Source organism: Streptomyces sp. NPDC031466 (assembly GCF_055581265.1).
The window spans coordinates 229882-284698 of sequence record NZ_JBVIJT010000004.1 but is presented as its reverse complement, the minus strand read 5'-3'; the positions used below and the strand labels follow the sequence as shown (position 1 = coordinate 284698).

55 protein-coding genes and 1 riboswitch (1 of these 56 cut by a window edge) are annotated in these 54817 nt (G+C 72.2%); of the genes, 28 read left to right on the top strand and 27 right to left on the bottom strand.

Going from position 1 to position 54817, the window contains the following annotated elements; genetic code table 11:
- Positions 1-323: 323 nt before the first annotated feature.
- Positions 324-1097, bottom strand: a complete 774-nt coding sequence (locus ACZ5GP_RS10125; protein ID WP_468750389.1) for a polysaccharide deacetylase family protein — start codon at positions 1095-1097, stop codon at positions 324-326.
- A gap of 409 nt (positions 1098-1506) precedes the next feature.
- On the opposite strand from ACZ5GP_RS10125, the gene ACZ5GP_RS10120 reads away from it, so the two are divergent.
- A complete protein-coding gene (locus ACZ5GP_RS10120; protein ID WP_468750388.1) occupies positions 1507-1887 on the top strand; it encodes a hypothetical protein in 381 nt (126 codons plus the stop codon).
- Positions 1888-1946: 59 nt separating this feature from the next.
- On the opposite strand, the gene ACZ5GP_RS10115 is transcribed toward ACZ5GP_RS10120, so the two are convergent.
- Both ACZ5GP_RS10115 and ACZ5GP_RS10110 read right to left on the bottom strand, forming a co-directional pair.
- Complete coding sequence (locus tag ACZ5GP_RS10115) at positions 1947-2699, bottom strand: transglycosylase SLT domain-containing protein (protein WP_468750387.1); 753 nt, start codon at positions 2697-2699, stop codon at positions 1947-1949.
- A 5-nt stretch (positions 2700-2704) separates the two neighbouring features.
- A riboswitch (cyclic di-AMP (ydaO/yuaA leader) is annotated at positions 2705-2861 on the bottom strand.
- A gap of 534 nt (positions 2862-3395) precedes the next feature.
- Positions 3396-3791, bottom strand: a complete 396-nt coding sequence (locus ACZ5GP_RS10110; RefSeq protein WP_468750721.1) for a RidA family protein — start codon at positions 3789-3791, stop codon at positions 3396-3398.
- A gap of 135 nt (positions 3792-3926) precedes the next feature.
- Here ACZ5GP_RS10110 and ACZ5GP_RS10105 point away from each other — a divergent pair, with 135 nt between their 5' ends.
- The 4 genes from ACZ5GP_RS10105 (at position 3927) to ACZ5GP_RS10090 (ending at position 8261) form a co-directional block, all read left to right on the top strand.
- On the top strand, positions 3927-4925 hold the full coding sequence (locus ACZ5GP_RS10105; RefSeq protein WP_468750386.1) for a helix-turn-helix transcriptional regulator: 999 nt from the start codon (positions 3927-3929) through the stop codon (positions 4923-4925).
- 334 nt (positions 4926-5259) lie between these two features.
- On the top strand, positions 5260-5721 hold the full coding sequence (locus ACZ5GP_RS10100; RefSeq protein WP_468750385.1) for a hypothetical protein: 462 nt from the start codon (positions 5260-5262) through the stop codon (positions 5719-5721).
- A gap of 363 nt (positions 5722-6084) precedes the next feature.
- A complete protein-coding gene (locus ACZ5GP_RS10095; protein WP_468750720.1) occupies positions 6085-7146 on the top strand; it encodes a hypothetical protein in 1062 nt (353 codons plus the stop codon).
- 2 nt (positions 7147-7148) lie between these two features.
- Complete coding sequence (locus ACZ5GP_RS10090) at positions 7149-8261, top strand: beta propeller repeat protein (protein WP_468750384.1); 1113 nt, start codon at positions 7149-7151, stop codon at positions 8259-8261.
- A 41-nt stretch (positions 8262-8302) separates the two neighbouring features.
- On the opposite strand, the gene ACZ5GP_RS10085 is transcribed toward ACZ5GP_RS10090, so the two are convergent.
- Positions 8303-8812: a hypothetical protein gene (locus tag ACZ5GP_RS10085; protein WP_468750383.1), complete on the bottom strand. Its 510-nt coding sequence runs from the start codon at positions 8810-8812 to the stop codon at positions 8303-8305.
- A 268-nt stretch (positions 8813-9080) separates the two neighbouring features.
- On the opposite strand from ACZ5GP_RS10085, the gene ACZ5GP_RS10080 reads away from it, so the two are divergent.
- Entirely contained in the window at positions 9081-9308 is a 228-nt protein-coding gene (locus tag ACZ5GP_RS10080) for a DUF6480 family protein (protein ID WP_468750382.1), read from the top strand.
- Between the two features lie 165 nt (positions 9309-9473).
- Here ACZ5GP_RS10080 and ACZ5GP_RS10075 read toward each other — a convergent pair whose 3' ends face one another.
- The 3 genes from ACZ5GP_RS10075 to ACZ5GP_RS10065 form a co-directional block, all read right to left on the bottom strand.
- Positions 9474-10226, bottom strand: a complete 753-nt coding sequence (locus ACZ5GP_RS10075; RefSeq protein WP_468750381.1) for a ZIP family metal transporter — start codon at positions 10224-10226, stop codon at positions 9474-9476.
- A gap of 97 nt (positions 10227-10323) precedes the next feature.
- Positions 10324-10794, bottom strand: a complete 471-nt coding sequence (locus ACZ5GP_RS10070; RefSeq protein WP_468750380.1) for an EF-hand domain-containing protein — start codon at positions 10792-10794, stop codon at positions 10324-10326.
- Positions 10795-10943: 149 nt separating this feature from the next.
- A complete protein-coding gene (locus ACZ5GP_RS10065) occupies positions 10944-12239 on the bottom strand; it encodes a PAS domain-containing protein (RefSeq protein ID WP_468750379.1) in 1296 nt (431 codons plus the stop codon).
- A 264-nt stretch (positions 12240-12503) separates the two neighbouring features.
- Here ACZ5GP_RS10065 and ACZ5GP_RS10060 point away from each other — a divergent pair, with 264 nt between their 5' ends.
- From ACZ5GP_RS10060 to ACZ5GP_RS10050, 3 genes are read left to right on the top strand one after another with little or no spacing between them, the layout of a single operon-like run.
- Positions 12504-13868, top strand: coding sequence for an ATP-grasp domain-containing protein (locus ACZ5GP_RS10060; protein WP_468750378.1), 1365 nt, complete (start codon positions 12504-12506; stop codon positions 13866-13868).
- Positions 13865-15877: a PEP/pyruvate-binding domain-containing protein gene (locus ACZ5GP_RS10055; protein WP_468750377.1), complete on the top strand. Its 2013-nt coding sequence runs from the start codon at positions 13865-13867 to the stop codon at positions 15875-15877. Before ACZ5GP_RS10060 ends, ACZ5GP_RS10055 begins: the two co-directional genes overlap by 4 nt.
- Positions 15874-17223: an MFS transporter gene (locus ACZ5GP_RS10050; RefSeq protein WP_468750376.1), complete on the top strand. Its 1350-nt coding sequence runs from the start codon at positions 15874-15876 to the stop codon at positions 17221-17223. Before ACZ5GP_RS10055 ends, ACZ5GP_RS10050 begins: the two co-directional genes overlap by 4 nt.
- Here ACZ5GP_RS10050 and ACZ5GP_RS10045 read toward each other — a convergent pair.
- Positions 17111-17743, bottom strand: coding sequence for an HAD family hydrolase (locus tag ACZ5GP_RS10045; RefSeq protein WP_468750375.1), 633 nt, complete (start codon positions 17741-17743; stop codon positions 17111-17113). The two genes, ACZ5GP_RS10050 and ACZ5GP_RS10045, sit on opposite strands and share 113 nt — an antisense overlap.
- A gap of 258 nt (positions 17744-18001) precedes the next feature.
- Here ACZ5GP_RS10045 and ACZ5GP_RS10040 point away from each other — a divergent pair, with 258 nt between their 5' ends.
- Together ACZ5GP_RS10040 and ACZ5GP_RS10035 are read left to right on the top strand one after the other, a co-directional pair.
- Positions 18002-19168, top strand: a complete 1167-nt coding sequence (locus ACZ5GP_RS10040; protein WP_468750374.1) for an alkaline phosphatase PhoX — start codon at positions 18002-18004, stop codon at positions 19166-19168.
- Positions 19169-19227: 59 nt separating this feature from the next.
- On the top strand, positions 19228-20118 hold the full coding sequence (locus ACZ5GP_RS10035) for an NAD-dependent protein deacetylase (RefSeq protein ID WP_468750373.1): 891 nt from the start codon (positions 19228-19230) through the stop codon (positions 20116-20118).
- On the opposite strand, the gene gdhA is transcribed toward ACZ5GP_RS10035, so the two are convergent.
- The 3 genes from gdhA to ACZ5GP_RS10020 all read right to left on the bottom strand — a co-directional run bounded on the left by gdhA (position 20111) and on the right by ACZ5GP_RS10020 (position 22881).
- On the bottom strand, positions 20111-21469 hold the full coding sequence (gene gdhA / locus ACZ5GP_RS10030; RefSeq protein ID WP_468750372.1) for an NADP-specific glutamate dehydrogenase: 1359 nt from the start codon (positions 21467-21469) through the stop codon (positions 20111-20113). The two genes, ACZ5GP_RS10035 and gdhA, sit on opposite strands and share 8 nt — an antisense overlap.
- A 236-nt stretch (positions 21470-21705) precedes the next feature.
- Entirely contained in the window at positions 21706-21936 is a 231-nt protein-coding gene (locus ACZ5GP_RS10025) for a hypothetical protein (RefSeq protein WP_468750371.1), read from the bottom strand.
- Positions 21937-21963: 27 nt separating this feature from the next.
- The gene (locus ACZ5GP_RS10020; protein ID WP_468750370.1) at positions 21964-22881 is read right to left on the bottom strand and encodes a 4-hydroxy-tetrahydrodipicolinate synthase family protein; all 918 of its coding nucleotides are present in this window, start codon (positions 22879-22881) and stop codon (positions 21964-21966) included.
- Between the two features lie 72 nt (positions 22882-22953).
- On the opposite strand from ACZ5GP_RS10020, the gene ACZ5GP_RS10015 reads away from it, so the two are divergent.
- Together ACZ5GP_RS10015 and ACZ5GP_RS10010 are read left to right on the top strand one after the other, a co-directional pair.
- Positions 22954-23937 carry a LysR family transcriptional regulator gene (locus ACZ5GP_RS10015; RefSeq protein ID WP_468750369.1) on the top strand — a complete coding sequence of 328 codons (984 nt, stop codon included), beginning with the start codon at positions 22954-22956 and terminating at the stop codon, positions 23935-23937.
- Positions 23938-24020: 83 nt separating this feature from the next.
- Positions 24021-24443, top strand: coding sequence for a DUF6003 family protein (locus ACZ5GP_RS10010; RefSeq protein ID WP_468750368.1), 423 nt, complete (start codon positions 24021-24023; stop codon positions 24441-24443).
- A 270-nt stretch (positions 24444-24713) separates the two neighbouring features.
- Here ACZ5GP_RS10010 and ACZ5GP_RS10005 read toward each other — a convergent pair whose 3' ends face one another.
- On the bottom strand, positions 24714-25766 hold the full coding sequence (locus ACZ5GP_RS10005; protein WP_468750367.1) for a LacI family DNA-binding transcriptional regulator: 1053 nt from the start codon (positions 25764-25766) through the stop codon (positions 24714-24716).
- Positions 25767-26063: 297 nt separating this feature from the next.
- On the opposite strand from ACZ5GP_RS10005, the gene uriH reads away from it, so the two are divergent.
- A complete protein-coding gene (uriH, locus tag ACZ5GP_RS10000; protein ID WP_468750366.1) occupies positions 26064-27011 on the top strand; it encodes a uridine-preferring nucleoside hydrolase UriH in 948 nt (315 codons plus the stop codon).
- A complete protein-coding gene (gene uriT / locus ACZ5GP_RS09995; protein ID WP_468750365.1) occupies positions 27008-28459 on the top strand; it encodes a uridine transporter UriT in 1452 nt (483 codons plus the stop codon). Before uriH ends, uriT begins: the two co-directional genes overlap by 4 nt.
- Positions 28460-28556: 97 nt before the next feature.
- Here the strand turns inward: uriT and ACZ5GP_RS09990 are convergent, their stop codons facing one another.
- The 3 genes from ACZ5GP_RS09990 to ACZ5GP_RS09980 all read right to left on the bottom strand — a co-directional run bounded on the left by ACZ5GP_RS09990 (position 28557) and on the right by ACZ5GP_RS09980 (position 30922).
- Positions 28557-28826, bottom strand: coding sequence for a hypothetical protein (locus ACZ5GP_RS09990; RefSeq protein WP_468750364.1), 270 nt, complete (start codon positions 28824-28826; stop codon positions 28557-28559).
- Positions 28827-28903: 77 nt separating this feature from the next.
- Positions 28904-29803, bottom strand: coding sequence for an MBL fold metallo-hydrolase (locus ACZ5GP_RS09985; protein ID WP_468750363.1), 900 nt, complete (start codon positions 29801-29803; stop codon positions 28904-28906).
- A 210-nt stretch (positions 29804-30013) separates the two neighbouring features.
- Positions 30014-30922 (bottom strand): LysR family transcriptional regulator, encoded by a 909-nt coding sequence (locus ACZ5GP_RS09980; protein WP_468750362.1) that lies wholly within the window; start codon positions 30920-30922, stop codon positions 30014-30016.
- Between the two features lie 111 nt (positions 30923-31033).
- On the opposite strand from ACZ5GP_RS09980, the gene ACZ5GP_RS09975 reads away from it, so the two are divergent.
- From ACZ5GP_RS09975 to ACZ5GP_RS09965, 3 genes are read left to right on the top strand one after another with little or no spacing between them, the layout of a single operon-like run.
- The gene (locus ACZ5GP_RS09975; RefSeq protein WP_468750719.1) at positions 31034-32074 is read left to right on the top strand and encodes a fumarylacetoacetate hydrolase family protein; all 1041 of its coding nucleotides are present in this window, start codon (positions 31034-31036) and stop codon (positions 32072-32074) included.
- 44 nt (positions 32075-32118) lie between these two features.
- Entirely contained in the window at positions 32119-33249 is a 1131-nt protein-coding gene (locus tag ACZ5GP_RS09970; protein ID WP_468750361.1) for an FAD-dependent oxidoreductase, read from the top strand.
- A 35-nt stretch (positions 33250-33284) separates the two neighbouring features.
- On the top strand, positions 33285-34223 hold the full coding sequence (locus ACZ5GP_RS09965; protein WP_468750360.1) for a VOC family protein: 939 nt from the start codon (positions 33285-33287) through the stop codon (positions 34221-34223).
- 26 nt (positions 34224-34249) lie between these two features.
- On the opposite strand, the gene thrS is transcribed toward ACZ5GP_RS09965, so the two are convergent.
- The gene (thrS, locus tag ACZ5GP_RS09960; RefSeq protein ID WP_468750359.1) at positions 34250-35476 is read right to left on the bottom strand and encodes a threonine--tRNA ligase; all 1227 of its coding nucleotides are present in this window, start codon (positions 35474-35476) and stop codon (positions 34250-34252) included.
- A 373-nt stretch (positions 35477-35849) separates the two neighbouring features.
- Between thrS and ACZ5GP_RS09955 the strand changes: the two genes are divergently transcribed.
- A complete protein-coding gene (locus ACZ5GP_RS09955) occupies positions 35850-36023 on the top strand; it encodes a hypothetical protein (RefSeq protein WP_468750358.1) in 174 nt (57 codons plus the stop codon).
- 49 nt (positions 36024-36072) lie between these two features.
- Complete coding sequence (locus ACZ5GP_RS09950) at positions 36073-36339, top strand: hypothetical protein (RefSeq protein ID WP_468750357.1); 267 nt, start codon at positions 36073-36075, stop codon at positions 36337-36339.
- 126 nt (positions 36340-36465) lie between these two features.
- On the opposite strand, the gene ACZ5GP_RS09945 is transcribed toward ACZ5GP_RS09950, so the two are convergent.
- Positions 36466-39264: an AfsR/SARP family transcriptional regulator gene (locus tag ACZ5GP_RS09945; protein ID WP_468750356.1), complete on the bottom strand. Its 2799-nt coding sequence runs from the start codon at positions 39262-39264 to the stop codon at positions 36466-36468.
- Positions 39265-39661: 397 nt separating this feature from the next.
- Between ACZ5GP_RS09945 and ACZ5GP_RS09940 the strand changes: the two genes are divergently transcribed.
- The 6 genes from ACZ5GP_RS09940 to ACZ5GP_RS09915 all read left to right on the top strand — a co-directional run bounded on the left by ACZ5GP_RS09940 (position 39662) and on the right by ACZ5GP_RS09915 (position 44428).
- Positions 39662-40903: a cytochrome P450 gene (locus tag ACZ5GP_RS09940; RefSeq protein ID WP_468750355.1), complete on the top strand. Its 1242-nt coding sequence runs from the start codon at positions 39662-39664 to the stop codon at positions 40901-40903.
- Between the two features lie 53 nt (positions 40904-40956).
- The gene (locus tag ACZ5GP_RS09935; protein ID WP_468750354.1) at positions 40957-41610 is read left to right on the top strand and encodes an HAD family hydrolase; all 654 of its coding nucleotides are present in this window, start codon (positions 40957-40959) and stop codon (positions 41608-41610) included.
- 204 nt (positions 41611-41814) lie between these two features.
- Positions 41815-42657 carry a SigB/SigF/SigG family RNA polymerase sigma factor gene (locus ACZ5GP_RS09930; RefSeq protein ID WP_468750353.1) on the top strand — a complete coding sequence of 281 codons (843 nt, stop codon included), beginning with the start codon at positions 41815-41817 and terminating at the stop codon, positions 42655-42657.
- 72 nt (positions 42658-42729) lie between these two features.
- Positions 42730-42990, top strand: coding sequence for a hypothetical protein (locus ACZ5GP_RS09925; RefSeq protein ID WP_468750352.1), 261 nt, complete (start codon positions 42730-42732; stop codon positions 42988-42990).
- 57 nt (positions 42991-43047) lie between these two features.
- The gene (locus ACZ5GP_RS09920; protein ID WP_468750351.1) at positions 43048-43302 is read left to right on the top strand and encodes a hypothetical protein; all 255 of its coding nucleotides are present in this window, start codon (positions 43048-43050) and stop codon (positions 43300-43302) included.
- A gap of 103 nt (positions 43303-43405) precedes the next feature.
- On the top strand, positions 43406-44428 hold the full coding sequence (locus tag ACZ5GP_RS09915; RefSeq protein WP_468750350.1) for a PHP domain-containing protein: 1023 nt from the start codon (positions 43406-43408) through the stop codon (positions 44426-44428).
- 38 nt (positions 44429-44466) lie between these two features.
- Here the strand turns inward: ACZ5GP_RS09915 and ACZ5GP_RS09910 are convergent, their stop codons facing one another.
- The 4 genes from ACZ5GP_RS09910 to ACZ5GP_RS09895 all read right to left on the bottom strand — a co-directional run bounded on the left by ACZ5GP_RS09910 (position 44467) and on the right by ACZ5GP_RS09895 (position 49192).
- Positions 44467-46563, bottom strand: coding sequence for a xanthine dehydrogenase family protein molybdopterin-binding subunit (locus ACZ5GP_RS09910; protein WP_468750349.1), 2097 nt, complete (start codon positions 46561-46563; stop codon positions 44467-44469).
- A 42-nt stretch (positions 46564-46605) separates the two neighbouring features.
- A complete protein-coding gene (locus ACZ5GP_RS09905) occupies positions 46606-47601 on the bottom strand; it encodes an FAD binding domain-containing protein (RefSeq protein ID WP_468750348.1) in 996 nt (331 codons plus the stop codon).
- Positions 47598-48131 (bottom strand): 2Fe-2S iron-sulfur cluster-binding protein, encoded by a 534-nt coding sequence (locus ACZ5GP_RS09900; protein ID WP_468750347.1) that lies wholly within the window; start codon positions 48129-48131, stop codon positions 47598-47600. The genes ACZ5GP_RS09905 and ACZ5GP_RS09900 overlap by 4 nt, the downstream gene beginning before the upstream one ends.
- A 194-nt stretch (positions 48132-48325) precedes the next feature.
- Positions 48326-49192: a LysR family transcriptional regulator gene (locus tag ACZ5GP_RS09895; RefSeq protein ID WP_468750346.1), complete on the bottom strand. Its 867-nt coding sequence runs from the start codon at positions 49190-49192 to the stop codon at positions 48326-48328.
- A gap of 117 nt (positions 49193-49309) precedes the next feature.
- Here ACZ5GP_RS09895 and ACZ5GP_RS09890 point away from each other — a divergent pair, with 117 nt between their 5' ends.
- Together ACZ5GP_RS09890 and ACZ5GP_RS09885 are read left to right on the top strand one after the other, a co-directional pair.
- On the top strand, positions 49310-49735 hold the full coding sequence (locus tag ACZ5GP_RS09890; RefSeq protein WP_468750345.1) for a pyridoxamine 5'-phosphate oxidase family protein: 426 nt from the start codon (positions 49310-49312) through the stop codon (positions 49733-49735).
- A gap of 109 nt (positions 49736-49844) precedes the next feature.
- The gene (locus ACZ5GP_RS09885) at positions 49845-50396 is read left to right on the top strand and encodes a tellurite resistance TerB family protein (RefSeq protein ID WP_468750344.1); all 552 of its coding nucleotides are present in this window, start codon (positions 49845-49847) and stop codon (positions 50394-50396) included.
- A 90-nt stretch (positions 50397-50486) separates the two neighbouring features.
- Here ACZ5GP_RS09885 and ACZ5GP_RS09880 read toward each other — a convergent pair whose 3' ends face one another.
- The 6 genes from ACZ5GP_RS09880 to ACZ5GP_RS09855 all read right to left on the bottom strand — a co-directional run.
- Positions 50487-51545 (bottom strand): vWA domain-containing protein, encoded by a 1059-nt coding sequence (locus ACZ5GP_RS09880; protein ID WP_468750343.1) that lies wholly within the window; start codon positions 51543-51545, stop codon positions 50487-50489.
- A 236-nt stretch (positions 51546-51781) separates the two neighbouring features.
- On the bottom strand, positions 51782-52045 hold the full coding sequence (locus tag ACZ5GP_RS09875; RefSeq protein ID WP_468750342.1) for a hypothetical protein: 264 nt from the start codon (positions 52043-52045) through the stop codon (positions 51782-51784).
- Between the two features lie 384 nt (positions 52046-52429).
- The gene (locus ACZ5GP_RS09870) at positions 52430-52843 is read right to left on the bottom strand and encodes an ATP-binding protein (protein WP_468750341.1); all 414 of its coding nucleotides are present in this window, start codon (positions 52841-52843) and stop codon (positions 52430-52432) included.
- Positions 52844-52977: 134 nt separating this feature from the next.
- Positions 52978-53673, bottom strand: coding sequence for a ribonuclease H family protein (locus ACZ5GP_RS09865; protein ID WP_468750340.1), 696 nt, complete (start codon positions 53671-53673; stop codon positions 52978-52980).
- A 43-nt stretch (positions 53674-53716) separates the two neighbouring features.
- Positions 53717-54775 carry a serine hydrolase domain-containing protein gene (locus tag ACZ5GP_RS09860; RefSeq protein WP_468750339.1) on the bottom strand — a complete coding sequence of 353 codons (1059 nt, stop codon included), beginning with the start codon at positions 54773-54775 and terminating at the stop codon, positions 53717-53719.
- A gap of 41 nt (positions 54776-54816) precedes the next feature.
- On the bottom strand, position 54817 holds a 1-nt sliver of the coding sequence (locus ACZ5GP_RS09855) for a DUF6895 family protein (protein WP_468750338.1). Its footprint extends 932 nt past the window's final position; only 1 of the gene's 933 nt is visible here; its start codon lies off the right edge, out of view; its stop codon straddles the right edge of the window (only 1 of its three bases is visible, at position 54817).

Here is a 54817-nt window from a genome sequence, read left to right as displayed (position 1 = left end):
GCTCTCCGTGGCCATGGGGACGCACGGGCCGGGGGGAGAGTCGGGGGCAGATGTGACCTGGTTGGGCTAGGGAGAGGTGGGCCCCGGCGGGGCGTGGGCTCGCCGGACCGTTACGTGCGCTGCTTCCGGGATCCGGGTGTGGTGCCCGCCGGGGGCCGGTCGCCGACTCCGCGGGCGACCGGCGAGGCCATGAGGCCGGCGGGCAGCCCCTGCGCACGCCAAGGGTGCCGGTGCTGCCGAACAACCGCAGGGCGTTCGGCAGCGCGGCAGGCGCGAAGAGGCTTCCCGGGGGACGTGCAGGGCGTGTGACGTGCGGGGGGGACTCAGCGCACGGGGAAGCCGAACGCGTAACCCTGTTCCTTGAGGCGGGGGAGGAGCCGGCGCAGCGACTCGACGGTCTGGGTGCGGTCGCCGCCCGCGTCGTGGAAGAGGAGTGTCGGCCCGTTGGGCAGCTCCCGCTCCACGGTGGCGACGATGGCGTCCGTGCCGGGGCGCTCGAAGTCCTTGGTGTCGACGTTCCAGCCCAGCGGGCGCATGCCCCGGGAAGCGGCGAGCTTACGGCTGTACGGGGTGAACGCCCCGCCGGGCGCCCGGTAGTACATCGGCCGCACACCGCCGGACGCCTTTGTGATCATGCGTTCGGCGTCGAGTATCTGCTGCGACTGATAGTGCTGGGAGTTCTTGTCCATGGCAGTGTCGTGCGACACCGAGTGGTCGCACAGCCGGTGCCCCTCCGCGACCACCTTCTTCACGAGGTCGGGGTGGGCGCGCGCCTGCGTCCCCACCATGCAGAAGGTGGCCTTCACCCCGTACTCCCGCAGCAGGTCGAGCACTTGAGGGGTCCACACGGGGTCGGGGCCGTCGTCGATCGTGATGTTGACGCCGCGCTTCCCCTTCTCCGAGGCGTGCGCGATGGTCGCCGAGACCGGCTTGACGTCACCGCCCGGCTTGGCCGGTGCGCCCGCCCGCGGCGGCGCGTCGCTCACGTCACCGGCCTGCGCGGTCCACACCGAGGCGCCGGTGGCGAGCACCGTCACACCGAGCGCCGCCCCGACCAACTTGCCGTACCAGCCCCGTCCCCCGCTGTGCCGTGCCATGCCCGCCCCTCTCACGTCATCCTCGCCGGTCCCCGGTCCGGTCGCCTTACCGCCACATGCCAGGACGGGGCCCGGCGGCCGAGGGATGCGCCTGTTACAGATCACGGACAATTTCGTGAGAGTTCACGGACAACCCGCCGCGAGCGGAGGCGCGGGTGGCGGGCGCCGTCGACTTGCGACGCCCGTGCCGAGGCGGCGTCAACACCGTTCGGGAGATGGCGCATTGACCGTCGTACGCGTCGAACGCGCGGGTCTCCCGAGCGAGACGGGCGCCGGGCGGTCTGACCTTCGACCGCCCCCGAAGGGCGGGGCGCCCCACACCACGATGTCGGCGATGTCCACCCGCCGGGAGCCACCACCTCGTCAGGGGTGAGAATGAACCCCGCATTTCCCCTCGACCAGGAGATCCATGTACAAGCGCCTGCCTGTCCTCGCCCTCTGCCTCGCCGTGACCGTCCTTGGCGCATCGGCGTGCGACGACGACGGCGACGACCGCGCCCGGGCCTCGGCGTCCGCACCCTCGACCACCGCGTCCACGCCTGCGCCCAGCGCCGCCGAGCCGCGCGAGCTGACGGGTGTGATGTCCAAGCTCTACCTCAAGACGATCCGGGACCACTACCCGGACCTGGCGGACATCGACGACGCGACGCTCCTCACCCACGGCAACGCCTTCTGCGCCGCGCGGGGGAAGGCGCTCGGCGACCAGGCGAAGAAGACGATGAGAGAAATCGGCACCACTCCGAAGCAGACCGCCCAGATCATGGGAACCGCGCACGGCCTGTGCCGGTAGCCGAACGAGTCGCCCGGCGGGTGATCCGCCGGGCGGGCGGTCTGTGCGGTGGGTGAGGTCTAGTACGGGCCGTTCACGTTGTCGATCGAGCCGTACCGGTCGGCCGCGTAGTTGCAGGCGGCGGTGATGTTGGCGACGGGGTCGAAGCTGTCCAGCGACGTGCCGGGCACGTGGTACGCGGCGAACGTGGGGCCGATGACCTGGAGGAGTCCCTTGGAGGGCGTGCCGGCGACCGCGTTGACGTCCCAGTTGTTGATGGCCAGCGGGTTGCCGGAGGACTCACGCATGACGTTGCGGTGGATGCCCTCGTAGGAACCGGGGATGCCGTGCTGGGCCATGATGTCCAGCGACTCCCTGATCCAGCCGTCGAGGTTGTTGGCGTAGGTCTTCTTCGCCGGGGCGACGGCGGGCACGGCCTCGCGCGCCGAGCGGTCCGCCCGCTCGGCGGACGCCGGGGAGGCGGCCGGCTTCTTCTCGGGCTCGGCCGCGCCCTTCGCGCCGAGAGTGAGCCTCAGGCCCGGGTGTATCAGCTTAGGGTCGGCGCCGAGTACGCCGCGGTTGTCCTCGTAGAGCTTCTTCCAGCCGCCGCTCAGGGAGTGCTCCTGGGCGATCTTGGAGAGGGAGTCGCCCGCGACGACGACGTAGGTCCTGGAGTCGGCGGCCGGTTTGGCGAGGGCGCCGGCCTCGGCCGCTCCGGCGCTGGTGGCGCCGAGCACGGGGAGGACGAGCACGGCTCCGCCCGTTCCCGCAGCGGCGATGCCCCGGTTGAGCGAGCTGGACTTGGGGCGGCGGTGCTTTCCCTTTGCGGGCATGACGAAACGTTCCTCTCCGTCGCCTGCGAGGTGAGCTGTCGGGTTCGGACGGGAGCTGTCCTGACGCGTGGGGAACGCGCCTTCACCCCGAGCCGATCCGGAATCCGGATCGGCGGCTTACCTGGGTCCCCCGCTCCTGCCGTGGATGAGTGAGTGGAAGGGTTTCCGGACAGCGGCAGGATTCGGCGTTCCATCCGGATTGACGGTGACATTAAGCGAGAGCGCCGGGACGGAACAAGGCCGGAATTCACACCGGCGAATCCAAAGAGACTTCCCTGGGGATTTGATCTCTACGACTCTTTTGATCGCTAAAGCCAACTAGCTTTGCGGGGAACGGAAATAGGCGCGGAGAGCTACACGATCATCCCTTATCGGCGTGACACATTTCACTGAAGCGGCGCGGAAAAATCGGTGTTTATCGCCGCGAAAGGGAAATGAAACTGCACTTACTTGGCAAAAGAGGCGCCAAGTCTACTTATCGTGTAAAGATGGACATATTGAACCGCTTGAGGGTGGCGTCATCTCAGCGCGGTGCAGGGGGCTCCATGGCGCCTGCTGCTGTGAAATGCCTTCCTTCTTGATGGCAAAGCAACCCGGCCTGTCCATCGGCCGCCGATTGCCCTCGGGAATGAAAACTGCTCGTGCCGGTCGGACCGGCACGAGCAGGAGAAGCGGTGAATTGGTGGTGAGGTCACGTCATGCGACGGCAGTTCCTTCGAGTTCGACCATCTGACCCGGAATCGCCAGCCGTGTCACCCCGAGCATCGTGGTGGCCGGTGCCACCCCCGCGGCGCCCAACCGCGAGGCCAGCAGGCCGTAATGAGGGAACAGCAGATCGACGTCGGTGGTGTAGACATTGAGCCGGACAAGGTTCGCGAGGGACATGCCGGCCTCGCCGAGCACGGCCTCCAGATTGTCGAGGCTCAGCACCAACTGTCCGGCCATGTCGCCCTCGTGCTGAGGCTTGCCGTCGCCGTTCATCGCGGTCTGCCCGGAGCAGTAAAGGGTCCGGGTGTGCCCGCTGACGAGTTCCCCCTGGTTGAATCCCATCTCCACCGACCACGTCACGGGATTGACCGCCGTTCGTTCCACTGCCACATCAGCTCCATTCGTCTGCACGGGAAATGCGGACATCCGTCGACGCCGGCGCTGACGCCGACGTCGGTGCCCCGGAGCCTGCCAACGAATCACGACACCCTCGGTCATGTATTCGATAAGGTCTGCCGCATGCGCGCAGATCGACTGGTCTCGCTGGTGCTGATGCTGCGTCAGCGCGGTCGGCTGACCGCGGACACGCTCGCCCGTGAGCTGGAGGTGTCCACCCGTACCGTGCTGCGCGACATCGAGGCGCTGTCCGCGGCCGGCGTCCCGGTCTTCGCGGAACGCGGCAGGCACGGCGGGTTCGCGTTGTTGCCCGGTTTCCGGACCGAGCTCATGGGGCTGAACCACGACGAGGCCGTGGCCCTCCTGGCCGCCGGACCGGGGCGCGCGGAGCGGGTGTTCGGCCTCGGCCCGGCGCGTGCCGCGGCCCTGCGCAAAGTCGTCGACGCGCTGCCCGAAAGCCACCGGGCCCCCGCGAGCGACGCGGCCCGGCGCTTCCTCGTGGAACCGGAGACGGACCTGCTCCCAAGCCGGTCGGACGCCGAGAAGGTGCCGGAGACGACGATGGCCGAGATCCGGCGCGCGGTGCTCACCGGGCACAAGCTGCGCCTCCATTACGCGGCCACGGACCAGCCGCCGCGGTGGCGCACGGTGGACCCGATCGGCCTGGTCACCGTGCGGGACCGGGGCTACCTGCTCGCCACCAGATCCGGCGCGGACCGCACCTACCGGCTGTCCCGGGTCTCGGCCGCCGAGGAACTCCCCGAACCGGCACAGCGGCCGAACCAGGTCGACCTGGAACGGATCTGGCGGGAACGCTGCGCGCGGTTCCTGTCCGGCGACCACATCACCGTGCCGCTCCGGGTGAACCCGCGGCGGCGGGAGGAGTTGCTGAACACCGCCGTGGCGGTGCGCGCCGCAGACCCCGGCGTCCGCCCCGACCCTGAGGGGCCCGAGGGGTGGCTGCGGTTGGAGGCGACGTACCAGGACCTGCGCCATGCCGAGTGGGCGCTGTGGCAGCTCGGCACGGACGCGGAAGCCCTGGCCCCCGCGGCCTTGCGCCTCTCCCTGCGCGACCGCGCCGCCGCGATGGCCGCGCGCTACGCCGAGGTTCCGGAGTCCTAGCCCAGACACCCGCCCCAGCCGCAAACCAGCTGGAAGACCACGCGTCCGCCGCCGGGGCGGCCTGTTGAGCGGATCTTCCCGCCGAACTGCACGGCGGCCCCCGGCTCGGGGCGCCGGGAGACGCGAGTGGAGATCTTCTCCGCGAAGATCCGCGTCCCCCCAACCTCGGCCGGTGAGTCGCGTCGCGCGTCGAAAGATTGCCGGGCGGTCGAGGCGCGGGGGCGAACCCAGCAAGAGGCTGAAGCCGAGTTGGGGCATGCCGCTCTTGTTCGCCACCCGGCTCCAGTCGCCGCCCCGCAGGATTGGTGACATGCCCCCGGGGTAGCCGCTCCTCATGCTTGGCAACCCTCATCGGCTGCCGGGGCCTCTCGCTCGCGTAATCCAGCGGCGCAAGACGCCCCGGCACGCCCGATCCCAGCGCCGACGCGGCAGGATCCACCGCCGCCTGCTCGCCTACCGCGATGTGCAGATCCTCCACTCCCTCGCGCCCGACGCCCGGGCCGACAGCCTTCTTCTCGTACACATCCGCCGGGTCGTGGGCCATCTCACCTACGAGGTCTGCGAACAGTGCGCGAGCGGCGTCATCTCGGAGATCCACGTCGCGGCGCCCCTGCTCGACAGCGGTCTGGAGACCCGCGCCATCTCGCACCTGCGCGCCTGCTACCCCGACGTCACATGGCGCAGCTGCCCGGCGCGGCGCACGACACGTACGTTGGTGCACCGCATGCACCTGCCGGAGAGCAGGACCGAACGCGCGTGTTCCCACACAGAGGCCCTCGATCCGACCGGAAGCTGAGGCCGACGCGCAGTCACCTCCGCAGATCGTGATGCCGGTCGGTTACCGTCCGTATCCTCGGCATCGAGCGACGTGGCCGCAACCAGACGCTCGATGAACGCCTGGAAGTCCCCGGCCAGCGGGAGTTCCGTGTCGTCGTCCACGTCGAACCACGTCACGGACGGCTCTCCGCGCTTCCCGCACCGTAGGAGCTTCAACGAGCCCCCTGGACAAGCCCCATAGACATGCCTCCTGCCCCGCACCGCGCCCGCGCCGGGGAACTTCGGAATGTCCGGGAGACGGTGGTGTGACGTCTGGTCACCGATGGGTGCACGCCATAGGCTGAGCGGCCTTCGCCTCCTGGGAGGTCTCGTGAACGGTTTCGTGAACGGTCTCCGTGTGGCCCTCGTCTGCTGTCTGGTCGCGTGTGTCGCGGCGGTGTCGGCCCCCGTGGCCACGGCCGTGACGCCGGGCTGGACGGTGCTTCCCGTGCCGCCCGCGGCGGCCTCGCCGGTGACCGTGTCCGATTTCGCCGCCCGTGGGCCGGGCGAGGGATGGGTGACCGGTTACGAGCACACCGCCGACGGGCTGCGCCCGATGCTGTACCGGTGGGACGGCAAGGCGTGGAGCCGGGACACGACCTTCCCCGGCGCCGGTGACCCGGGCTGGCTCGGCAAGGCGCGGTTCGTCGGGGACGAGCTGTGGGTCCTCCACAACAACCGTGCGGGAGAAGGAGAGATCCTGCGCCGGTCGGCGGGGGAGTGGAACGTGCTCGCCCTGCCGCAGACCCTGCGGGTCTACCAGGACTTCACCGCCGTACCGGGCGCAGCGTGGGTCGTCGGAGAGGACGACACGGGACTGAAGGTGCTGCACTACGACGGCTCCCGCTGGACCACGCAGACCACCCCGGACGGCGTGCACTACGTGATGGGGATCACCGCGCGTACCGCCGACGACGCCTGGGCCTGGGCGGACACCGACACCGGACCCGCGATCCTGCGCTGGGACGGAACGGCGTGGCGGGACGCGAAGGTGGCGCTGCCGGCGAACGGCAACGTGCACACCGTCCTGCTGGAACCGTCGGGCCGGGCCACGATCGGCGGCAGCCAGTACACCGAGAACGGGGGGCGCACCTATCTGATGGCCTGGAACGGGCACTCGTGGCGCACCGCCTACCCGCCGCTGGGCGACACGTACACCGAGGGCATGGTGCGCGGACCGGACGGCGCGCTGTGGCTGCCGATGCGCAGCGACCGCGCGTTCCAGGCGAAGTACGCGCGGGTGAACGGCGCGCGCACCACCTTCTCCTACGGCCCCGAGCGCACGAACGCCATCGACGTCAAACCCCTCGCGCTGGCGACCGCCGGGACCACGCTGCTGTCCTTCGGGACCGTCGAGATCTACGGCTCGAAACCGAACCTCATGAGCGAGCGGCTGGGAGGCTGACCATGGCACGCAGACTTCTCGTCGCGGTCCTCGCCATCGCCATGACCGCCCTCGCCGCCATGAGCCCGGCCGCGGCGCAGACCGACCCGGCCTGGCGGCACGTTCCCGTCCCGGCGGAGGTGCGCCCGCAGGCAGGGCTCAACGAGGCGGTGGCGTTCGGGCCGGACCGGGCGTGGGCGGTGGGTGCCGACGCCGTCGGACGCGAGGCGCCGGGCTTCCCGCTGGTACTGCGTTGGGACGGGACCGCGTGGCAGCGGCACAGCCTGCCGGGAGTCCGCTGGCAGGGAGAGCTGCTGTCCGTCGCCGGGACCTCCCCGGCCTCGGTCTGGGCGGTCGGCCGTGACGCGGCGGGCGGCGCCCGCCTGCTGCGCTTCGACGGCACGGCCTGGTCCGAGAGCCGGCCGCCACGCGGTGTCGCACTGACCAAGGCCGTCGCGGGCGGCGGGGAGCTGTGGCTGATCGGGTCGCGGGATGGCGCACAGGTCCTGCTGCGCCGGACCGCGGGCGGCTGGACGGACCTGCCCGTGCCGCCCGGAACCGTGTACGGCCTGCACGTCAAGGCCGCCGACGACGTCTGGGCGGCGGGCGACACCAACGCGGGCGCGGTCGTGTCGCACTGGGACGGGCGGGCGTGGGAACAGACCATCGTGAGCGGGTTCCCCCGGTCGGCCGTGGGCAGTGTGCTGGCGGTCTCGCCGACGGAGGTGTGGGCGGGGGGCACGGCCGGGTTCGTCGGCGGCCCGGTGGGCAAGCCCATTCCGCCGCTGCTGGCCCGCTGGGACGGGAAGAAGTGGTCCCAGGTGACGATGCCCACGGACTTCGGCTCCATCAGCTCGCTGACGCCCGGGCCGTCCGGGGAACTGGCCTGGGCCGGGGTCTCCCGTTCGCAGAAGTTCGCCCCGCCGGGCACCTACCCGCCGCTGATCCCGGGGCCGGACTTCCTCGCCTGGAACGGGCAGTCGTTCACCGGGCACAGTGAACCGGAGGTGGCCGGCGAAGGCGGCTCCTCACGGCTGTGGCTGGCGCCGGTGCCGGGCACCGCGACGATGTGGTCGGTGGGCCGAGCCGAAGGGCCCCAGGGCACGTTCGCCCCGCGGATCCTGCGGTTCGACTGAGACCGAGGGAACCGTCCACGCCGGCGGCGGCGCGGACGGGGTCACGGCCGAAGGGCGATCGTGCTGACCTTTCCGCTGCCCCAGACCGTGGTGTTCAGCAGCACGCGGCCGTCGAGTGAGACCACCGTGAACTCGGGGACGAACCGGTCCGTCAGGAGCCCCGCCAGCGCGCTGCGGAGCGTCCGCACCTCGCTCCGTACGAAGTCCCATTCGTCCAGGAGGCGTACGCGGGCCCAGCCCCGGTGCTCTCCGGTGAGGTCCTCCTCCTCCGGGGCGGAGAAGTCGACCGCCAGGAAGAACTCGCGTTCCTCGCCGAACAGTCCGTACTCCACCGCCATCCGGTACCAGCCGGCGTTGACCTTCTCCGCCATGCCGGGCTCGTCCACGTCCGCGACCTCGTCCGGGCGGGAGTCGAACCGCCCGTGCTCGGGTCCGGCGCTCGCGGGACTGTAGCCGGGCGGCAGCGGCGGCAGGCGGACGTCACCCACGATCCGCTCGACGAGAAGGAGCCCGGCGGGTTCGAGCCCAGCGGCTGTCTCAGTGTGGGTCATCGGCACGTGGGCAACGATAAGCGCAGCTCAAAAGCGGGATCGGCTGGCCCGTCCGGGGTGTACCTCCGCCGTCCGTGTGCGCCGTTCGGGTGGTGCTGCCCAGCGGGGCACAGGGCGGGGGAACGTGGATCACATGAACGCTTCGCCACCGCCGGGCCCCGACCCGCATCCGGGTTCCGACCCCCGCCAAGGCCCTGTTCCGCATTCCGGCTCCGACCCCCGCCAGGGCCCCGATCCTCACCAAGGCCCCGACCCCCGCCAGAGCCCAGTGCCGCAGCCGGGCTCCGACCCGCAGCCGCGCGAGACCTCGCGACCCGAGCCCGGTGGCGGTCCGCCGCCGGGGGAGACGCCGCCCTCGGAGGGCGGCATGTCGGGGGCCGGACCCGCCCAGGATCCGACGAAGGGCTGGGGCAAGGGCCCGCTGGCCCTGATCCTCGGCCTCGCGGTGCTCATCGCGGCGTTCTTCCTCGTCTACGCGCTCGTCCTGCTGCTCTGAGGGGAGCGGGCCGCGCCCGCCCGGCAGTGACGTTTCCGTGGAATATTCGTGTCCGGCGTCGGCGTCGGGGTCGGCGCCTCGACCCGGCTCCTGGAACGGAACCTCGCCCGCCACCGCCCCTGACGGCCGCCCGCCCGCCCCCGCGGGCCCCGCTGGAACGGGGCCTCAGGCGTGGGAGAGGGCGAACGACACCAGGAACCCGCACACCGTGATCAGCCCTATGGCCAGATGCGCGTTCTCGAAGGCCTCCGGGATCATCGTGTCGGCGATCATGGCGAGGATCGCGCCGGCCGCCACCGCGGTCACCGCCGCCACGACCGCCGTGGACATGCCGCCCACCACCGCGTAACCGAGCACCGCCGCCACCGTGCTGGCCAGCGCGATCGCGCCCCACACGCCGAACACGTACGCCTTGCCGCGCCCCGCCCGCCGCATCCCGGCGGAACTGGACAGTCCCTCGGGCACATTGCTGATGAACACCGCGGCCACCGTCGCCACACTGACCGCGCCCCCCTTGAGGAGGCTCACCCCGATGACCGCCGACTCCGGCACGCCGTCCAGCAGGGCCCCCAGCGCGAGCGCCAGCCCTGAACCGCTCTGTTCGGACTCCGACGGCTGCCCGCCCGCACCGCTGCGCTTGCGATGGCGGGCGCCGCGTCCGGCCAGCCAGGCGTTGCCCGCCGTATAGGCGAGCGCCCCGCCGACCGTGCCGATCGCCGCCGGGACCAGCCCCGCCTCGTCGTACGCCTCCGCCACCAGCTCGAAGGACACCGCCGACAACAGGACTCCCGCGCCGAACGCCATCACGGATGCCACCAGCCATCGGGGCACCCGGATTCCGTATCCGATCACCGCCCCGAGCAGCAGGGCGGAACCGGCCACCAGGCCCCATACACCGGCCATGAAGATCTCAGGCATGCGATCTTGTCTACCCGTCCCCGCCCAGATGTCACCAACACGCCGCCGTGAGGTTCAGGTCCGCGCCTAAGAAGGTCCGACTGAGCAGGCCGCCCGCTCAGCGGGCCGAGACCAGCGCCTCGTACATGGGGGAGGCGCCGTCGCTGACGAACGCGCGGATCGCGCCCAGATATTCGTCCCGGTCGATGCGCCCGTCCCCGTCGGTGTCCAGGGCGTCGAACGCCTCCCCGGCGTTGTCCGCCCTGTTGCCGAGCACCTCGCGCAGCCGGGCGAACTCCGCCCGGCTGAGCCTGCCGTCGGCGTCGGTGTCGGCGAGGTCGAAGAGGGAGCCCAACGCCTCGCGGCAGACCTCGTCGAAGCTCTCGGCGCCCGCCCATGTCGCGTACTCCTCGAAGGTGACCCGTCCGTCTCCGTCCGCGTCCATCGCGGAGAACACGCGCTCGTGCGTGGACCGGGCCACGGCCACGAGGGGGTCGTTCATGTCACGGCCCAGGTTCAGCGCCGCCCGCTCGGGGCGGGCGAGGTACTCCTCGCGGGAGATCACGCCGTCGCCGTCCACGTCAAGCATGCGGAAGACATCATTCCGTGCGGTCATCACGTCCATGCGGTTCCCTTCGGTGCGTTCCCGCTGTCGCGGGTGCCGCGAGACATACCCAGACGAAACCACGCGATAACCACTCGATGGAATGGACCGCTCCGCCCCCGCCCGGGCGGTGCTCAGACCGCGCTGAGCGGATGGGCCGCCGTGGCGGAACGCGGTGGCCAGGCGTGTGGGGCCAGGATGCCGAGGACGTAGGCGCGGGCCACCAGGGCCGGCCGGGTCGCCGCGCCCAACAGCAGCCGCAGCCGGCTGAGGTGGTAGTCGACCGTCTGCCGGGACAGCTTCAGCGAGGTGGCGATGTCGCCGTTGCTGCTGCCCTCCGCCAGGAGGGAGAGGATGCGCACCTGCGCGGCGGTCAGCGACGGATGGGCCTCATGGGCGAGGCTCTGATGCGTGACGACGGCCCAGACGTGCCGGGCCCGGGTGGCGGTGTGCCCGGTCGTCGTCAGATGCAGCCGCGCGCGGCGCTGCAACCCCTGGGCGTCCACGAGCACAGCGGACGTCTCCAGGCGTCTGGTGCGGCGGGCTATCAGACCGTTCCAGCGGCGGTGCAGCCGGTCGAGGTCGGGCTCCGGGGCCAGCAGGGTGTGCGCCCGGCGGCCGACCAGGTCGTGCGGACTGAGCTGGAAGAGTTCCGCGGCCGCCGCGCTCGCCTCGACCACGCGCCCATTGGCCGAGAGCAGGGCGCAGGGCAGGCCACTGTGGTCGCGCAGGGCCTGGAGGTTCTCCTCTGCCTCCTGCCACTGCACCAGGGTGCGCAGATGGTCCGTGACGTCGACGTAGATCCCCGCGACGCAGGTCTGCCCGTTCTCCCGTACGGGGAAGCGGTGGCCCACCGCCCGGCCCGTGCCGCCGTCCTGGCGCCGGTAGCCGAGGGTGTGGCGCACCGGCGTGCCCCGGCGCAGGATCTCCTGGTCCAGGGCGCGGAACCGGCCGGCGTCGGCGGGCGCGTCGAGGTCCTCGATGTACTTGCCGACGATCTCCTCCGGGACCGTGCCGTACAGGTGCGCGTAGGCGTGGTTGGCCCACAGGTAGCGCCCGTCGCTGTCCCGTATGAAGGCGGCGGCCGGGGCGAGGTCGACCAGGTCCGCGAACGCCGCGTACCGGCGCGGGACCTCGACGGGTGCGTCGACCTCCACCGCGAGACCGCGCGTACAGCCGGGGACCGGGCTGCCGCCCGAGGGCCGGCTCACGTCGAACGTCCGGCCGTCGAACCGGACCTGCCTGCGGTCCTGCGCCGGCAAGTGGCCCGGGGCCGGAAGTTCCTCGCGCAGCCGCTCCAGGAAGCGCCGCGCCGCCCGCTTGTCGGGGAAGGCGCCGCCTCCCTTCTCCAGCACCCGCCACGCCTCGTCGACCTCCCACCAGAACACGGGAAGGCGTTCGAGCAGGGCCTTGAGAGCGGAATCGTCCACAGCGGTCTCCGTCCGTATACGACTGGCTGACGCACAGTCACACCGCGTTGGATATCCCACCCTCGCCCCGCACATGCCCCGTTCTCGGTCGAAGTCCCCGGGCCGCGGATCCGCAGGCGGAACGGGCGACTCAGGCAAATGCCTGAGTCCCCGACCGCCGTGGAGGCGTCACGGACGACCCCGGCCTGTTCCCCTTGAGTCAACACCCCGCATACGGCGATCAGTTGAAACAAAGACGATAGGAGACGAACTTCAGTGAGCAAGGTGCTGTTAGTGCATGCCAAGGGTGGTCCGCCGCTCGGTCACGTCCTGTCCCGGACGGCCGCGAAGGCGGAAGTGCACCTGCTGGCCCTCAGCGCTCTTCCTCCCGCCGTGGCAGGCTCCGCCCGCAGACTGTGTGCCTCGGTGGTCACACCCCCCGACACGCACCGCCGCGACCTGGTGTCCCTCATCGCCTCGCGGGCCGAGGCCGTGGGCGCGGACGCCGTCCTCACCTTCTCCGAGTACGCGGTCGTGGCCGTCGCGAAGGCATGCGAGGCGCTCGGCCTCGCCGGCGCGGGCAGCGCCGCCGCACTCGCCCGTGACAAGCGGCTGATGCGCCGCACCTGGCAGCGGCACGGACTGCCGCAGCCCCAGTTCCGCCCCGTCGCCACGGAGGCGGACCTGCACGCGGCGGCACGCGCCCTGCCGGGCCCGCTGCTCCTCAAGGCGGCCTGGAGCGCCGGATCCACCGCCCACCAGATCATCCGCTCCCCGCACGAGGCGTCGGCGGCCTGGGGCCGCTCCCGTGACGTGATGGCCGAATCGGCCCAACTGGGCTACGCGGAACTGCACGTGGCCGAGGCCGACGCGCACTACGTGGTCGAGCAGATCGTCACCGGCACGGCGGGGGAGTGGTTCGACGAGCCCGGCTGGGGCGACTACGTCAGCGTCGAGGGCGTCGTCACCGACGGCACCTTCCGTCCGGTCTGCATCAGCGGCCGCATGCCCACCGTCGAACCGTTCACCGAGCGCGCCAGCATCACCCCCGCCCTGCTGGCCGACGACGCGCAGGAGCGGATCGTGGACCTGGCCCGGCGCGCGGTCGACGCCCTCGGCCTGCGGGACTGCGGGACCCACACGGAGATCAAGCTCGGCGCCGACGGCCGCATGTGGCTGATCGAGACGGCCGCCCGGTTCGGCGGCGCGATGACCGTGCCGCAGATCGAGGAGGTCTTCGGACTCGACCTCGTCGGCATGCTGGTCGACCACCTCCTCGGCCGCCCGGTCGAGTGGCCCGAACAGGCCCTCACCCCGGAGCGGGCACGGGGCGCGGCGGGCTCGCTCGTCGTCCTCGCGGTCGACGGCGGCGGCCGGGCCTGGCGGGACCGCAAGGTCTGGGACTTCGCGGCCGTCTCCGCGCACGCACCCCTCAGTCCGGGGAGCAACCTCTCGGTGGTGGCGGAGAGTTCACTGCCCGACGGCAGCGTCGTACCGGTGTACGACCCGGCCGCCGGCGCCAACACCATGGCCGCCCTGTGCCTGCTCTCCGCCACCGACGCGCGGACCGTGCTCCGCGACTTCGAGACCCTGGTGGACGCCCTGCCCCGGATGCTGCCCGCCGCCCGGCCCGAGGAGGTCCCGGTATGACCGCCCCAGCGCTCACCGGCTCCGCCGAACCGGCCACGGACCGCACGGTCGTCGGCGAGAACCTCTCCCTGCCGCTGTTCCGCACCCTCTCCGGGGTCCTCGCCGGACACCCGTACCTCAAGGTCGTCGTCGACCGCGAAGCGAACACCTGGCACCTGCTCGACACCACCGCGCACCCCTTCCACGTCAACTACATCGCCACCCGCGTCCTGGGGATGGACCTGGAGACGCTCGACGCGGAACTGGACGCGTTCAACGCCTCCGTCTACATGGACCCCGCACGCCGCTTCCTGCTGGGTGTGCTCTCCCTGCACACCGACCAGGACACCGAGGGACGCGAACGCACCTTCCTCGTCCTGGAGACGACCGAGGCCGACACCATGCACGGCGAACTCCTGGAATTCTTCTACGAGTTCGTGCGCGAGCGGGTCGACGGCAGGCTGCCGCTGCTCCTCAAGCCCGCCAACCACGGGCAGGAGGAGGCGCTGGCGGCGATCAGCGAACTGCGCGTACCGCGCATCCTCAGCCACGAGCTGTTCGGCTCCCGCACCCGCACCCCGCTCAACCCCGGCGAGGCCACCGGACGCCTGCGGTACTTCCGCGACCACGAGGAGTACGCGGCCGCCGAGGCCGGGCTCGGCTGGGCGGACATCGTGGCCATGCCCTGCCTGCCGGACGACGTGCCCAGGGTGGCCGGATTCCTCAACACCGCGCCCATCACCCCGCTGTCCCACACCAACGTCCTCGCGTCCGGCTGGGGCATCCCCAACGCGATCGTGCGCGACCTGGAAGAACTCGTCGAGAAGGACGGCCTGGACGGCGCGTGGGTCCGCTACCGCGTCCATGAGGACGAGATAACCCTGGAGCGCCTAGCCGGCGAACCCGACCTGCGGGCCCCGGCCTGGCACCAGCAGCGCATCCGCCTCGAACCGCCGCTGCTGCGGGACACCCCCGTCCTGGCCCTGCACCGGCTGCGCGCCGCGGACAGCGACCGCTACGGCACCAAGGCGGCCAACCTCGGCGAACTGCACCACGTGCTCGACAGCCGCACGGCCGACCTGACCGCCTTCTACGGGCGGCCCCGCCCCCCGCGCGAGGACCTCCACAAACACCTCGCGGCCCGGCTCGGCCTGAGCGGTAGGCCGTCCTCCGGTGAACTGCGCTCCAAAGCGGCCGAGTTCGTGGCCGGCGCGGTGAGCGCCCCCGAAGGCGTCGCGCTGCCCTTCGCGCTCCAGCAGCGCTTCCTCGCCTCGTCCCCCGTCCTCCAGCAGGGCATCGGCAAGCTCAAGATGGCCCTCGAACTCGATGCCACCGACGTCCTGGACTCGCTCTGCCTGCAACTCCAGCAGCTGATCCGGCACACGCCCCTCCCCGAGTCCGTCACCCGGCAGATCATCCAGGCCTTCCCCACCCCCGCCGGCCCGAGCGGCCGCCTGGTCGTGCGCTCCTCGTCCAACGCAGAGGACCTCCCCGGCTTCTCCGCGGCGGGCGTCTACGACTCCGTCACCACCGTCCACGGAACCGACCAACTCCTGGACGCCGTACGCCAGGTGTGGGCCTCCCTGCTCTCACCCCGCAGCGTGCGCCTGCGCCACCAGGTCGGCATCTCCCTGGACGACACCTACATGGGCGTCATCGTCCAGGAGTACGTCCCCGCCTCCCTCGGCGGCGTTCTGGTGACCTGCGACCCGACCCGCCGCGAGGACTTCCGCAACGTCTACCTCAACTGCTCCCCCGGCTCGCCGGAACAGGTGGTCGACGGCTCGGTCCTGCCGCAGCAGTACCTGTACAACACCGTGGAGGGCGGCGGCCGTACCGTCGCCCTGGGCTCCTGGGGCGACCCGCTCGATGCCGCCACCCGCGCCCGGCTCGCCGACCTGTCCCTGACCGGGCGGCTCCTGCAGTCCCACTTCAGCGCGCCCGACGTGGACAGGCCGCTGGACATCGAGTGGCTGATGACCGACCAGGGCGACTTCCGGCTGGTCCAGATCCGCCCGTACGCGCTGTGAGGCCGCGCGCGGGGCGGCAACCCAGGGGCACCGGCCTGACGGACACCGCCCGCCGGATCATCCGGCTCAACTACGGCTTCCAGCTCCTGTTCAACCTGCTGTGGTGGATGCCGGTGTTCTACGCCTACCAGAAGGCGGCCGGACTCTCCGACGGGCAGATCTTCGGCATCCAGAGCATCTACTACGTGGCCTTCTGCCTGTTCGAGATCCCCACCGGGCTGATCGCCGACCGCATCGGCACCCGCAACTGCCTGCGGGCCGGCGCGGTGGTCATGACGGCGGCGAACCTCGCACCGGTGTTCAGCGCCTCCTACACCGGGTTCCTCGTCCACTTCCTGGCCATCGCCGCGGGCCGCTCCCTCACCTCGGGCGCGGCCAGCGCCTACCTGTACGACGGGCTGCGCACCGAGAAGTGCGACGAGCACTACCTGCGGGCGGAGGGCACCGCCCGGGCGCTTGGACTGGTCGCGAAAGTCGTGTGCTGGCCGCTGGTCGGTCCGCTGATGGCCGTGGCCCACCCGACGCCGTACGTGCTCAGCGCCGCCAGCGCCGCGGGCTCCCTCGCCTGCGCCGTCGCGCTGCCCCGCCTCGCGGCCGGGAGCGGCGGCACGGGAAAGACCGCTCAGGGGCGCGGGGGCGGCGCGTTCCTGCGGGACGCGGGGGCCGCGCTGCGCTGCGTCGCGTCCTCGCGGTGGCTGGCCCTCGTGATGGTGCAGGGCGTGGCGATCTTCACGCTCTCCCGGATCTGCCAGGTCAACCTCTTCCAGCCGATCCTGCTCGACCACGGCATCGCGGAGGCCTCGCACGGCGGGGTGATGGCGGCGATGACGGTGGCGGAGGCGGTGGCCTCGGCCCGCCCGCAGTGGCTGAGCCGCCGCCTGCCGCCGGTCGCCTGGGTCTCCCTCCTGAGCCTCGCGCTCGCGGGCACCCTGGCGGCCATGACGCTCGGCGGTCCATGGGCCGTCGTCGCGCTGCTGTGCCTGTTCGCCGCCGCGACCGGCTTCGCCTACCCCATCCAGCGCAAACTGGTGAACGACGCGGTGCCCGCGCACGCCCCGCGCGCCACGCTGCTCTCGGTGGAGAGCATCGTGGACCGCGCGGTGTGCGCCCTGGCCGCGATCGCCGCGGGCGCCTATCTCGCCGCGGGCCGCCTGGACGACCTGCTGTGGCACAGCGCGCTCGCCACGGCGGTGCTGCTCGGGGTCTTCCAACTGCTCCTGCGCAGCGGGCTGGTCAAGAAGGAGAGCGCCGGCCCAGCGCCTCGACCAGCCCCACCGGGAGAAACGCGGGCTGATGCGGCCGGCCGACCTGATACGGCACAAAGCCCAGCGAGGAAGCCGCGGTGACCTCCTCGGCCGCCTCCGCCTCGTAGACGACCCGGCAGGGACCCGCGCCGGCCTTCGCCCGCTGCCACAGGGCGGGGGCCGGCTTGCGTTCCGCCTCGGTGCGCGGGGTGAGGACGCGATCGCCGAAATCCTGCCAGGGGAACGGCGTGGACCCCCGCCAGGTGGCGTCGACCTCCTGGCGCAGCCTGGCGGCGCGCTCGGCGTCGGTCGCACCCCAAGAGGGCGGCACATTGGTGATCAGGCCGACCTTGACGTGACGTATTCGCAGAGCGTGCAGGTAGGACGCCGCGCCGGACCGAAAGCCGATGCTGCCGTCCTCGGCGGTGTGCACGAGGGTCTCGCCCAGGTCGAAGTACACGATGGGGCAAGCCCGTTCACGAGGCGCGGCCGTCGCTCTCGTGCCGGGGCCGGCGTCGTCCGGCACCGCCGTGCTCGCCGTGGTGCAGAGCACGGTCGACACCAGGGCCGCGCTCAACGCGAGACTTGCCCGGACAGTGCCCTTGGAGACGGATCCACTCATCAGTCGTCGCCCTTTCCCTGCGGATACCGGTCCACCGCGCTTTACCCGTGAACACCTCGTGTCACTCCGGCCACAAGGATTCCCGCACCGTTCATTTGGTGCCGGACCGGCGGCCCGCACACCGCACGCGCGCACCGGTTCGCCGGAAAAAGTTGGCTCACTCGTCCCTGCCCGCCTCCGGTCCGGCCCTCTACGGTCCCTGTGACCAGTCGGCGACGCCAGCCAACTCATCGTTCGCTTCTCGGTGTAGGAGTATCTGTGGACCGTCGCAATTTCCTGCGTGGTGCGGTGTTCGGCACCTCTGCCGCCGTCTTCGGAGGCACCCTCATGCACGGCGCCGCCTACGCGGCCCCCGCCCAGAACGGCACCGGCCCCTATGGTGGTCTGCTCGCCGCCGACGCCAACGGCATCATGCTGCCGTCCGGCTTCACCAGCCGCGTCATAGCGCGCTCCGGCCGGACGGTTTCCGGCACCTCGTACACCTGGCACGGCGCCCCGGACGGCGGCGCCTGTTTCGCCGACGGCACGGGCTGGATCTACGTCTCCAACTCCGAACTCGCCACCGGGGGCGGGGCGAGCGCCGTCAGGTTCGACTCCGCCGGTTCCGTCACGGGCGCCTATCGAGTACTGTCCGGCACCCGCAACAACTGCGCGGGCGGGGCCACCCCGTGGAACACCTGGCTGTCGTGCGAGGAGGTCAGCCGCGGCTACGTCTACGAGACCGACCCGTGGGGCGCGAAGGCCGCCGTCCGCCGCGCCGCGATGGGCCAGTTCAAGCACGAGGCGGCCGCCGCCGACCCGGTGCGCAAGGTGATCTACCTGACCGAGGACGAGCCGGACGGCTGCTTCTACCGGTTCATCCCGGCCACCTGGGGCGACCTGTCCTCCGGAACCCTCCAGGTGCTCGTGGCGGGCACCGGCACCAGCGGCTCCTTCACCTGGACGAACGTGCCCGACCCGGACGGCTCTCCCACCTACACCCGCGACCAGGTCTCCGGTGCCAAGAACTTCAACGGCGGCGAGGGCTGCCACTACGCCGCCGACACGGTCTGGTTCACCACCAAGGGCGACAACCGCGTCTGGCGGCTCAACCTGCGCGACAACACCTTCGAGCTGGCCTACGACGACAGCCTCGTCACCAACGGCACCGCGCCCCTGACCGGTGTCGACAACATCACCGGTAGTTCCTCGGGCGACCTGTTCGTCGCCGAGGACGGCGGCACCATGGACATCTGCGTCATCACCCCCGCCGATGTCGTGGCCCCGTTCCTGCGCGTCACCGGCCAGTCCGGCTCCGAGATCACCGGCCCGGCCTTCTCGCCCGACGGCAGGCGGCTGTACTTCTCCAGCCAGCGCGGCACGTCCGGCAGCTCGTCCGGCGGCATCACCTACGAGGTCACCGGCCCCTTCCGCACCACTGCCTGAGAGCCCGGCCCGGCGCGGGCGGGCCGCCCGTCCGCGCCGCTGTTCCGTACCCTGGCGGCATGCGTACGCGCCCCACCTTGAACTGGACCCCCGCCGAGGACCTGCCACCGGGCACCACGGATCCGGGGCCGGTAGCCGAGATGCTGGGCGCCGGCGGTGTGCTGGTACTCAGCGGGGCGGGCCTCTCCACCGAGTCGGGCATCCCGGACTATCGGGGCGAGGGCGGGAGCCTGAGCCGGCACACCCCGATGACCTACCAGGACTTCACCGCCAGTGAGCAGGCCCGGCGGCGGTACTGGGCGCGCAGCCACCTCGGCCTGCGCACCTTCGGCCGGGCCAGGCCCAACGCGGGGCACCGGGCCGTCGCCGCGTTCGAGCGGCACGGGCTGCTCGCCGGGGTGATCACGCAGAACGTCGACGGCCTGCACCGGGCCGCGGGCAGCGAGGAGGCGGTGGAGCTGCATGGCAGCCTCGGCCGGGTCGTCTGCCTGTCCTGCGGCGCCCGCAGCCCGCGCGGGGAGCTGGCGCGGCGGCTGGAGGAGGCCAATCCGGGTTTCGCGCCGGTCGCCGCCGCCCTCAACCCGGACGGCGACGCCGACCTCACCGACGAACAGGTCGAGGGCTTCCGCGTACTGCCCTGCGCCCTCTGCGGCGGCATCCTCAAACCGGACGTGGTGTTCTTCGGCGAGACGGTCCCGCCCGAGCGGGTCGAGCGCTGCCGCGCGCTGGTCCGCGACGCGGCATCGCTCCTGGTCCTCGGTTCCTCGCTGACGGTGATGTCCGGGCTGCGGTTCGTCCGCCAGGCGGCCGAGGCCGACAGGCCAGTGCTGATCGTCAACCGGGACGCCACCCGGGGAGACCGTTACGCCGTCACCCGGGTCGCGCTGCCGCTGGGGCCGACCCTCACCTCGGTGGCCGCCCGGCTGGGCGTCTCCGTCGACGTCAGATGACGCCCTGGGCGGACATCGCCTCCGCCACCCGTTCGAAACCGGCGATGTTCGCGCCCGTCACGTAGTCCCCGGGAGCACCGTAGCGCTCGGCGGTCTCGTGGCACGTGCGGTGGATGTCGTTCATGATCCGCGCCAGTTCCTCCTCGACGCGCTGGGCCGGCCATGACGTACGGGCGTGGTTCTGCGCCATCTCCAGGGCGCTGACGGCGACACCGCCGGCGTTGGCCGCCTTGCCGGGCCCGAAAGAGACGCCCGCCTGCTGGAGAAGGCGTACGGCCTCGGGGGTCGTCGGCATGTTGGCGCCCTCCGAGACCGCCTTCACGCCGCCCCGGATCAGCGCGGTGGCGTCGTCGGCGTCCAGCTCGTTCTGCGTGGCCGACGGCAGCGCGATGTCGGCCGGAACCTCCCAGACCCGCCGGCCCGGCACGAAGCGGGCCGAGGCTCCGCGGCGCTCGGCGTAGACCTCCACCCGGGCGCGTTCGACCTCCTTGACCTGCTTGAGGAGCTCCAGGTCGATGCCCTTCTCGTCGACCACATAGCCGGCGGAGTCCGAACAGGTCACGGCGTTGGCGCCCAGCGCGGCCAGCTTCTCGATGGTGTGCAGGGCGACGTTCCCGGAACCGGAGACGACCGCCGTCCGCCCTTCGAGGCTCTCGCCGCGCTCGCGCAGCATCGCCGCCGTGAACAGGACGTTGCCGTACCCGGTTGCCTCCGGACGGATCAGCGAGCCGCCCCAGTTCCGGCCCTTGCCGGTCAGGACGCCCGCCTCCCAGCGATTGGTGATGCGCCGGTACTGGCCGAACAGATAGCCGATCTCCCGGCCGCCGACGCCGATGTCACCCGCAGGCACGTCCGTGTGCTCGCCGATGTGCCGGTACAGCTCCGTCATGAACGACTGGCAGAAGCGCATGACCTCCGAGTCGCTGCGGCCGCGCGGGTCGAAGTCGCTGCCGCCCTTGCCGCCGCCGATGCCGAGGCCCGTCAGCGCGTTCTTGAAGATCTGCTCGAAGCCCAGGAACTTGATGACGCCGAGGTTCACCGACGGGTGGAAGCGCAGGCCGCCCTTGTACGGGCCGAGCGCGCTGTTGAACTCCACCCGGAAGCCGCGATTGACGTGCACACGGCCGCGGTCGTCCTGCCACGGCACCCGGAAGATGATCTGCCGCTCCGGTTCGCACAGCCGCTCGATCAGCCCGGCCTCGGCGTACTCGGGGCGCGCGGCGACGACGGGCTCCAACGTCTCCAGTACCTCGCGGGCCGCCTGATGGAACTCCGGCTGGGCCGGATTGCGGCGTTCGATCTCGGTGAGCAGCTGCGAGAGCACGGTCTTCGTCTCGGGTCGCGTGGTCAAGGGAGCCCTTTCTGGCACGGCCGACACCGGCGATCCGATGCGGGGCGCCGGCTCACTTCCGGTGCGGCACGGTCGGGGCGCTCGGCGCCGTTGCCGTGCGCGGGACACGAGCCGCAAGTATGACGCGCGGGGGAACACGCTGACCAGCCCCGGCCGGCGAGCGGCCATGGTGCGGGACCGGCTGCCCGTAGGGCTGGGGTGGGGCAGTTGCTTCAAGGCCTCAGAGGAGTCCTCGCTCAGGTCTCGCTCTCACCGATCCTGTTCCGCTCGCGGCGCCACCTGACGACGAGAACCACGTACGTGATGAGCGCGGCGGTGAACAGGGTGGCGGCCACGGTGTGAACCGTGAACCACAGCGGGCCCGAGGGGTGCCAGATGACGTCGAGGAAGTTCAGCAGCAGGGTCAGCGAGAACGTGCCCCATACCAACTTCTTCGCCGCGGCTACCTTGGCGGCGGGAATCCTCATCGGCTCTCCAGGGCGGTCGGCAGACGGTCAGTTCCTTGACCGCGGCTTCCCGTCGAGCGCCTCCACCATGCGTGCCGCTCGACGCACCGAATCCGCCGAGGCGGGCAGGAGGGGCAGTCGGACGGACGGGCTCGGGATGCGGTTCTGGGCGTGCAGCAGCCCCTTGATCACCGTGGGGTTCGGTTCGGTGAACAAAGCTGCGGACAGGCGGGCCAGTTCGGCTCCGAGGTCGCGGGCGGGGGCGGCGGCGCCGCGGCGCCACAGGGCGATCATGTCGGCGAAGTCGGCGGTGCGCACGTTGGCCGATGCGACGATTCCGCCGTGGGCGCCCGCCGCGACGAGCGGCGAGAGGACGATGTCGTCACCGCCGAGCACGGCGAAACCGGGTGGGGGAGAGTCGAGCAGTTCCATCGTGGTGGCGTCGATCATGCCGGTCGCGTGCTTGATGCCGACGACCCCCGGCAGGCGGCCGAGCGCCGCGATCGTGCCGGCGCCGAGTGTCTGCCCGGTGCGGTAGGGAATGTCGTACACGACCAGCGGGAGGCCGCCGTGCTCGGCCAGCGCCGTGAAGTGTGCCAGGGTCCCCGCTTCCCCGGGCCGGATGTACGGCGGTGCCGGGACCAGCGCCGCGGCGATGTCCCCCCTGGCGGCCAGGGCGCGCAGCGAGGTGATGGCGGCGGCGGTGTCGTTGGTGCCGACCCCGACAATGAGCGGTGCGCGGTGTGCCCGGCAGGCGGCCGAGCAGATGCGTACCACCGTCTCTCTCTCCTGCGCGGACAACGTGGCGGTCTCGGCGGTCGTGCCGAGGGCGACGAGCCCGGCGGCTCCGTCCGACAGTGCCTCGTCGGCCAGTCGGGCCAGCGCGTCGGGGGCCAGGCGCAGATCGTCGGTGAACGGGGTCACCAGGGGGACGTACAGGCCGTCGAAGATCGGTTCGGGCTTCATGGCTCCTACCCTGGCCCACACCCACCCGGTAGATCCATTTCTGATTTCTGCCCTCACACCTAAGCTGTACTTATGCTCGATGTTCGTCGTCTTCATCTGCTCCGCGAACTGCACCGGCGGGGCACCATCGCCGCCGTGGCCGAGGCGCTGACCTTCACCGCGTCCGCCGTCTCCCAGCAACTCGGGGTGCTGGAGAGGGAGGCGGGGGTGCCCCTGCTGGAACGCAGCGGCAGGCGGGTGGTCCTCACGCCCGCCGGCCGGTCCCTCGTCGCGCACGCCGACGCGGTGCTGACCCGCCTCGAACAGGCGGTCGCCGAGCTGGCCGGCGCGCGGGACGGTGTCGGGGGACCCCTGCGTATCGGGACCTTCCCCTCCGGCGGTCACACCATCGTCCCCGCCGCGCTGGCCGAACTGGCCTGCCGGCACCCCGCGTTGGAGCCGATGGTGCGGGAGATCGACTCCGCGCGTGTCTCCGACGGGCTGCGGGCCGGCGAGCTCGACGTGGCCCTTGTCCACGACTACGACTTCGTACCCGCGTCCCCGGACACGACGGTGGAGGAGGTTCCCCTGCTCGAAGAGCCGATGTATCTGGTCACGCAGGCCGCGACCGGCACCACCCGTGAGAGTGACGTGACCGCGACCGCAAACGCGCACGCCGGCCCCGGCGGCACGCTTGCCGCACTGGCGGCGCTGCTCGGACCGTGCGCCGAGGTTCCCTGGATCACCGCCCGGGACGGCACGACCGGTCACGCCATGGCCGTACGCGCGTGTCAGGCCGCCGGATTCCAGCCGAGGATCCGTCACCAGGTCAACGACTTCCGCACCGTGCTCGCGCTGGTCGCCGCCGGGCAGGGAGCCGGCTTCGTGCCGGAGATGGCCGCCGTGCCGAGCCCCGCGGGCGTGGTGCTCACGGAGCTGCCCTTGTTCCGCCGCTCGAAGGTCGCGTTCCGCGCGGGCGGTGGCGCGCATCCGGCGATCGCTGCTTTCGTGGCGGCGGCGACGGCGGCGGTCGATGGCATGCTAGGGGCAGGAGGTCGGTCCGCGAGCTCTGCGTGAACGGCCGACCGCCGGGCATGTGTTGCCTGGGCGCCGACTTCGGTGCCAGGTACATGTTCGAAACGAGAAGGCGATGTCCCACGATGGCCGATGACGCATACCTGTTCCTCCTTCCCGACCGGCACCCCCGACTGGGCGCGGCCCTCGCTGCCGTCGGTCCCTTGGAGTGCTCGGAAACCCCGGCCGTGCACGGCTGGTTGCAGGCCCACGAGGTCTCCGTGTCGTCGGAAGCGGTGCGGATCCTGCCCGCCGAGGCACAGGCGCTCATCCCCGAGGGCGCCGAGCGGCTGCCGGTGCCGTTGAGCGAGGAGGAGACGCTGACGGTCCAGCAGGAGTGCGCGCCTCAAGCTGTGACGGAGCTGGAGGGTGAACTGCTCGAGTTCCGGGAGACGACCCAGGACTGGGAGGCTCTCGTGCACCGGGCCCTGACCGCGGGAATCCCCGCGCAGCGCATCGCCCAGCTGACCGGCCTCGACCCGCAGGAAATCGGCCGCCTGACCGTCTGACCTGCCCGCCGGCAAGAGATCGGCGGTCTGGCGGCTGAGCCGTCTCGGCCCGGGGCGAACCGGCCGCCCGAGCGGCCTTGACCTGGCAGCAAACGGGCCGCCCGACCGCCGCACCGGCCTCGGCCCGCAGAAGATCGGCGGGTCCGACCGCCCTGCCCCGCAGCGAACCGGCCGCCCGGCCGACTGACCCGCCTCGATGCCGATGCCGTGCCGGGCAAGGCCCCTCGGGGGACGTCAGACGCGGCGCCTCGCGCCCAAGCGGGCGGCCCGCTACGCGGCAGGCACCGTCCCGGCCGCCGCGGCCGGCGCCGGCACGCTCGCGCGCTGCGGCACGCTCGACTCCCGTACGACCAGCCGCGGCGCGAGCCGCACCGCTTGCTGCGGGCCCGCGCGCTCGCCCGACAGGCGCAGGCTCAGGAGCCGCGCCGCTTCGGCGGCCAGCTCCCCCACCGGCTGGCGGACCGTCGTGACGCCCGGCGCGGACAGCCCCGCCATCGGGATGTCGTCGAAGCCCGTCACGGCGACTTCGCCCGGCACGTCGACGCCCAGCTGCTGGAGCCGCTGGAGCGCCCCGATCGCGATCAGGTCGTTGGCGCACACCAGGGCGTCGGGGCGGGCCGGCCACACCTCGTCGACGGCGGCCCGGCCCCACTCCACGGAGAAGTCGCCGAGGGCCACCCGCTCCGGAGCGCCGGGGTCGAGCGCGAGCGCCCGGGCCGCGTAGGCCCCGCGCCGCTCGGCGGCGGTGGACGCCGTCCCCGCCGCCCCGAGGAAGCAGACGCGCGTGCGTCCGGTGGCCGCCAGATGATCGAGGACGAGGGCCATGCCGGCGGTGTTGTCGACGGCTACGGAGTCGGCGACGCCGGGCCCGCAGCCGCGGTCCATCAGCACGAGCGGCACCCGCGCCGCCGCCGCGGCCACCGCCTCCCGGCTGCGCTCCTCGTGCGCCGGGATCACCAGCAGGGCGTCGACCTGCCGGCCGAGCAGGTCCGCCACGTACTCCGCCTCGGCCACCGGATCGTCGTCGCAGTCGGCGAGCAGTACGGCGCGCCCGTCGGCGTGCAGGGCGTGCGTCAACTCCCGTACGAGCGTCGGGTAGAAGGGGTTCGTGATCTGCGGCAGGACGAGACCGACCGTGCCCGTGGAGCGGCCGCGCAGCGCCCGGGCCGCGTGGTTGGGGCGGTAGCCGAGCGCCTCGGCGGCCTCCCGCACCCGGCGGGCCGTCTCGGCGCCGACGGGCCGGGTACCGGCCAGGACCCGGGAGACCGTGGCGACGGAGCAGCCGCAGGCCCGGGCCACGTCTCGCAGCGTTGCGTCGGCCACGCCGCGCCCCCTTCGACAAGCCGACAGGTCCCGGCAAACGTTATCAGCGGAGGTTCGTCACAACCAGAGTCCGAGCAGGGTTCGGCCAGGCCGCACATTGGGACTGATTGCGCCTGCTTACCCCTTTTTGTGCCGCACGGGGTCGTGTCCGTTCCGGGCAAGTTTGCCTGGGTGTGGTTTCGGCCATTGACATAATTCGCCACTGTGCACAGAGTCTTCGGAGAACGTTTTCCCGAGCTGTCTCCGCCCCGCGACCGTCGAGGCGGCAGCGGCTCAGCCGAACAAAGAGGTTCCGCGATGCCCCGAAAGATCATCCTGGACTGCGATCCGGGACATGACGACGCGATCGCCATGCTCCTGGCGCACGGCAACCCGGATGTGGAGCTGGTCGCCGTCACCACCGTGGTGGGCAACCAGACCCTGGAGAAGGTCACCCGCAACGCCCTGTCGGTGGCCCGCATCGCGAACATCACCGGCGTGCCCTTCGCGGCCGGCTGCTCCCGCCCCCTGGTGCGTACCATCGAGACGGCACCGGAGATCCACGGCGAGAGCGGCATCGACGGCCCCGTCATGCCCGAGCCGACGCTGGCCCTGGACGAGCGCCACGCCGTCGACCTGATCATCGACACCGTCATGGCGCACGAGCCCGGCGAGATCACCATCGTGCCCACCGCCGGTCTCACCAACATCGCCATGGCCGCCCGCAAGGAGCCCCGCATCGTCGAGCGCGTCCGCGAGGTCGTCCTGATGGGCGGCGGCTACCACACGGGCAACTGGAGCCCCGTCGCCGAGTTCAACATCAAGATCGATCCCGAGGCCGCGCACATCGTCTTCAACGAGCGCTGGCCGCTCACCATGGTCGGCCTCGACCTGACCCACCAGGCACTCGCCACCCCCGAGGTCGTCGAGCGCATCGCGAAGGTCGGCACCCGGCCCGCCGTCTTCGTCAACGAGCTGCTCGACTTCTTCGGCGCCATGTACCTGCAGTCCCAGGGCTTCGCGGCCCCGCCGGTGCACGACCCGTGCGCGGTCGCGTACGTCATCGACCCCGACGTCATGACCGTCCGCAAGGCCCCCGTCGACATCGAGCTGACCGGCACCCTCACCCTCGGCATGACCGTGACGGACTTTCGGGCGCCCGCGCCCGCGGACTGCCACACCCAGGTCGCCGTGGACCTGGACCACCGGCGTTTCTGGGACCTGGTCGTGGACGCCCTCGAGCGGATCGGTGACGTCCCCGCATGAACGCCTCCGTCACCGAACCGGCCGCCGCACCCGGCGGCGCCCGCGGCTCCCGACCGGTGCGCATCGGCGTCCTGGTCACCGCCCTCCTCGCGGCGTGCTTCGCCTTCCAGCTCAACGCGAGCATGCTCAGCCCCGCCCTGAAGAACATCGAGGACTCCCTCGGGGCGACCTCCGCGGAGATCGGCCTCACCCAGACCGCCTTCTTCACCTCCGCCGCGCTCTTCTCACTGTTCCTGCCGCGCCTCGGCGACCTCATCGGACGCCGCAAGGTCCTCGGCGGGATGCTCGCGCTCATGGTCGTCGGCTGCCTCGTCGCCGCCTTCGCCGAGAGCGTGCCCATGCTCTTCGCGGGCCGCGTCATCCAGGGCGTCTCCGGGCCCACCGTGCCGCTCTGCCTGATCATGCTGCGCAACGAGGTCCACGAGCCGAAGAAGTACGGCACGCTGCTCGGCGTCATCACCGCCGTCAACGGCGGCATCGCGGGCGTCGACTCCCTCGCGGGCGGCTACCTCGCCGACCACCACGGCTTCCAGTCGGTGTTCTGGGCGATGGCGGGCGTGGCCGCGCTCGCCGCGCTCATGGTCGCCACCCTCACCCCGGAGTCCAGGGCCACCGCCACCGCCGACACCCGGATGGACTGGCCCGGCGTCACGTTCCTGGTCGTCTCGGTGGGCGCCGCCCTCATCGCCCTGAACGAAGCGGGCAAGCTGGCCGCCGCGAACTGGCCGCTGGTCGCCGGTCTCTTCGTCGTCACGGCCGTCGCCTTCGCCCTCTTCTGGCGCACCGAGGACCGCAGCAGCCATCCCCTGGTCGCCACCCGCCACCTGCGCCGGCGCTCCACCTGGGCCCTGCTGCTCACCACCGTCCTCACCATGACCGGCGTCTTCGCCGTGATGAACGGCATGATCCCCGCCTTCGCCCAGGACGCGCAGGCCGGCTTCGGGATGAGCGCCGAGCAGTCGGCCTGGTGGACCCTGACCCCGTACGCCCTCGCCGGTCTCGCCATGGGTCCGATCGCCGGGCGCCTGGCCGCCACGTACGGGTACGGGCGCGTCCTGCGCCTCGGCCTCATCGGCTCGATCGTCACCGTGGCCCTGATGCTGTTCACCCTGCACGCCGACTCGCGGCTGCTGCTCCTGGCCGCGTCGATCCTCATCGGCGTCACCTACGCGGGCGTGGGCAACATCGTCCTCAACGGCCTCGGCATCGTGCTCTCGCCGAAGGAGAACCCGGGCTTCCTGCCCGGTCTGAACGCGGGCGCCTTCAACCTCGGCGCCGGGCTCAGCTTCGCCGTCCTGTACGCCGTGCAGACCGCCGCCGAACCGGCCGACAAGACCTCACCCGCCGGATACACGGCAGGCATGATCGCCGGTGTCGCGCTCATCGCGGCGGCGTTCGCGACGTCCTTCCTCATCCCCAAGCCGGTGGAGGCCGAGGCCACGGAGTGAGCGCACCGCCAGGGCCCGTGCCACGGCCGGACCGTGGCACGGGCCCTCGGTGTGTGATGCGGCCGGCGGCCCCTCGGCAGGGGCCGGCCCGGCGGGCTCAGTCGCCCCGGACGTCCGCGACCCGCACCGAAAGGCCGTAGTCCAACTCGGCCCCGTCGACGAGCAGCGCCTCGACGGACCGGGTCGCGGGGTCGATGTCGGCCTCCATGCCGTCCCCCGCGTACCGGGGATAGCCGGAGGCGCCCGTCTCGCCGGTGGCGACCACGACGGCGGAACGCAGCGCTCCGTGCGTGTCGTCGGTGCTCTTTCCGTCCTCGGTGAACTCGGGGACGAGCAGGATCTCGTAGCTCTGCGGTTCAGTCGTCATGCGAGCGACGGTAGACAGGAGCGGCACCCGGCGCACGTACGCGCCGCCGAGGGCGGGTCGCGCGTCGTCGTGCCGGGTCACCAGCGCAGGGCGGTGAAGTCCACGGGCCGGGGGCGCAGGGTCGCCGTCCGGGCGGTCAACGCCCGCATTCGCCGCGCCGCTTCGGTGACGGTCAGATGCCTGCGGTCACCGTGCCCGGGCAGCAGCCATTCGAAGCGGAGCCGTTCGGCCGTGCGGGCCAACGAGGCCGCCAGCTCCTCGATGGAGTACCAGGTGACGCTCTCGGCCACCTCGATGTCACCCGTCGTGCGCGACCAGTAGAAACTGTCCCCGCTGAAGCAGTACCGCTCATCGGCGACGTACAGCACGCTGCCCCGGGTGTGGCCCGGCAGCGGATGGGCGTGGACGCCGTCGCCGATCTCGACGCTCTGTGTTCCGCGCAGCACGTGGTCGGCGTCCGGCGCCGCGTCCAGATCACCCTCGTGGATCCACAGCGCGGCCCCCAAGCGGTCGGCGTACCGCCGGCCGTGCGCGGCGTGGTCCCGGTGGGTGAGCAGGACGTCCGTGACGGGCCCGATCCTCTCGTACCGGGCCGCCAGCGCCTCGCTCCAGCGCGGGGTGTCCACCATCATCAGGTTCCCCGAAGGGCGGCGCAGCAGGTAGGAGTTGGCGCCCGCGGTGCGCTGGGAGTTGTGCCCGCAGAACAGGACGGTGTCGTCGACGGGCAGGGGGTAGGGGTCCCGCTCGTCCTCCAGTCGCCCGGAGGCGGGCCGGATCGAACGGGTGTGGCAGGCGAACGCGGCGGCGTACAGCAGGCGTTCCTCGGCCGCGTCGCGCGGTTGGCGAAGGATTTCGGAGCGGCCGTCGACCTCCCGGATCAGGTCGGGGGCGAGCTGCCTGGCGACGTCGCAGTTCGTGCAGCGGTCGTCCACGGACCAGCCGGAGGTCAAGGGCCGGCCGGCCAAGGCGTCGTTCACGGCGTGACTCACTTCCTGTGGGGTGGGGGAGTGGACCAGGTCCTGTCCCCTCAGGGGTATCCCGGTGCCGACCCGAAGAGGAAGGGGGTCGGACCCTTGTTTCCCTGGCCACGGGCGGCTCTCACGGCCGACGGGTATGAGGTGCGCATGACAAGTCGGGCTCGTGGGAACGAGCGGCTCGGACCGCCGAGGGGCACGGGTGCGGCGCGATCAGACGTCGTGCAGCCCCCGCCCCACGCGCACCGCCGTGGCGCGCAGCCACCTGTGAGCCGCGTCGTGCGTGTGGACGGGGTGCCACCACAGGGCTTCCTGTACGGGTACGGCGTCATAGGGGGGCCGCATGACGCGCACCGGCGCGACCCCGGCGAGCAACCGGGCCAGCCGCTCCTGGACGAGCGCGATGCGCCGGGTGCCCGCGACCATCAGGGGCAGCACCTGGAAGCTGTCGACGGACACCTCCACGCGGGGCTCGACACCGAGCATGCCCAACTGCCGTACCGCCGGGGTGTCGTAGGCGCGCTGGTAGGTCACCCAGGGCAGCCGGGCCAGGTCGTCCCGGGTCAGCTCGGCCTCGACTTCGTCGTTGTCGCAGGCGACGAGGAAGACCCAGCGGTCCTCGTACAGGTCCGCGTAGGGCAGGTCGCTGACGATCCCGTGCGGCATGAAAAGACCGTCATGGGCACTGAGTGCGGTCCCGGACTCCTCCACCGGGGTGGCCGGCATGCGCGTGAACCGCAGGCGGACGCCGGGGGCCTCCCGGTGGATCACCCGGGCGAGTTCGGCACCGAAGACGGCGACGGCGTAATCGGCGGCCATGAGCGTGAACTCCCGGCTCTCCGTGGCGGGTTCGAAGGTCGCCTGGGTGCTGAACAACCGCTCGAGGAGGTCGTACGCCGTCCCGGTGCGGTCGAGGAGGACCTGCCCGAGGGCCGTGAGTTCGTACTGGCCGCCGGTGCGGGTCAGCAGGTCGTCGCCGAAGTGGCGGCGCAGCCGGGCCAGCGCGGCGCTCATGGCGGGCTGGCTGAGGCCGACGCGCCGGCCGGCGCGGGTGACGTTGCGCTCTTCGAGGAGGGCGCGCAACGCCACGACGAGGTTGAGGTCGAGACGGGCGAGATTCACCGGATCCCTCTGCGGTGTGACGGCTCTGACCTGTGACTATAAAGGCCGCGGATGGCCCGCATCCATGCAATCGATTTCCCCGATGTGGTGTCGGGGCATCAGATTGGTCGCATGGCCATCAGGAGGACATGTTCCGTGCAACCCGCGCTCCCTTCCGAGCCCTTCGCCGGTCCCTTCGCCCTCGGCACCCTGTCCGGCCCCGGCGGCCCCGCCCTTCCCGCGCTCGTCACCCCCGACCGGCGCGTACGGGACCTCCGGCCGATCCTGGACGACGCTACGGCGACGACCCGCACCGTCCTGGAACGGTGGGATGAACTACTGCCCGTCCTGCACGGGTTGGCGGCGGACACGGGCGTGGAGCGGCGGCCGCTGGCGGACTTCGAAGTGCACGCCCCGGTCGAGCCGCGCCAGGTCTTCCAGTGCGGCGCGAACTACCGCCGACACGTGATCGACCTGCACGTCGCCCACCGCGACCCCGCCGACGGCCGCTCGGCCGAGGAAGCGCGGGCCGAGGCCGCGGAGATCATGGACCGGAGGGCGGCGGAGGACCTGCCGTACGTCTTCATCGGTCTGCCGAGTGCCGTCACCGGCCCCTACGACGACGTGACGCTGCCCTCCTGGGCCGAGAAGCCGGACTGGGAACTGGAGTTGGCGGCGGTCATCGGACGCACCGCCCACCAGGTCCCCGCGCACGAGGCGCTGGAGTACGTCGCCGGCTACACGATCGCCAACGACCTCACCGACCGCGCCGGCGTCTTCAGGCGGGACATGCCGCAGATCGGAACGGACTGGCTACGGTCGAAGAACGCGCCCGGCTTCACCCCGCTCGGCCCCTGGATCGTCCCCGCCGAGTCGATCACGGACCCCGGCGACCTGCGTCTGACGCTGAGGCTGAACGGCCGGACGATGCAGGACGAGACCACCAAGGACATGATCTTCGACGTGGCCCGCTTGGTCGCGCACGCCTCGCGAACCGCACGGCTCCTGCCCGGCGACCTCGTCATGACGGGCTCCCCGGCCGGCAACGGCATGCACTGGGGCCGGCTCCTGCGCGACGGCGACGTCATGGACGCCTCCATCGCCGGACTCGGCGCACAGCGCACCCGCTGCGTGGCGCGGGACGCCCGCCGCGCGGCGCAGCCGACACCGTGAACCCGACCGCCGCCACGCGGCCCGTACAACAGAGGAATTCCCCCATGAGCACACCCCGCAAGGTCCTCGTGATCGGCGGTGGCACGGCCGGCAACGCGATGACGGTCTTCCTGCGCCGCGCCGGTGTGGCCGTCGACCTGATCGAGGCGAAGGACGACTGGAACGCCACCGCCGGCTCCGGGATCACCTTGCAGGGCAACGCCCTGCGGGTCCTGCGCGCACTCGGCGTGTGGGAGCAGGTGAAGGCATCCGGCTGCGGTTTCGACTCGGTCGGGATCAACGCCCCCGACGGCACGGTCCTGCACGTCGCACACGACATCCGAAGCGGCGGCGACGACCTGCCCGCCTCCCTCGGCATGCGGCGCCCCCGCCTCCAGCAGATCCTCGTCGAAGCCGTCCGTGCCTGCGGTGCCGACGTGCGGCTGGGCACCACGGCCGACGTGCTGGACCAGGACGCCGACGGGGTGAACGTCCGGTTCAGCGACGGCACAGAAGGCCGCTACGACCTGGTGATCGCCGCCGACGGCCTGCGCTCCACCACCCGCGCCGCCATCGGCATCACCACCGCGCCCGCCCCGACCGGCATGGCAGTCTGGCGCGTCGCCGCCCCACGCCCCGCCGGAGTGACACACGCCGAACTCGCCTACGGCGGGCCCGCGTTCATCGCGGGCTACTGCCCCACCGGCGACTCCACTCTCTACGCGTTCGTGGTCGAGGCCGAACGCGACCGCGCCGCCATCCCGGCTCAGTCGTACGCGGACGAGATGAGCCGGGTGGCCAAGGGGTACGGCGGTCACTGGCCCGAGATCACCGCGCACGTCACCGACCCGGCCCAGGTCAACTACACCTGGTGCGAGCAGTTGCTGGTCGAGGGCTCCTGGCACCGGGGCAGGGTGGTCCTCGCCGGGGACGCCGCCCACTGCTGCCCACCGACCATCGCCCAGGGCGCCGCCATGTCCCTGGAGGACACCCTCGTCCTCGCCGAACTGCTCACCACCGATGCCACCTGGGACGACGCGCTGTTCCATGCCTACTACCAGCGCCGTATCCCGCGTGTGCGGGCCGTCGTGGAGGCGTCCGTACAGATCGGCCGGTGGCAGCTCGACGGGGTGCGCGACGCCGACCTGCCCGGCCTGATGGCCCGCGTCACGGCCCTGCTCACGCAATCGCCCTGAGCCCGCCCTTCGCCGCTCCCGCCCGAGGAGGAACCATGAACGCACGCCTGCTCACCCACCTGCGCCACGTCGACCTGGCCGTACCCGACCACGACAAGCAACTCGACTTCTACGCCGGCGTCTGGGGACTGACCAAGGTCGCCGAGGACTCCGGCATCTCCTTCCTCGCCGCCGAGGGCTCGCCCGAGCAGTACGTCGTACGGTTGCGCAAGGCCGACGAGAAGCGGCTCGACCTCGTGTCCTACGGGGCCGCGAGCCCGGCGGACGTGGACACGCTCGCCGAGCGGCTCCTCGCGGACGGCGTGCGGTTGATCACCCGCCCGGGGAAGACCGACACCCCCGGTGGCGGCTACGGCTTCCGGTTCTTCGACGTCGACGGCCGCACCATCGAGGTGTCGGCCGACGTCGCGGTGCGCCGGCACCGCAGGATCGAGGAGAGGGAGGCGATCCCGGTCAAACTCTCCCACGTGGTGCTCAACTCCGCCGATCTGAACAGGACCCGCCGGTGGTACGAGCGTCACCTCGGCTTCGTCCTGTCCGACACGCTCAGCTCGCCGCGCACGGGCGAGATCCTGCACTTCATGCGGATCAGCGACCAGCACCACTCCATGGCCGTCGCGCGGGGGCCGCACACGGCGCTGCACCACGTGTCGTTCGAGATGCGGGGCATCGACGAGTTCATGCGGGGCTCGGGCCGGGTGATGCGGGCCGGGTACCGCAAGATCTGGGGGCCGGGCCGGCACCTGGCGGGCGACAACACCTTCACCTACTTCCTGGACCCGCACGGCAACACCGTGGAGTACACCACCGAGCTGGAGTGCCTGGACGAGGACACCTGGCACCCACATGTCCACGACTTCTCCCGGCCCGAGGTCACCGACCAGTGGGGTACCGCCGGCGCGATGAACGAGTTGGTGGCCAAGGAGTCGTTCAACGACCCCGACCGAGGGGTGTTCGTCGCGCCGCCGGTCTGAGCCCCGAAAGGCCGATCACCGGCAGATCAGGACTCCTCTCCCTCCGCCTCCCACAGCTCGGCCCGGCGCGCCGAGACCAGCGCCTCGACGCGGGCCACGACCTCGTCGGCCGGCAGCGCGTCGAGCCGGCGTCCGTCGCGCAGCCGCAGCGCGACCCGGCCCGCGGCGGCCTCCTTCGGCCCGATGACCGCCTGATAGGGGACGAGCCGGGCCGCCCGCACCCGGGCACCGAGACTCCCGTCCCCGGACACCTCGGCCCGCAGCCCCGCCCGCGCGCACCGCCGCGAGAACGCCTCGGCCTCGGGCACTTGGGCCTCGGAGACCGGAAGGACCACCAGCTGGGTGGGGGAGAGCCAGGCGGGGAAGGCACCGCCGTGCACCTCGATGAGGTGGGCGACGGCTCTCTCCACACTGCCGATGACACTGCGGTGGACCATCACCGGACGGTGCTTCGCGCCGTCCGCGCCGATGTAGTGCAGGTCGAACCGCTCGGGCTGGTGGAAGTCGATCTGGACGGTGGAGAGGGTGGACTCCCGGCCCGCCGCGTCGGCGACCTGCACGTCGATCTTCGGCCCGTAGAAGGCGGCCTCCCCCTCCACGGCCTCGTAGGGGAGACCGGAGTTGTCGAGGACGTCGCGCAACAGGGCGGTGGACCGCCGCCACTTCTGTGCGTCGGCGACGTATTTCCCACCGGACCCCGGCAACGAGAGCCGCAGGCGCGCCGGGCGGATGCCGAGGGCCTCGTACGCGCCGCGGATCATGTCCAGAGCGGCCCGCGCCTCGTCGGCGGCCTGCTCCAGGGTGCAGAAGATGTGCGCGTCGTTGAGTTGGATGGCCCGCACCCGGCCCAGTCCGCCGAGGACGCCGGAGAGTTCCGCCCGGTACATGCCGCCGAGTTCGGCCATGCGCAGCGGAAGCTCGCGGTAGCTGTGGGAGCGGGAGCGGTAGATCACCGCGTGGTGCGGGCACAGGCTCGGCCGCAGCACGACCTGCTCCCCGCCGACGTCCATCGGGGGGAACATGTCCTCGCTGTAGTGCGCCCAGTGCCCGGAGATCTCGTACAGCTCCCGCTTCCCGAGCACGGGCGAGTACACATGGCGGTAGCCGGCCCGCCGTTCGGTGTCGCGGATGTACTCCTCCAGGGCGTGCCGGACGGCGGCGCCCTCGGGCAGCCAGTAGGGGAGGCCGGCGCCGATCAGGGGATCGGTGCCGAACAGGCCGAGTTCGCGGCCGAGTCTGCGGTGGTCGTGCATCGTGGTCTCCTCGACGGGATCGCGCACATGAGCGCGCGGGTTCGGGCGAGTGACCGCGAGACGAAGCCCCGGGGCACTCGCCCCGGGGCTCTTGACTGTGGAACATCGGTCAGCGCGCCGGGACACTCTCCGGCGTCGTCGTCTTCTGCATGGCGCGCTTCATGCGGATGACCGTAGCAAGGGGGCCCGTCCCGGAAAATCGATTTAACCGCCGGGCGCCGAGCCGCCCACCGCTGTCTGTGAAAGTGGTCACAAGGCCGGAACCGATGATCGGGGTCGGGTGCCGTTCGCCCACCGGGTTCGCGTAAGGTCGCGGATCGGCCACCCCACGGCCGACCCGAAGCACATGTCCCCGAACAAGGAGCCGCAGGTCATGACGGCCAATGACGCCACTCAGGCGCCGATATACCACACCCTCGTCCAGGAGCACGGCGACGTCCTCGCCACGGCCCGCAAGGCCGCGGAGGAGACCCAGCAGACGGCCCAGGACGTACTCGACTTCAGCACGCCGCCCAGAGTGAGCGCGCCCGCCGATCCCGCCTCCTGACAGCGGCCCCGACTCGCGCGGCCCCTGTCCGATCGGCCAAGATGGCGCGATGGACTACGAGTTCTGGAAAGAGATCCACGAACGGGGCGGCATCCCGGCGGTCAAGAGCGCGCTGGCGGAGCTCCCCGAGGACCTGACCCCGCAGGACGCGGACGCCGCGGCCGAGCTGGCCCTCAGGGTCATCGAGGAGGACATCGCCCGCATCAACGCCCGGGCGGACCGGGCCGAGGCGACGGCCCGGGCCCTGGCCGAACAGACCGCCGAGGTCAACCGCCGACTCGGCGGCCACCCGGCCGGCGACGCCGACGGCCGCTGAGCGGGGCGCCGCACCCGGCCCGGGTCATCGAGGTCGGTGACGTTCCCGGCGGCGGGCCGACACGGCGATCACCGCGGCCGTCGTACCTGAGACCTCCCCGGCCGTCGTCCACGCGGCGCCGCCCCCTCACGTACGAGCCATGAGCCGCACCATCGCCGTGTCGTACCGCGCCTGGAGCCCCGCGTCCGCCGAGACCCGCAGCAGCGCCCCGAGGGCACGCACGGCGCCGTCGTCGTAGCCGCACGACTCCGCCTCGGCCGCCGCGTTCTCCAGGCGCCGGATGCCCTCGGTCTCGTCGCCCATGCCCAGCAGCGCCTCTCCGACGGCTGTCAGCAGCAGCACTCGGGTCGCCGCCGAGGTTTCCGAGGGGGAGTCGAGGTCGAGCGCGGCGAGGGCCGTCTCGTGCGCCGCCTGCCACTCCCGGGCCTCCAGCCGGTGCCGGGCGAGGTGGCCGAGGGCGAGGCGTTCGGTGTGCCGGTCGCCGACGCTGTGCGCCAGCTCCGCCGCGAGCGCGCACCCCTCGGCCGCCTCGTCGGGGCCGCCGAGCGCCGCCTGGGCCAGCGACAGGTTGATCAGCGCGGTCGCCTCGGCGCGCGTGTCCCGCGCCCGCGCGGCGAGCACGGGCGCGGCCTCCAGGTGGACGAGCGCCTCTGCGACCCGGCCCTCCTCGGTGAGCACCCATCCGAGCAGGGCCAGGACCCGTGACTCGGCCCGGGCGTCCCCGTCGGCCCGGGCCGCCTCAAGTGCCGTACGCAGCAGGGGAGCCCACCCGTCCCGCACCCGCCACACGATCTGCGGCCACATCCCGAGGACGAGCCGCCACGTCCTGCCGTGCAGTCCCGCCGAGTCCGCGGCGGCGGCCGCCAGCGTCAGGTCGTCGCGTTCGGCCGCGTACCAGGCCATGGCCTGTTCCCGGTCCGTGAACTCCCGCACGGCCCGCGGTGGATGGAAGTCGTCGGGCAGGGTGAAGCATGACTCGTCGCCCGGTTCGGCGGCGTCCGCGGCGGCCAGGGCCGTGGCCACGGTCAGGTCGAGCACCCGCCGCAGGGCGTCGGTGTCCGCGTCCAGGCCGCGTGCGTACAGCCGTACGAGGTCGTGCAGGGCCCAGCGGTCGGGACCGGCGCGCACCACGAGGTGGGCGGCGGTGAGCTTGTCCAGCGCGGCCTCGGCGGTCGCCGGGTCGGTGTCCGCGAGCGCAGCCGCCGCGTAGTGGTCGACGTGCGTCCCCGGGTGGCGGCCGAGGTGGGCGAACTGCCGGGCGGCGCTCGCCGGCAGCCGCCCCACGGTGAGCCGCAGGGCGGCGCGGACACCGGTGTCCTCCACGTCCAGGAGGCTCAGCCTGCGCGACTCGTCGGACAGTTCGGCGCACATCACGCTCAGCGGTGCCTCCGGCTGGTCCGCCAGCCTGGCGGCGGCCACCCGCAGCGCCAGCGGCAGCCCGCCGCACAGTTCCGCGAGGCGTCGCGCGGCCACTTCCTCCGCGAGGACCCGCTCGGTGCCGAGGACCGCCGCGAGCAGGGCGGTGCTGTCCTCCGGTTCGAGTACGTCCACCGGTACGGGGCGCGCGGCGTCGGAGGCGATCAGGCCGCGCAGGCGGTAACGGCTCGTGACCACGGTGACGCAGCGGGCGCCGCCCGGCAGCAACTCCCTGACCTGCTCGGACGCCCGCGCGTTGTCGAGGACGACCAGCAGCTGACGCTCGCCGGCCAGGGAACGGAAGAGCGCGGACGCGGCGCCTTCCGACTCCGGGATCCGGCGCGGCGCGACCCCGAGGGCCAGCAGGAACTCGCGCAGCACCTCCAGGAGCGCGGGCTCACCGGTGTCGCTGAACCCCCGCAGGTCGGCGTAGAGGAGGCCGCCGGGGAACTGCCCCCGGTTGCGGTGGGCCCAGTGCGTCACGAGCGCCGTCTTGCCCACGCCCGCCGGCCCGGTGACCAGACAGACCGGCGCCTCACCGGCGGCGGCGCGGGACAGCGCGGTGAGTTCGGCGGCCCGCCCGTGGAAACCACGGGGCATGCGCGGCAGCAGATCGACCGTGCCGGACGGCGACGAGGGGGCGGGCGCGTGCGCCGCGACCGGCGCGGCCAGGGGAGCGGCGGCCGGCGACGGGGCGGGAGCGGGCGCGGCGCCAGACGCCGGGCGCCGCCCCGCCGAGCTGGGCGAACGGTCGTCCTCGGCGTCCTCACCGGTCCCCTGGAGAGCGGCCGCGTACGCGTCGGCCAGCTCCCGGCCCGGATCGACGCCCAGCTCGTCGGCGAGCACGCGGCGGGTCCGGTGGAACCAGTCGAGCGCCTCCGTCCGGCGCCCCGCCCGCTGGAGCGCCCTCATCAGCGCGGCGGACAGCGACTCGCGCAGCGGGTGGACACTGGCCTCCGCGCGCAGCACGGCGGCGGCCCGGGCGTGCTCGCCCATCCGGGCGTAGGCCTCGGCCAGCGACTCCACGGATGCCAGCCGCAGCTCCTCCAGCGCCTGGGCGGCGGCCTGCAACGGCTGGCTCGGGTACGCGCCGGTCAGCGCGGGACCCTGCCACAGCGACAGCGCCTCCTGATACATCGCCACGGCGTCGGCGGGCGCCCGCTGACCACGGGCCAGCGTCACCAGCTCCTCGAAGCGGTGGGCGTCCAGCAGCGACTCCGGCATCCGCAGCACGTACGCCGTGCCCTGGGTGACCAGCTCGACGCCGAACATCTCGGCCTCCGCCTCGGCGAGCAGGACCCTCAGCCGCGACACGTGTCCCTGGATGACGCCGCGAGCGCGCGCGGGCGGCTCCTGGTCCCACAGCGCCGCCGCCAACTGGTCCACCGGGACCGGGTGGTTGGGCCTGAGCAACAGCGCGGCGAGCAGACTGCGGCGCTTGGCGGGTCCCAGTGGCACCACGCCGACCTCGGTGGCCACGGACACAGCTCCGAGCAGCCGGAACTCCACTGATGCAACTCCTCTGCGGGAAAAGAGCCAGATTACCGGAGTCGCACACCCGTCCCGCAGTCGGCGGCCACCCGGGCAGGGCGCCCGGCCGATGGTCCCGGGGCGCCCGCGTGACTCTCCTGCGGCCCCTCCCCGGTACCGCCGACTGCAGCCGATTCGCCCTGCTTACGATCTCTTCGCTCTGGTTCACGTGAGCTTCCTGGGGCACCCGACGACAGTGATCCGCCGATCATCGAAATCCTGATCGACGGAGCGCCGCAGACCGAGCCGGACGCCGGCCGGGGAAATGCACGCGGGTCCTGGTTCGGTCAGGATGCGGGGAGAGCCACCACTCCGTACTTCTCGGCCGCCGCCCCCGCACTCCACGGCCCGCGTCCCCGCCCCACAGGAGGACCTCATGCTGGACCACACGCTGCCGCTGCTCACCAAGGGCTACGCGTGGCTCCCCGACCTGAGCCGCCGCGAGGGCCCCGGGCCCGTACGCACCCGCCTGCTCGGCAAGCCCGTCATCGCGCTGCGCGGCCCGGCGGCCGTCACCTTCTTCTACGACGAGAACCACGTCCGCCGCCGAACGGCCCTGCCCGAACCGGTCCTGAGCACGCTCTTCGGCAAGGGCGCGGTGCACACCCTCGACGGCGACGAGCACCGCACGCGCAAGGCCCTGTTCATGTCGGTGCTCCAGGACCCGGCGGGCGTCGCCGCGCTGGCCGAGCGCGTCGCCGACGAGTGGGAACGCTCCAGCAAGGAGTGGATCGGCCGCGCCCAGGTGACGTTGTTCGACGAAGTGAGCGTGCTGATCACCCGGGCCGTCTGCGCCTGGGCCGGCGTCCCCCTGACGGAGCACCCGGACGACGAAGCACGGCAGACCGCCCACGACCTGGTGACCATGGTCGACGGATTCGCCACCGCCGGCCCCCGTCACTGGCGGGCCAGGCGCGCCCGGCAGCGCCAGGAGCAGCGGCTGGCCCGCCTGATCGAGGACATCCGCTCGGCCGACCTCGCCCCGTCGGATGGCGGTGGGGCGGCTCCCTCCGTGGTGGCGGCCGTGGCCGCTCACCGCGAGGCGGACGGACAGTTCCTCGACCCCCGCACCGCCGCCGTCGAACTCCTCAACGTCCTGCGGCCCACGGTCGCCGTCACCTGGTTCACGGTCTTCGGCGCGCACGCGCTGCACCGCCACCCCGCGCTGCGGGAGCGCCTCGCCACGGAAGGCGAGGACTACGCCCGCGCCTTCGCCCACGAGGTGCGGCGCTTCTACCCCTTCGCGCCGTTCGTCGCGGGCCTCGCCCCCGCCGACCTGGAGTGGCAGGGAGAGCCGATCGCCGAGGGCACCATGGTCCTGCTCGACCTCTACGGACAGAACCACGACCCGCAGCTGTGGGAAGCGCCCTACACGTTCGACCCCGAGCGCTTCACCGGCCGCGAACCCGGCCGCGACGAACTCGTCCCGCAGGGCGGCGGCGAGGCCGGCCAGGGACACCGCTGCCCCGGCGAGGACGTCACCCTGGCGGTGCTGACCGCACTGCTCCCGCGCCTCGCCCGGCTGGACCACCACGTCCCCGAGCAGGACCTGCGCATCCCCTTGAACAGGATGCCGACCAGGCCGCGCAGCGGCTTCGTCATCACGGACGTGCGCTGAGCCCCCATCAGGACCGGCAACCGACACACACAGAGAGGGAACGGTGGAAAGCCATGGCGCGTGCCGCGCTGTTCGACGTCGACGGAACGCTCGCCGACACCAACCACCTGCATGTGACGACCTGGTGGGAAGCGTTCCGCCAAGCGGGCCACGACGTCGCCATGCACGACATCCACCACGCCATCGGCCTCGGGTCCGGCGACCTCATCGCCCATCTGCTCGGCGAGGGCCGCGACCGTGACCGCGACGAGGAGATCAGCGCCGCACACAGCACCCTGTACGGCACGTACTTCGACCGGCTGCCCGCGCTCGACGGCGCCCGTGACCTCCTGCACGCCTGCCACGACCGCGGCCTGCGCATCGTCCTCGCGACCTCGGCGGGCGGCGCGGAACTGGGCGCGCTGCGCCGGGCCATCGACGCCGACGACGTCATCGCGGGCATCGCGAGCGCGGACGACGTCTCCTCGGGAAAGCCCGCTCCCGAACCCGTCCACCACGCCCTGGACATCGCCGGGTGCACTCCGCGGGACGCCCTGTTCGTGGGTGACACCGTCTGGGACATGCGGGCGGCGGCCCGCGCGGGCGTACGGAGCATCGCGCTGCTCTCGGGCGGCATCCCCCGCGCCGACCTGGAGGCGGCCGGCGCCTCCGCCGTCTACGCGGACCCCGCCGACCTGCTGAGCCACTTGGACGGCGAGGTCGGCTGAGCCGGCCGGCCACTGCGTCTTCCCTGCGCGCACCTGCGCGCAGGGAAGGCTGTTTGGCCCTGGATCCGAAGGGCAGGCGGATAACGTGCTTCGGACCGGAGGCGCGTTCGCGGGAGCGGTGTGTTCACTCCCGGGATGCCTGTCGCCGGGGCGCCCCGTTTCTCGCGGTCACTGTTGGCGGCACCGCTGAGGAGCGACATACTGATGCTTACCGACCTCACCGCATACTCCGCCCGGCGTCGCAGGACGACCCGGCACTCCCACAACGACGCCCCGGACACCGCGGCGGACTTCGTCCGGCTCGCCTCCCTCCAGGACGGCCCCGAGCGCGAACTCCTCTGCGAGGAGATCGTCGAGGCATGGCTGCCCATGGCGCACCGGATCGCCGGCCGGTTCCGGAACAAGGGCGAAAGCATCGAGGACCTGCAACAGGTCGCGGCGATGGGCCTGGTCAAGGCCGTCAACCGGTACGAGCCCGGGCGCGGCGCCTTCGAGAGCTACGCCGTGCCCACCATCACCGGCGAACTGCGCCGCCACTTCCGCGACCGCATGTGGGACGTGCGCGTCCCCCGACGCGTGCAGGAACTGCGGAACAAGGTGCGCGTCGCACGCCGTGAACTGCTCGACATGCCCGGCAGCGGCACCGGCCGCGAGCCCGGCATCCCCGACATCGCCCGGCACGCCGGACTCACCGAGGACGAGGTGCGCGACGGCATGGAGGCCATGGAGGGCTACAGCGCCCTGTCGCTGGACGCCGAGATCTCCGCCGCCGACCCCGACGGCTTCAGCCTCGCCGACACCCTGGGCGCCCCCGACCCCGCGTACGACTGCATCACCGACCGCGAGGCGGCCAAGGCGGGCCTGCGCCAACTGCCGGAGCGCGAGCGCACCATCTTGTACCTGCGTTTCTTCGAGGACATGACGCAGAGCCGCATCGCGGAGGAGCTGGGCATCTCGCAGATGCACGTCTCCCGCCTGATCAGCCGCAGCTGCGCCCGCGTCCGCGCCGAGGCCGGCTACGGCACCGAGCACGCCCAGGCCGCGTGAGCGCCCCGCGCCGCCGCCCCCGCACCGGTCGTGGGGAGATTGGACGGCGCGAGACCAGGGAACGCGTGACCCATGTCGCCTGATCACACGCACGCCCCCGTACTGGAAGCCCTCACCGAATACCGCGGCAAGGGCGGGCTCGGCTTCACCCCGAGCGCCCGGATCACCCACGGCGACGACCAGGAGACGACCGGCGCGCTGCTGACGGCCCTGCGTGAACTGGCCCACGCCGCGCCGAAGCTGCGCCATCTGCGCAGCGGCGCGGCGGCCGGGAGGAACCTCCCCGACGCCAAGGACAGCGAACCGAACACCGTGCGCGTGGTCGCAGAATGAGCGGCCCCACTACCACCCGTGAAGTCGAGAAAGCACCGAAGGAACGGAGCACAACCCATGGTCGAGCGTAATCCCGCGTCCCCGGGCGAGGACGGCCCGCCCATCCCCAGGGACCTCCCGGACCAGCAGGCCTCGGGCGACAACAAGGACCCCTGGGAGCTCGACATCGAGGTGGACGGCCCAGGAGACGAGGAGAAGGGCGCCGGCGACGACGTCCCCGACACGGACGAGGCCGGAACCGGCCGGCGCGGCACGTCCGACGACGACGCGTCCCCCTCCGACGATCCGCCACCGGAGGAGCCCACCGCCTGAGACCCCCGGAACGGGCCCGCTCGCCGTGCCCCGCGGCCCGTCATGGGCGAGGCTGGAGGAACACGTACACCCGCCGGCACGAGAGCGGCGGCCGGAGGTGCCGATGGACCCCGTGGCGGCGTTGGAGCGGATCGCCTTCCTGCTGGAGCGCGGCCGCGCCCCGACCTACCGCGTGCGTGCTTTTCGCACCGCGGCCTCGGTGGTCGGGGCGCTGGCCGACGGCGAGGCCGCCCGGCGCGCCGCCGACGGCACCCTGGAGTCCCTGAAAGGGGTCGGGCCCAAGACCGCAGGCGTGGTCCGCGAAGCCCTCGCCGGCGAGGTGCCGGGCTACCTGCGGCGCCTCGAAGAAGAGGCGCGGGACCCGCTCACCGAAGGCGGCGCCGAACTGCGCGCACTGCTGCGCGGCGACTGCCACCTGCACTCCGACTGGTCGGACGGCGGCAGCCCCATCGAGGAGATGGGCCGGGCGGCCCGGGCACTGGGTCACGAGTGGGCCGTGCTCACCGACCACTCGCCGCGCCTGACCATCGCCCGCGGCCTGTCACCGGAGCGACTGCGCGAACAACTGGACGTCGTGGCCGACCTCAACACCCGCTGGGCACCCTTCCGGCTGCTCACCGGCATCGAATGCGACATCCTCGACGACGGCACCCTCGACCAGGAGCCCGAACTCCTCGACCGCCTGGACCTGGTGGTCGTCTCGGTGCACTCCAAACTCCGCATGGACGCCGCCGCGATGACCCGCCGCATGGTCGCCGCCGTCAGCAACCCCCGCGCGGACGTGCTCGGACACTGCACCGGGCGACTCGTCACCGGTCGCGGCAGGCCGGAATCCCACTTCGACGCCGACGAGGTGTTCGCCGCGTGCGCGGCGGCGGGCACGGCCGTGGAGATCAACAGCCGCCCGGAGCGCCTCGATCCGCCGCGCCGGCTGCTGCGCCGCGCCGTCGACGCAGGCGTCCTGTTCTCCGTGGACACCGACGCGCACGCCCCGGGCCAGCTGGACTGGCAGATCATCGGATGCGCGCGGGCCGAGGAGTGCGGGGTGCCCGCCGAACGCGTGGTGACGACGTGGACGGCGGACGAACTGCTGGCCTGGACCCGGGAGAACCGGGCCAGGCCCTGACCCGGCAGGCGAGCCGACACGCCACCGGAACGCCCGCGTCAGCCGAGGCCCTCCAGCACCCGGTCCGGCGTGAGAGGCAGCTCCCGCAGCCGTACGCCGGTCGCGTGGTGCACGGCGTTGCCGATGGCCGCGGCCGTCCCGACGATGCCGATCTCCCCGATCCCCTTGCTGCCCATGGGGTTCAGATGGGGGTCGTCCTCGTCGATCCAGTGCGCCTCGATCGCGGGCACGTCCGCGTGCGCCGGCACGTGGTACGAGGCGAGGTCGCACTCCGCGAAGTCGCCGAACGCCGCGTCCATCGTGCTGCTCTCCGTCAACGCCATCCCCAGACCCATCGTCATCGCGCCGACGAACTGCGAACGCGCCGTCCGGGCGTTGAGGATGCGCCCCGCCGCGTAGACGCCCAGCAGCCGGCGCACCCGCACCTCGCCGGTCACCTTGTCCACGCCGACCTCGGCGAAGTGCGCGCCGAAGGCGTGCCGCGCGTAGTCGCTGTCCGCGTCCGCGGTGCCCGCCGTGTCGGCCGTGGCGCCCACCCCCTCCGGCGGCAGCTCCTGCCCCCGCTGCCCGGACAGGCGTGCGGCCAGCCGCGTACACGCCTCATGGACGGCCCAGCCCCACGACGCCGTCCCCGAGGAGCCGCCCGCCAGCGGCGCCGAGGGCAGGTCGCTGCTGCCGATGTCCGTCCGCACCCGGTCCACCGGCACGGCCAGGGCGTCGGCGGCGACCTGGGCGAGCACGGTACGGGCACCCGTACCGATGTCGGTGGCGTTGACGCGCACCACGAAACTGCCGTCCGGATGGGCGTGCGCGCTCGCCCGGCTCGGCGAGGCGAGCACCGGATACGTCGCGGAGGCGACGCCGCTGCCCACCAGCCAGGGTCCCTCGGTGCGGGAGCGGGGCCGCGGATCGCGTTCGGCCCAGCCGAAGCGCCGGGCGCCCTCGCGCAGGCACTCGGCGAGGTGACGGCTGCTGAAGGGCTTGCCGCTGTCGGGCTCGGTCCGGGTGTCGTTGCGCAGTCGCAGCTCGATGGGATCGATACCGAGGCGTACGGCGAGTTCGTCCATCGCCGACTCCAGCGCGTACATGCCGGGCGCCTCACCGGGCGCCCGCATCCAGGACGGGCTCGGCACGTCGAGTGGCAGGACCCGATGCGTGGTGCGGGCGTGCGGCGAGGCGTACATGACGCGCGTGGCGGCGGCCGCCGTCTCCACGAACTCCTTGATGCGGGAGCTGTACGAGGTCACCTCGTGGATCACGGACGTCAGTCTGCCGTCCGCCTCCGCGCCAAGCCGCACCCGCTGGACGGTCGGCGAGCGGTGCCCCACCACCGTCGCCAACTGCCGGCGCGGCAGGGAGAGCTTCACCGGCCTTCCCGTCACCCGCGCGGCCATGGCGGCGAGCACCACATGGGGGCGGGGCGTGCCCTTGGAACCGAAGCCGCCGCCGACGTGCTCGGAGACGACCGTGATCCGCTCCTCGGGCAGCGCGAACATGCCCGCCAGGGTGTCGCGCACCGTGGTGGCGCCCTGGCTGGAGTCGTGGACGGTCAGCCGCCCGTCGTCCCACCGCGCGGTCGCCGCGTGCGGCTCCATGGGGTGGTTGTGCAGCGGCGGTACGCGGTAGACGGCGTCGACGCGCACCCGGGCGGCGTCGAACGCGCCGTCGGCGTCCCCCCGCACATGCTCCCCGGAGGTGCCGTCGCTGTCCTCGGGGACGTAGGCGTCGGGGTGCCGCGCGCTCAGGGTGACCTCGTGCGGCTCCTCGGCGTAGCCGACCCGGAGGGCGGCGGCGCCCTCGCGGGCCGCCTCCAGCGTCTCGGCGACGACGAGCGCGACGTACCAGCCGCGGTGCGGCACACGGTCGTTCTGCAGCACCGCGAGCGTCGCGTCGTCCGGCTCCACCAGGCGGGGCGCGTTCAGATGGCTGAGGACGTCGATGACCCCGGGCAGGGCCAGGGCGGCCGCGTCGTCGACGACGGTGACCTTGCCGCGCGCCACCGTGGCCGGCACCGGCCAGGCGTAGGCGCAGCCGTCGGGCGTGTGCTCGGCGGCGTAACGGGCGGTCCCGGTCACCTTGGCGGGGCCTTCCCTGCGCTCGGTGGGCGCCCCGAGAGCGCTGCTGGTGTCCGGCATGGGGTGTTCTCCCTGGAGGGCGGGGGGTGAGCGGGGCCGAGGTCAGGAAACGAGGGACGCGCCGGCCAGGCGCCGCAGGACGTCGCACGCGAGATTGCGGGCCAGGGGCACCTTGAAGGCGTTGTCCCGCAGCGGCTCGGCGGCGGCCAGCTCGGCGTCGACGGCCCGCCGGAACGCTTCGTCGGACGGCGCGCCGCCCACCAGCTCCCGCTCGGCGCGCCGCGCACGCCAGGGCCGGTGCGCGAGGCCCCCGAACGCGATCCGCACCTCGCGCACGACGGAGTCCTCGATGCCCAGGACCACGGCCACGGAGGCGAGCGCGAAGGCGTACGAGGCACGGTCACGGGCCTTGCGGTAGGCGGCGGGCAGCCCCGCGGTCGCGGGCGGCAGCAGGACACCGGTGATCAGCTCGCCGTGTTTGAGCTCCGTCTCCACGTCGGGACGCACGCCGGGCAGCCGGTGGAACTCGGCGGCGGGCACGGCCCGCCGGCCGCCCGCGCCGTACAGCTCCACCTCGGCGTCCAGCGCGGCCAGCGCCACCGCCATGTCGGAGGGGTGCGTGGCGATGCACTGCGAGGAGTGGCCGAGGACCGCGTGGTCGCGGTGGACGCCGTCCCGCGCCGCGCAGCCACTGCCCGGCTCCCGCTTGTTGCACGGCTTGCCGAGGTCCTGGAAGTAGGGGCAGCGGGTGCGCTGGAGCAGGTTGCCGCCGGTCGTGGCCATGTTGCGCAGCTGGCCGGACGCGCCCGCGAGCAGCGCCTGGGACAGCACCGGATGGCGGGCGCGCACCAGGGGGTGGGCGGCCAGGTCGCTATTGCGCACCGTCGCCCCGACGCGCAGGGAACCGTCGGACAGTTCCTCGACCGCGTCCAGGGGCAGCGCGCTGATGTCGACCAGCGTCCGAGGCCGCTCCACGCCCAGCTTCATCAGGTCGACGAGATTGGTGCCGCCGCCCAGATAGCGGGATTCGGGGCGGCCCGCGTGGGCCGCGGCCGCCTCTTCGACGCTGTGGGCGCGCACGTACCTGAAGGACTTCACCGGGCCACGTCCTCCACTGCCTCGACGATGTGCGGATAGGCGCCGCACCGGCACAGGTTGCCGCTCAGCCGCTCACAGATCTCGTCCCGGGTCAGCTCGACGGGCGAACCGGGCTCCAGGGCGGGGTCCGTGACGTGCGAGGGGTGACCGGCGTCGGCCTCCGCGAGGGCACCGACGGCCGAGCAGAGCTGCCCCGGCGTGCAGTACCCGCACTGGAAGGCGTCGCGCTCCACGAAGGCCCGCTGCAGGGGGTGCGTCCCCTCGCCGTCGGGGGAGCGCAGCCCCTCGACGGTGGTGATGTGACGCCCCTCGTGGGCGATGGCGAGCAGCAGACAGCTGTTCGCGCGCCGCCCGTCGACGAGGACGGTGCAGGCACCGCACTGGCCGTGGTCGCAGCCCTTCTTGGCGCCGGTCAGGTCCAGCCGCTCGCGCAGGACGTCCAGCAGCGTCGAGCGGTGGTCGACGGTGAGGCGGCGGGACTCGCCGTTCACCGTCAGGCGCACTTCCGAATGGAACACTTCGGTTCCCATGAGGCTCTGCTCCCTCGTCGCACATGGTCCATGCGGTGACCGCTTGTCCAGCCTGAGTCAGAACACACGTCCCGGCATGCCGGGACTCCCTGGGATCGCGTGCCGCACGGCCGTGTCGGCCCGCGCGCGCTCCTGGCCGCGGTCCGCTCATCCGGCCGTGCCCACTACGCCGTTGGAGGGAGTACGGATCGGGTTCACACGCCGTCCGCCGCGATGATCTCGCGTACGACCGCCAACAGGTCCCCGATCGCCGGATGCTGCCCCGGCCCGTCGCGCCAGGCCAGCACGAGCGGCACGGGCGGGGCGTCGGCGAGCGGGCGGTGGACCAACGAGGGGTGCGCGTGCCGGCTCGGGGTCGCCGACGTGGAGACCCCTACGGCGCGCCCGGCGGCGATGGCCATGAGCCACTCGTCGGTGTTGGCGACCTCTACGGTCGCCACCGGCCGGGCCGAGGGCGGCCACAGCTCCGGCGTCGTGGTGCCGGAGACGCTGTTCAGGGCGATCGGGTGGGCGGCGAGGTCCGCCAGGGTGACCCGGGGGAGGGCGGCCAGCGCACTGTCCGCCGGCATGACCGCGACCCGCGCCTCGCTCAGCAGCAGCTCCGTACGCAGTCCGGGTGCGGTGACCGGGCCCCGCAGCAGGGCCGCGTCGACCTTGCCCCGCGTGAGGCCCGCCGTGCGGTCGTCGACGCGCAGCAGCTCCAGCGGGACGCCGGGCCGGGTCTCGTCCCAGCGGCGCAGCAAGGCGACGGTGTGGTCGCCGAGCGCCGCCCAGGTGTGCCCCAGCTTCAGTGGCCATGTGCTCGGACCGCCGGGGTCGAGGGCGGTCTCGACGGCGGAGAGCGCCACGGCGGCCTTGTCCCGGAACGTGCGGCCCCGCGCGGTCAGTTCCAGATGGTGCGTGGAGCGGTCCACGAGGCGGGCCCCGAGGTGGTCCTCCAGCTGGCGCAGGGTCCGGGAGAGCGCGGGCTGGCTCAGATGGAGGCGGGCGGCGGCACGGGTGACGTTCCCCTCCTCGGCGATGGCGAGGAACGCGCGCAAGTGGCGCAGCTCGATGGTCATGCCTCAGGAGCATAACCGCGGGCCCCCGACACGACGGGGCAGGCGGAATACGTGTCCTGGGCACCGCAGTTGAGGACCATGTCGAAAGCCCCTGGCCGTACCGTCGAAGGAGACCCCATGCCCCTCAGCGTCGAAGAGCGTGAGCAGTTCCTGGCCGAACCGCGCATCGGAGCGCTGGCGGTGGCCGCGCAGGACGGGCGCGCCCCGCTCACCCTCCCGATCTGGTACCAGTACACCCCCGGCGGCGAGCTGTGGGTGATGACCGGACGCCACTCCAAGAAGGGCCGGCTGATCGCCGCAGCGGGACGCTTCTCGCTGATGGTCGACCGCCTGGAGCCGACCGTCCGCTACGTCTCCGTCGAGGGCCCCGTGGTCCGCAGCGAGGACGCCACCATCGAGAAACTGCGGGAGATCAGCGCCCGTTACCTCGCCGCCGACAAGGTGGAGAAGTACGTCGAGTTCGCATCCCGGGACCACGGCGAACAGGCCGTCTACTACCTGCGGCCCGAGCACTGGTACTCCTCCGACCTGGGCTCGATCTGACCCGCCCGGACCCACTGCCCGAGGTGGAACTTCGAGGTGCCCGAAGTCGTTGCCAGGGGGACGCGCGGAACACGCGCGGCCAGGCGAACGCGTAACCGAGGTGGCACGGATGGCGATGTGGGACCGGCTCAAGGACCAGGCCAAGGGTCTGCAGCAGCAGGCGCAGGGGGCGCGGGGCTCCAGCGGCCACGGACGGCCCGGGTCGGGGTCCGGCGGCGGATCGAAGGCTCAGCTCGTCGGCGTGCTCAAGTCCCAGCTGGCCTCCCTCAAGACGGAGCTGAAGAGCGGTGCCTACCGCGACGCCAGCATGGCCATGTGCGCCCTGGTCGCCGCGGCCGACGGGTCCGTCGACCCGGCCGAGCGCCAGCACGTGGAGTCGCTGATCCTGCAGAACGACGTCCTGCGGAACTTCCCGCCGGAGCAGCTGCGCCAGCGGTTCAACAAGCACGTCGACCAGCTGACGGTCGACTTCCAGCAGGGCAGGACAGCGGCCATGCAGGAGATCGCCAAGGCGGCGAAGAAGCCGATGGAGGCCAAGGCCGTCGTCCAGACCGGCTTCGTCGTCGCCGGCGCGGACGGGTACATCGCCCCGGCCGAGGAGCAGGTCCTGCGCGAGGCGTGCGCGGCGCTCGGAGTCTCCCCGCAGGAGTTCGGTCTCTGACGCCCGTCGCGCACCACGGACCGGGGCCCGCACCGTAAGGTGCGGGCCCCGGTCCGTGTCATGGCGGGAGCACCCTTCAGCGGCGACGACTCACAGCATGATGAGCAGACGCGTGTTCGGCTTGAGTTTCCTGTTCACCGAACGGCTCTGCACATAGACCTCCAGCTTGGGATTGTTGCCCGCCTTCACCGAGACGGTCCCCTGGATACCCGACCCGAACAGAAGGCTGCGCGCGGCGTCACCGGTATAGGCGCGGTCGGTTTCCTTTTCCACCACGATGACTTCCTTGTTCGGCTGGACCTGCGCCCGTGCGCCCAACTGGTAGTAACAAGAGCCGCGTTCATAGGTCACGCCCGGATGTGAATCGACGAAGGGGCGGATCTCGACCTCCTTGTCGACCTTCAGCAGCCGGTACATGTTCGCCGGAACGGGTTCGAGATTCGCCCGCACGTCGTCGATGGATATGTCCTGGCCGACGGCGAACAGATTCTTCGTGCCCCGCACACCCTGTTCGCGGGCCCGGAGGAAACTGGTGGCGGCGGCGCGCACGGTGCCGATCGCCTCCTCGACGCCCTCCTGGGAGTCCGCGTCCCAGATGGCGATGTTGCCGGCCGGGAAGCCGTAGTTCTGCGCGGTCCGCTTGGCCAGGGAGTTCGGCACGAGGATCGCGGAGGTCCAGTGCTCGGGCAGGCCGCCCATCTTCGCCGCGATCCTGTCGAGCCAGGGACCGAGGATGGCCATGTCGCCGTCGTGCCGCCTGTCGCCGCCGGAGGCGTTCTCCTCGCCGTCCGTCACCACGATCTGCAGGAAACTGTGCTCCCCGTATTCCTCCCAGATGTGGCCCAGGTCGTCCAGGGATTTCAGGGAGGCCTCGATAAGAGCCGTCGCCCCGTTGTTGACCCGATACAGGCCCCGCATGGACGGCAGGTGTTTCACGTCCATGTCCCACACCAGGTTCTCCACCCGGTGGTCGAAGGAGTAGAGGCTGATACGCGTCTCGTGGCCGAGGCTGTCCGATTCGGCCTTCAATCCCGCGACGAACTCGTCCACGACCCGCACGAGTTGATCCTGATGCGGACGCATGGAACCCGAACAGTCCACTACCAGCGCGACGTGATTCACCTTGTGCTGAATCCTGTTGGCAGACATGCTGACGCTCCCCCTTCGCCGAGGCTTTCCGAGTGATTTCACTCTATGGGGAGGCACTGACAACGGCCCTTGGCCGCCACCCCGCCCCGACGTGCGGCGCCCCCACCCTCCGTATGAGCCCCTTCCACCTCCCAAGCGGCCGGGGTGCCGGATCCGTCCAACGTGACGGGCGGCACCCCGGGCCGTCATGAGGGACACTCGCCACCCGCTCCGATGCGGCCCCTCGCCGGGAGGCCTTACTTTCCGCCGGCCGCCAACATGCCGCGCTGAGCGATGTCCAGGCCCGTCTTGGCGGTGGTGAGACCGGTCTTCGTGCCCTTCATGACCTCCTGCGTGGTGCCGGAGGGGTCCGCCAGCGTGTCGGCGACGACCTTGCCCACGTTGTTGTTCTTCACGGGCGCGTCATGGACGGCGGACGAGGAGGCGTCGGCCTGTCCCGCCATGGCGAGGGCGGCGGCGGCAAGGGTCAGTACGGTGATGGTTCGCTTCTGATTGCTCATGACTTCTCAAACGGCCGGGCGAGGACGAGGATGCGTCCGCGTCGGCGATACGCCGCACGATTCCGCCATCGGGGGGAACGGCGCGCCCGCCGGAACCTCCGCCACCTCCGAGGAACGCACGGGAAAGTCCTCGACGTCAGGTGTGAGCGCCCGCGCGGCGGGCAGGCGACGGGTGCAGGGGTGACAACCTCACGGCGCCGTCGAATGGTCAGTGTCAGTGGACGGCGCCTCCTGCAAGCTGAGCGGCCGCGCCTTCGTGGGACAGGGCAGCGGCCGCTCATGCACGCCATCACCCCCCCCGCGGTCGCCCGGGGAAGGCGGCGACGGAGACTCCCGATCACGCCCGCGCGCTGCGGGGACCCGGCGGGTCGGCCCCGCCGGGCGTTACCTCGCCAGTACGGCGCAGATGGTCTTGCCGGTCGGGCCGAGGGTGACATCCACGGTCCGGGCGAGATTGCGCACCATGGGCCAGCCGAATCCGCCGGTTCCGCCCGCGAGGTCGGGGGTCCGCTCCTGGGGCGGTCGGGGATCCGCGTCGGAGACGGTGATCGCTATGGTGTCGGGCCGCTCCTGGAGCCGCAGCGAACACAGGGCTCCGCGGGCATGGCGCACGACGTTCGTGATGAGCTCGGAGACGACGAGTTCGATGCTCGCGGCGGTCTGCTCACCCACCGCAGGAGCCAGCCCGGCGAGGAACCCGCGTGTGAGGTCCCGTGCGTCGGTGACCGCTTGGGGCTCCTTGTCGAAGGTGGCCGTGCCAGACGGCCCGTCATCGAGCCGCATCTGCTGCGTTCGCATGACCCTCCTTCCTCCGGTTACTCCTGTGTGATGGCTGTTCGAGTGGAACACCTGCCCGCAAAGCGGCAGGTTTAATGCGTCCCTGATGCCTCGGATGCGGCGGTTGCCGAACCGTTGCAATGGCGTCGACGGTGTCAGTCGTCGGCATCCCGGCACTCCACGTGGCCCCAGCCGTGCGGGTTCTTCGCGATCTTCTCGCCGGCGGCGTACGGCTTCTGGCAGTGGCAGCGGCCGGGGAACTTCGCCTTGATGACCGGGCCGCCCGCGCCCGTCTTCTTCGTGCGCGCGGCGGTCTTCCTGGGGGCGTGGCCCGCGGGGGAGGCGGTCATGCGCTCGGCACGCGGTTCGGGGATCCCCGGCGCGCCGTGGGCGGTGCCCGCGGGCTGCTGGCTCGTCGCGGCGTCGCTGGCCGCCACGTCCGCGATCGCGTTCAGGTGGTCACCGTCCACGCGGTGGGCGGCCACGTGCCGGAACGTCACGTCACGGCCCTGCAGCAGGGCGTCGATGCGTACGACGAGATCCTTGTTGGCGACCGGCTTCTTCGCCGCGGTCAGCCAGCCGTTGCGTTTCCAGGAGGCGATCCACTTGGTGACCGCGTTCATCGCGTACTGACTGTCCATCCGCACCTCGAGCGGCACGGCCGGGTCGGTGGCCTCCAGGAGTTCGGCCAACGCGGTCAGCTCGGCCACGTTGTTGGTGGAGTGACCGAGCGGTCCCGCCTCCCAGCGACGCGGGGTGCCGTCGGCGTCGGCGACCACCCAGGCCCAGGCCGCGGGCCCGGGATTCTTCTTCGCCGCGCCGTCACAGGCGGCAATGATCAAGTCAGACATCCTCCGATGATTTCATCCCGCTGTCCGCTGCCGGAACGCCGGATCACTCTTCCGCCTGGGCGAGCGTCCACAGGCCCGTATAAGCCCGCTGGATGAACCCGCCGGTCAGGGCGGGGTTCGTATTGGCGAGCGCGGCGAGGCAGACGCGACGCTGCGGGCTGAAGCCGGCGAAGGCGGTGAAGCCCCTGGTGCCTCCGGAGTGCTGGTAGAGGTCCCGGTCGGCCCGGGGCCGGACGTTCCACACCAGGGCGATACGTCTTTCGGTGCGCGGCACCGCGACGCGGGGCACCGTGACGTCGGCGAGCGCGGCCCGCAGCGTGCGGGGGACGCCCGGGGGCACGGCGCCGGGGTCGAGGAGGGCGTCCAGGAGGGTGAGCAGGTCACGGGCGCTGGAGCGGCAGGCTCCCGCACCCGGCATGGCCCCCATCTGCCAGGCGGGGCGCGCCCTGCCGTGCCAGTACCCGGTGGCCTGCGGCTGATCGGTCAGACAGCTGGTACGGGTCAGCCCGAGCGGGTCCAGCACCCGGGCGGCGAGCAGCGGGGCGAAGGAGCCGCCGGGCCCGTGGGCGGCGCGGGCCAGCAGGTCGCCGAGGAGGCCGACGCCGAAGTTGGAGTACCGCACGCGTGTGCCGGGTGCGGGGTGCGGCCGCGTGCGGGCGAGGGCGTGACGCAGCGCTTCGGGGGAGTAGCCGGCGTACGGATTGCTGAACCAGGAGGGCACGGCGCCGCGCAGGAAGCCGGGGGGAAGCCGCGGCAGTCCCGAGGTGTGGGTCGCCAGGTGCAGCAGGGTGATGGGGGAGCCCCGCAGGTGCGGCGCCGCGCCACGCGGCAGGAACCGGGAGATGGGGTCGTCGTGGGCGACCTCGCCGCGCGCGACCATCTCGGCCAGGAGCAGGGCGGTGAACGTCTTGGTGAGCGAGCCGATCTCGAACCGGGTGTCGGGGCCGGCCGGCGCTCCACCGCGCAGCGCGCTGTCGCCGGTGGCGAGAAGCGCGCGCTCCTCGCCGCGCCGGACGGCCAGCACCACGGCGCTCGCACCAGGGGCGGCGTCTCGCAGTTCGGCGAGCAGGTCGGCGGCCCAGGGGGGAGGGGCGGCGGCCACGGGGCGCTCGCCACTCCCGGCGGACGGGGGCACGGCCGGGCT

Excerpts from the sequence above, each read along its gene's own strand:
- ACZ5GP_RS09915 (WP_468750350.1), top strand. The coding sequence starts at position 43,406 with ATGGACCCCGTGGCGGCGTTGGAGCGGATCGCCTTCCTGCTGGAGCGC.
- ACZ5GP_RS09890 (WP_468750345.1), top strand. The coding sequence starts at position 49,310 with ATGCCCCTCAGCGTCGAAGAGCGTGAGCAGTTCCTGGCCGAACCGCGC.
- ACZ5GP_RS09940 (WP_468750355.1), top strand. The coding sequence starts at position 39,662 with ATGCTGGACCACACGCTGCCGCTGCTCACCAAGGGCTACGCGTGGCTC.
- ACZ5GP_RS10015 (WP_468750369.1), top strand. The coding sequence starts at position 22,954 with ATGCTCGATGTTCGTCGTCTTCATCTGCTCCGCGAACTGCACCGGCGG.
- ACZ5GP_RS09865 (WP_468750340.1), bottom strand. The coding sequence starts at position 53,673 with ATGTCTGACTTGATCATTGCCGCCTGTGACGGCGCGGCGAAGAAGAAT.
- ACZ5GP_RS09970 (WP_468750361.1), top strand. The coding sequence starts at position 32,119 with ATGAGCACACCCCGCAAGGTCCTCGTGATCGGCGGTGGCACGGCCGGC.
- ACZ5GP_RS10105 (WP_468750386.1), top strand. The coding sequence starts at position 3,927 with ATGCGCGCAGATCGACTGGTCTCGCTGGTGCTGATGCTGCGTCAGCGC.
- ACZ5GP_RS09965 (WP_468750360.1), top strand. The coding sequence starts at position 33,285 with ATGAACGCACGCCTGCTCACCCACCTGCGCCACGTCGACCTGGCCGTA.
- ACZ5GP_RS10070 (WP_468750380.1), bottom strand. The coding sequence starts at position 10,794 with ATGCTTGACGTGGACGGCGACGGCGTGATCTCCCGCGAGGAGTACCTC.
- ACZ5GP_RS09895 (WP_468750346.1), bottom strand. The coding sequence starts at position 49,192 with ATGACCATCGAGCTGCGCCACTTGCGCGCGTTCCTCGCCATCGCCGAG.
- ACZ5GP_RS09950 (WP_468750357.1), top strand. The coding sequence starts at position 36,073 with ATGGACTACGAGTTCTGGAAAGAGATCCACGAACGGGGCGGCATCCCG.
- ACZ5GP_RS10120 (WP_468750388.1), top strand. The coding sequence starts at position 1,507 with ATGTACAAGCGCCTGCCTGTCCTCGCCCTCTGCCTCGCCGTGACCGTC.
- ACZ5GP_RS10115 (WP_468750387.1), bottom strand. The coding sequence starts at position 2,699 with ATGCCCGCAAAGGGAAAGCACCGCCGCCCCAAGTCCAGCTCGCTCAAC.
- ACZ5GP_RS10125 (WP_468750389.1), bottom strand. The coding sequence starts at position 1,097 with ATGGCACGGCACAGCGGGGGACGGGGCTGGTACGGCAAGTTGGTCGGG.
- ACZ5GP_RS10090 (WP_468750384.1), top strand. The coding sequence starts at position 7,149 with ATGGCACGCAGACTTCTCGTCGCGGTCCTCGCCATCGCCATGACCGCC.
- ACZ5GP_RS09870 (WP_468750341.1), bottom strand. The coding sequence starts at position 52,843 with ATGCGAACGCAGCAGATGCGGCTCGATGACGGGCCGTCTGGCACGGCC.
- ACZ5GP_RS10010 (WP_468750368.1), top strand. The coding sequence starts at position 24,021 with ATGGCCGATGACGCATACCTGTTCCTCCTTCCCGACCGGCACCCCCGA.
- ACZ5GP_RS10035 (WP_468750373.1), top strand. The coding sequence starts at position 19,228 with ATGCGTACGCGCCCCACCTTGAACTGGACCCCCGCCGAGGACCTGCCA.
- ACZ5GP_RS10100 (WP_468750385.1), top strand. The coding sequence starts at position 5,260 with ATGCTTGGCAACCCTCATCGGCTGCCGGGGCCTCTCGCTCGCGTAATC.
- ACZ5GP_RS10045 (WP_468750375.1), bottom strand. The coding sequence starts at position 17,743 with ATGAGTGGATCCGTCTCCAAGGGCACTGTCCGGGCAAGTCTCGCGTTG.
- ACZ5GP_RS10055 (WP_468750377.1), top strand. The coding sequence starts at position 13,865 with ATGACCGCCCCAGCGCTCACCGGCTCCGCCGAACCGGCCACGGACCGC.
- ACZ5GP_RS09925 (WP_468750352.1), top strand. The coding sequence starts at position 42,730 with ATGTCGCCTGATCACACGCACGCCCCCGTACTGGAAGCCCTCACCGAA.
- ACZ5GP_RS09920 (WP_468750351.1), top strand. The coding sequence starts at position 43,048 with ATGGTCGAGCGTAATCCCGCGTCCCCGGGCGAGGACGGCCCGCCCATC.
- ACZ5GP_RS09930 (WP_468750353.1), top strand. The coding sequence starts at position 41,815 with ATGCTTACCGACCTCACCGCATACTCCGCCCGGCGTCGCAGGACGACC.
- ACZ5GP_RS09910 (WP_468750349.1), bottom strand. The coding sequence starts at position 46,563 with ATGCCGGACACCAGCAGCGCTCTCGGGGCGCCCACCGAGCGCAGGGAA.
- ACZ5GP_RS09880 (WP_468750343.1), bottom strand. The coding sequence starts at position 51,545 with ATGTCTGCCAACAGGATTCAGCACAAGGTGAATCACGTCGCGCTGGTA.
- ACZ5GP_RS10025 (WP_468750371.1), bottom strand. The coding sequence starts at position 21,936 with ATGAGGATTCCCGCCGCCAAGGTAGCCGCGGCGAAGAAGTTGGTATGG.
- ACZ5GP_RS09885 (WP_468750344.1), top strand. The coding sequence starts at position 49,845 with ATGGCGATGTGGGACCGGCTCAAGGACCAGGCCAAGGGTCTGCAGCAG.
- ACZ5GP_RS09955 (WP_468750358.1), top strand. The coding sequence starts at position 35,850 with ATGACGGCCAATGACGCCACTCAGGCGCCGATATACCACACCCTCGTC.
- ACZ5GP_RS10075 (WP_468750381.1), bottom strand. The coding sequence starts at position 10,226 with ATGCCTGAGATCTTCATGGCCGGTGTATGGGGCCTGGTGGCCGGTTCC.
- ACZ5GP_RS09975 (WP_468750719.1), top strand. The coding sequence starts at position 31,034 with ATGGCCATCAGGAGGACATGTTCCGTGCAACCCGCGCTCCCTTCCGAG.
- ACZ5GP_RS10020 (WP_468750370.1), bottom strand. The coding sequence starts at position 22,881 with ATGAAGCCCGAACCGATCTTCGACGGCCTGTACGTCCCCCTGGTGACC.
- ACZ5GP_RS09900 (WP_468750347.1), bottom strand. The coding sequence starts at position 48,131 with ATGGGAACCGAAGTGTTCCATTCGGAAGTGCGCCTGACGGTGAACGGC.
- ACZ5GP_RS09935 (WP_468750354.1), top strand. The coding sequence starts at position 40,957 with ATGGCGCGTGCCGCGCTGTTCGACGTCGACGGAACGCTCGCCGACACC.
- ACZ5GP_RS09990 (WP_468750364.1), bottom strand. The coding sequence starts at position 28,826 with ATGACGACTGAACCGCAGAGCTACGAGATCCTGCTCGTCCCCGAGTTC.
- thrS (WP_468750359.1), bottom strand. The coding sequence starts at position 35,476 with ATGCACGACCACCGCAGACTCGGCCGCGAACTCGGCCTGTTCGGCACC.
- ACZ5GP_RS09875 (WP_468750342.1), bottom strand. The coding sequence starts at position 52,045 with ATGAGCAATCAGAAGCGAACCATCACCGTACTGACCCTTGCCGCCGCC.
- uriH (WP_468750366.1), top strand. The coding sequence starts at position 26,064 with ATGCCCCGAAAGATCATCCTGGACTGCGATCCGGGACATGACGACGCG.
- uriT (WP_468750365.1), top strand. The coding sequence starts at position 27,008 with ATGAACGCCTCCGTCACCGAACCGGCCGCCGCACCCGGCGGCGCCCGC.
- ACZ5GP_RS10085 (WP_468750383.1), bottom strand. The coding sequence starts at position 8,812 with ATGACCCACACTGAGACAGCCGCTGGGCTCGAACCCGCCGGGCTCCTT.